General features: G+C 64.8%; 59 protein-coding genes and 1 pseudogene (2 of these 60 running past the window's edge). 31 read left to right on the top strand and 29 right to left on the bottom strand.

The features are described 5' to 3' along the window. Positions 1–513, bottom strand: the 5' portion of a protein-coding gene (locus tag AC5RV1_RS07145) for an IclR family transcriptional regulator (RefSeq protein WP_493947719.1). 243 nt of this gene lie to the left of the window's left edge; 513 of the gene's 756 nt are visible here — the first part of the coding sequence; the start codon lies at positions 511–513; the stop codon falls past the left edge of the window. A 212-nt stretch (positions 514–725) separates the two neighbouring features. Here AC5RV1_RS07145 and AC5RV1_RS07140 point away from each other — a divergent pair, with 212 nt between their 5' ends. From AC5RV1_RS07140 to AC5RV1_RS07125, 4 genes are read left to right on the top strand one after another with little or no spacing between them, the layout of a single operon-like run. Then, positions 726–2,168, top strand: coding sequence for an NAD-dependent malic enzyme (locus AC5RV1_RS07140; RefSeq protein WP_493947720.1), 1,443 nt, complete (start codon positions 726–728; stop codon positions 2,166–2,168). Between the two features lie 37 nt (positions 2,169–2,205). Next, positions 2,206–3,804, top strand: a complete 1,599-nt coding sequence (gene aceB / locus AC5RV1_RS07135) for a malate synthase A (protein WP_493994019.1) — start codon at positions 2,206–2,208, stop codon at positions 3,802–3,804. A 3-nt stretch (positions 3,805–3,807) separates the two neighbouring features. Then, positions 3,808–5,085, top strand: a complete 1,278-nt coding sequence (locus AC5RV1_RS07130; RefSeq protein WP_493994018.1) for a DUF6986 family protein — start codon at positions 3,808–3,810, stop codon at positions 5,083–5,085. Positions 5,086–5,100: 15 nt separating this feature from the next. Beyond that, on the top strand, positions 5,101–5,913 hold the full coding sequence (locus AC5RV1_RS07125) for a bifunctional allantoicase/(S)-ureidoglycine aminohydrolase (protein ID WP_493994017.1): 813 nt from the start codon (positions 5,101–5,103) through the stop codon (positions 5,911–5,913). Between the two features lie 86 nt (positions 5,914–5,999). Here AC5RV1_RS07125 and AC5RV1_RS07120 read toward each other — a convergent pair whose 3' ends face one another. Further along, positions 6,000–7,175, bottom strand: a complete 1,176-nt coding sequence (locus AC5RV1_RS07120; protein ID WP_493994016.1) for a zinc-dependent alcohol dehydrogenase — start codon at positions 7,173–7,175, stop codon at positions 6,000–6,002. A gap of 169 nt (positions 7,176–7,344) precedes the next feature. On the opposite strand from AC5RV1_RS07120, the gene AC5RV1_RS07115 reads away from it, so the two are divergent. Continuing rightward, entirely contained in the window at positions 7,345–7,593 is a 249-nt protein-coding gene (locus tag AC5RV1_RS07115) for a hypothetical protein (RefSeq protein ID WP_493947725.1), read from the top strand. Between the two features lie 89 nt (positions 7,594–7,682). Here the strand turns inward: AC5RV1_RS07115 and AC5RV1_RS07110 are convergent, their stop codons facing one another. The 3 genes from AC5RV1_RS07110 to AC5RV1_RS07100 all read right to left on the bottom strand — a co-directional run bounded on the left by AC5RV1_RS07110 (position 7,683) and on the right by AC5RV1_RS07100 (position 10,609). Then, positions 7,683–8,393 (bottom strand): HAD family hydrolase, encoded by a 711-nt coding sequence (locus AC5RV1_RS07110; protein WP_493994015.1) that lies wholly within the window; start codon positions 8,391–8,393, stop codon positions 7,683–7,685. Further along, positions 8,393–8,683 (bottom strand): hypothetical protein, encoded by a 291-nt coding sequence (locus tag AC5RV1_RS07105; RefSeq protein WP_493947727.1) that lies wholly within the window; start codon positions 8,681–8,683, stop codon positions 8,393–8,395. Before AC5RV1_RS07105 ends, AC5RV1_RS07110 begins: the two co-directional genes overlap by 1 nt. A 117-nt stretch (positions 8,684–8,800) precedes the next feature. Beyond that, a complete protein-coding gene (locus AC5RV1_RS07100) occupies positions 8,801–10,609 on the bottom strand; it encodes a glycoside hydrolase family 15 protein (protein ID WP_493994014.1) in 1,809 nt (602 codons plus the stop codon). Positions 10,610–10,697: 88 nt separating this feature from the next. Here AC5RV1_RS07100 and AC5RV1_RS07095 point away from each other — a divergent pair, with 88 nt between their 5' ends. Next, positions 10,698–11,429 carry a DUF72 domain-containing protein gene (locus AC5RV1_RS07095; protein ID WP_493947729.1) on the top strand — a complete coding sequence of 244 codons (732 nt, stop codon included), beginning with the start codon at positions 10,698–10,700 and terminating at the stop codon, positions 11,427–11,429. A 66-nt stretch (positions 11,430–11,495) separates the two neighbouring features. After that, positions 11,496–12,587: an App1 family protein phosphatidate phosphatase gene (locus tag AC5RV1_RS07090; RefSeq protein WP_493947730.1), complete on the top strand. Its 1,092-nt coding sequence runs from the start codon at positions 11,496–11,498 to the stop codon at positions 12,585–12,587. Between the two features lie 72 nt (positions 12,588–12,659). On the opposite strand, the gene AC5RV1_RS07085 is transcribed toward AC5RV1_RS07090, so the two are convergent. After that, positions 12,660–14,207: a GH1 family beta-glucosidase gene (locus AC5RV1_RS07085; protein WP_493947731.1), complete on the bottom strand. Its 1,548-nt coding sequence runs from the start codon at positions 14,205–14,207 to the stop codon at positions 12,660–12,662. A gap of 121 nt (positions 14,208–14,328) precedes the next feature. On the opposite strand from AC5RV1_RS07085, the gene AC5RV1_RS07080 reads away from it, so the two are divergent. After that, a complete protein-coding gene (locus tag AC5RV1_RS07080; protein WP_493994013.1) occupies positions 14,329–15,717 on the top strand; it encodes an AAA family ATPase in 1,389 nt (462 codons plus the stop codon). 31 nt (positions 15,718–15,748) lie between these two features. Here the strand turns inward: AC5RV1_RS07080 and AC5RV1_RS07075 are convergent, their stop codons facing one another. The 3 genes from AC5RV1_RS07075 to AC5RV1_RS07065 all read right to left on the bottom strand — a co-directional run bounded on the left by AC5RV1_RS07075 (position 15,749) and on the right by AC5RV1_RS07065 (position 17,133). Beyond that, positions 15,749–16,126, bottom strand: coding sequence for a hypothetical protein (locus tag AC5RV1_RS07075; RefSeq protein WP_493947733.1), 378 nt, complete (start codon positions 16,124–16,126; stop codon positions 15,749–15,751). 76 nt (positions 16,127–16,202) lie between these two features. Next, the gene (locus tag AC5RV1_RS07070; protein WP_493994012.1) at positions 16,203–16,622 is read right to left on the bottom strand and encodes a J domain-containing protein; all 420 of its coding nucleotides are present in this window, start codon (positions 16,620–16,622) and stop codon (positions 16,203–16,205) included. Between the two features lie 82 nt (positions 16,623–16,704). Then, positions 16,705–17,133: an Hsp20/alpha crystallin family protein gene (locus AC5RV1_RS07065; RefSeq protein ID WP_163166360.1), complete on the bottom strand. Its 429-nt coding sequence runs from the start codon at positions 17,131–17,133 to the stop codon at positions 16,705–16,707. 167 nt (positions 17,134–17,300) lie between these two features. On the opposite strand from AC5RV1_RS07065, the gene AC5RV1_RS07060 reads away from it, so the two are divergent. Next, the gene (locus AC5RV1_RS07060; protein ID WP_493947735.1) at positions 17,301–17,591 is read left to right on the top strand and encodes a MerR family transcriptional regulator; all 291 of its coding nucleotides are present in this window, start codon (positions 17,301–17,303) and stop codon (positions 17,589–17,591) included. Positions 17,592–17,702: 111 nt separating this feature from the next. On the opposite strand, the gene AC5RV1_RS07055 is transcribed toward AC5RV1_RS07060, so the two are convergent. Further along, complete coding sequence (locus tag AC5RV1_RS07055) at positions 17,703–18,503, bottom strand: phosphatase PAP2 family protein (RefSeq protein WP_493994011.1); 801 nt, start codon at positions 18,501–18,503, stop codon at positions 17,703–17,705. Between the two features lie 142 nt (positions 18,504–18,645). On the opposite strand from AC5RV1_RS07055, the gene AC5RV1_RS07050 reads away from it, so the two are divergent. From AC5RV1_RS07050 to AC5RV1_RS07030, 5 genes are all read left to right on the top strand, one after another. Beyond that, on the top strand, positions 18,646–19,776 hold the full coding sequence (locus AC5RV1_RS07050) for a DNA alkylation repair protein (protein ID WP_493994010.1): 1,131 nt from the start codon (positions 18,646–18,648) through the stop codon (positions 19,774–19,776). A 242-nt stretch (positions 19,777–20,018) separates the two neighbouring features. After that, a complete protein-coding gene (gene chvE, locus AC5RV1_RS07045; RefSeq protein ID WP_493947738.1) occupies positions 20,019–21,143 on the top strand; it encodes a multiple monosaccharide ABC transporter substrate-binding protein in 1,125 nt (374 codons plus the stop codon). A 105-nt stretch (positions 21,144–21,248) separates the two neighbouring features. Continuing rightward, complete coding sequence (gene mmsA / locus AC5RV1_RS07040; protein WP_493994009.1) at positions 21,249–22,778, top strand: multiple monosaccharide ABC transporter ATP-binding protein; 1,530 nt, start codon at positions 21,249–21,251, stop codon at positions 22,776–22,778. 1 nt (position 22,779) lies between these two features. Beyond that, positions 22,780–24,084, top strand: a complete 1,305-nt coding sequence (gene mmsB, locus AC5RV1_RS07035) for a multiple monosaccharide ABC transporter permease (protein ID WP_493994008.1) — start codon at positions 22,780–22,782, stop codon at positions 24,082–24,084. A gap of 9 nt (positions 24,085–24,093) precedes the next feature. Further along, entirely contained in the window at positions 24,094–24,297 is a 204-nt protein-coding gene (locus AC5RV1_RS07030) for a hypothetical protein (protein ID WP_493947741.1), read from the top strand. Between the two features lie 100 nt (positions 24,298–24,397). Here the strand turns inward: AC5RV1_RS07030 and AC5RV1_RS07025 are convergent, their stop codons facing one another. The 3 genes from AC5RV1_RS07025 to AC5RV1_RS07015 all read right to left on the bottom strand — a co-directional run bounded on the left by AC5RV1_RS07025 (position 24,398) and on the right by AC5RV1_RS07015 (position 27,870). After that, the gene (locus AC5RV1_RS07025; RefSeq protein ID WP_493994007.1) at positions 24,398–26,239 is read right to left on the bottom strand and encodes a S8 family serine peptidase; all 1,842 of its coding nucleotides are present in this window, start codon (positions 26,237–26,239) and stop codon (positions 24,398–24,400) included. 168 nt (positions 26,240–26,407) lie between these two features. Next, the gene (locus AC5RV1_RS07020; protein WP_493947743.1) at positions 26,408–27,280 is read right to left on the bottom strand and encodes an NAD-dependent epimerase/dehydratase family protein; all 873 of its coding nucleotides are present in this window, start codon (positions 27,278–27,280) and stop codon (positions 26,408–26,410) included. Beyond that, positions 27,277–27,870, bottom strand: a complete 594-nt coding sequence (locus AC5RV1_RS07015; RefSeq protein WP_493994006.1) for an adenylate kinase — start codon at positions 27,868–27,870, stop codon at positions 27,277–27,279. The genes AC5RV1_RS07020 and AC5RV1_RS07015 overlap by 4 nt, the downstream gene beginning before the upstream one ends. A 294-nt stretch (positions 27,871–28,164) precedes the next feature. Here AC5RV1_RS07015 and AC5RV1_RS07010 point away from each other — a divergent pair, with 294 nt between their 5' ends. Next, entirely contained in the window at positions 28,165–28,908 is a 744-nt protein-coding gene (locus AC5RV1_RS07010; protein WP_493947745.1) for a GAF and ANTAR domain-containing protein, read from the top strand. A gap of 119 nt (positions 28,909–29,027) precedes the next feature. Here the strand turns inward: AC5RV1_RS07010 and AC5RV1_RS07005 are convergent, their stop codons facing one another. The 6 genes from AC5RV1_RS07005 to AC5RV1_RS06980 form a co-directional block, all read right to left on the bottom strand. Further along, positions 29,028–29,801, bottom strand: a complete 774-nt coding sequence (locus AC5RV1_RS07005) for a lytic transglycosylase domain-containing protein (protein ID WP_493994005.1) — start codon at positions 29,799–29,801, stop codon at positions 29,028–29,030. Between the two features lie 242 nt (positions 29,802–30,043). Next, positions 30,044–30,880, bottom strand: coding sequence for an alpha/beta fold hydrolase (locus AC5RV1_RS07000; RefSeq protein WP_493947747.1), 837 nt, complete (start codon positions 30,878–30,880; stop codon positions 30,044–30,046). 93 nt (positions 30,881–30,973) lie between these two features. Further along, a complete protein-coding gene (locus tag AC5RV1_RS06995) occupies positions 30,974–31,171 on the bottom strand; it encodes a hypothetical protein (protein ID WP_163166235.1) in 198 nt (65 codons plus the stop codon). 347 nt (positions 31,172–31,518) lie between these two features. Then, entirely contained in the window at positions 31,519–32,703 is a 1,185-nt protein-coding gene (locus tag AC5RV1_RS06990) for a fatty acid desaturase family protein (RefSeq protein WP_493947748.1), read from the bottom strand. Positions 32,704–32,715: 12 nt separating this feature from the next. Continuing rightward, positions 32,716–33,813: a ferredoxin reductase gene (locus tag AC5RV1_RS06985; RefSeq protein ID WP_493947749.1), complete on the bottom strand. Its 1,098-nt coding sequence runs from the start codon at positions 33,811–33,813 to the stop codon at positions 32,716–32,718. A 223-nt stretch (positions 33,814–34,036) separates the two neighbouring features. Continuing rightward, positions 34,037–35,071: an LLM class flavin-dependent oxidoreductase gene (locus AC5RV1_RS06980; RefSeq protein WP_493994035.1), complete on the bottom strand. Its 1,035-nt coding sequence runs from the start codon at positions 35,069–35,071 to the stop codon at positions 34,037–34,039. Positions 35,072–35,125: 54 nt separating this feature from the next. Here AC5RV1_RS06980 and AC5RV1_RS06975 point away from each other — a divergent pair, with 54 nt between their 5' ends. The 3 genes from AC5RV1_RS06975 (at position 35,126) to AC5RV1_RS06965 (ending at position 36,335) form a co-directional block, all read left to right on the top strand. Then, positions 35,126–35,485, top strand: coding sequence for a YnfA family protein (locus AC5RV1_RS06975; protein WP_493994004.1), 360 nt, complete (start codon positions 35,126–35,128; stop codon positions 35,483–35,485). A gap of 106 nt (positions 35,486–35,591) precedes the next feature. Then, the gene (locus AC5RV1_RS06970) at positions 35,592–35,996 is read left to right on the top strand and encodes a YidH family protein (RefSeq protein ID WP_493947751.1); all 405 of its coding nucleotides are present in this window, start codon (positions 35,592–35,594) and stop codon (positions 35,994–35,996) included. Positions 35,997–35,999: 3 nt separating this feature from the next. Then, positions 36,000–36,335 (top strand): DUF202 domain-containing protein, encoded by a 336-nt coding sequence (locus AC5RV1_RS06965; protein ID WP_493994003.1) that lies wholly within the window; start codon positions 36,000–36,002, stop codon positions 36,333–36,335. 21 nt (positions 36,336–36,356) lie between these two features. Here the strand turns inward: AC5RV1_RS06965 and AC5RV1_RS06960 are convergent, their stop codons facing one another. Then, positions 36,357–36,755, bottom strand: coding sequence for a hypothetical protein (locus tag AC5RV1_RS06960; RefSeq protein ID WP_493947753.1), 399 nt, complete (start codon positions 36,753–36,755; stop codon positions 36,357–36,359). A 56-nt stretch (positions 36,756–36,811) separates the two neighbouring features. Between AC5RV1_RS06960 and AC5RV1_RS06955 the strand changes: the two genes are divergently transcribed. The 3 genes from AC5RV1_RS06955 to AC5RV1_RS06945 all read left to right on the top strand — a co-directional run bounded on the left by AC5RV1_RS06955 (position 36,812) and on the right by AC5RV1_RS06945 (position 39,706). Beyond that, entirely contained in the window at positions 36,812–37,048 is a 237-nt protein-coding gene (locus AC5RV1_RS06955) for a DUF2630 family protein (RefSeq protein ID WP_493947754.1), read from the top strand. A gap of 114 nt (positions 37,049–37,162) precedes the next feature. Continuing rightward, positions 37,163–37,957: a carbon-nitrogen hydrolase family protein gene (locus AC5RV1_RS06950; protein WP_493947758.1), complete on the top strand. Its 795-nt coding sequence runs from the start codon at positions 37,163–37,165 to the stop codon at positions 37,955–37,957. 447 nt (positions 37,958–38,404) lie between these two features. Continuing rightward, positions 38,405–39,706, top strand: coding sequence for an ammonium transporter (locus AC5RV1_RS06945; RefSeq protein ID WP_493994002.1), 1,302 nt, complete (start codon positions 38,405–38,407; stop codon positions 39,704–39,706). On the opposite strand, the gene AC5RV1_RS06940 is transcribed toward AC5RV1_RS06945, so the two are convergent. Next, on the bottom strand, positions 39,685–40,311 hold the full coding sequence (locus AC5RV1_RS06940; protein WP_493994001.1) for a PadR family transcriptional regulator: 627 nt from the start codon (positions 40,309–40,311) through the stop codon (positions 39,685–39,687). The two genes, AC5RV1_RS06945 and AC5RV1_RS06940, sit on opposite strands and share 22 nt — an antisense overlap. Positions 40,312–40,490: 179 nt before the next feature. Between AC5RV1_RS06940 and AC5RV1_RS06935 the strand changes: the two genes are divergently transcribed. Both AC5RV1_RS06935 and AC5RV1_RS06930 read left to right on the top strand, forming a co-directional pair. Next, on the top strand, positions 40,491–42,668 hold the full coding sequence (locus AC5RV1_RS06935; RefSeq protein WP_493994000.1) for a transglycosylase domain-containing protein: 2,178 nt from the start codon (positions 40,491–40,493) through the stop codon (positions 42,666–42,668). A gap of 90 nt (positions 42,669–42,758) precedes the next feature. Then, positions 42,759–43,379 carry a GNAT family N-acetyltransferase gene (locus AC5RV1_RS06930; protein ID WP_493993999.1) on the top strand — a complete coding sequence of 207 codons (621 nt, stop codon included), beginning with the start codon at positions 42,759–42,761 and terminating at the stop codon, positions 43,377–43,379. Here AC5RV1_RS06930 and AC5RV1_RS06925 read toward each other — a convergent pair. Further along, complete coding sequence (locus AC5RV1_RS06925) at positions 43,373–43,978, bottom strand: DnaJ family domain-containing protein (protein WP_493993998.1); 606 nt, start codon at positions 43,976–43,978, stop codon at positions 43,373–43,375. The two genes, AC5RV1_RS06930 and AC5RV1_RS06925, sit on opposite strands and share 7 nt — an antisense overlap. 138 nt (positions 43,979–44,116) lie before the next feature. Here AC5RV1_RS06925 and AC5RV1_RS06920 point away from each other — a divergent pair, with 138 nt between their 5' ends. Continuing rightward, the gene (locus AC5RV1_RS06920) at positions 44,117–44,641 is read left to right on the top strand and encodes a PaaI family thioesterase (RefSeq protein ID WP_493993997.1); all 525 of its coding nucleotides are present in this window, start codon (positions 44,117–44,119) and stop codon (positions 44,639–44,641) included. 60 nt (positions 44,642–44,701) lie between these two features. On the opposite strand, the gene AC5RV1_RS06915 is transcribed toward AC5RV1_RS06920, so the two are convergent. Both AC5RV1_RS06915 and AC5RV1_RS06910 read right to left on the bottom strand, forming a co-directional pair. Further along, entirely contained in the window at positions 44,702–45,199 is a 498-nt protein-coding gene (locus AC5RV1_RS06915) for an SRPBCC family protein (RefSeq protein WP_493947765.1), read from the bottom strand. Between the two features lie 15 nt (positions 45,200–45,214). After that, positions 45,215–45,547, bottom strand: coding sequence for an ArsR/SmtB family transcription factor (locus AC5RV1_RS06910; protein WP_493947766.1), 333 nt, complete (start codon positions 45,545–45,547; stop codon positions 45,215–45,217). Positions 45,548–45,646: 99 nt separating this feature from the next. On the opposite strand from AC5RV1_RS06910, the gene AC5RV1_RS06905 reads away from it, so the two are divergent. Next, positions 45,647–46,372, top strand: a complete 726-nt coding sequence (locus tag AC5RV1_RS06905; RefSeq protein ID WP_493993996.1) for a Type 1 glutamine amidotransferase-like domain-containing protein — start codon at positions 45,647–45,649, stop codon at positions 46,370–46,372. Between the two features lie 23 nt (positions 46,373–46,395). Here AC5RV1_RS06905 and AC5RV1_RS06900 read toward each other — a convergent pair whose 3' ends face one another. The 3 genes from AC5RV1_RS06900 to AC5RV1_RS06890 all read right to left on the bottom strand — a co-directional run bounded on the left by AC5RV1_RS06900 (position 46,396) and on the right by AC5RV1_RS06890 (position 47,939). Continuing rightward, the gene (locus AC5RV1_RS06900) at positions 46,396–47,127 is read right to left on the bottom strand and encodes a GAF and ANTAR domain-containing protein (RefSeq protein ID WP_493947768.1); all 732 of its coding nucleotides are present in this window, start codon (positions 47,125–47,127) and stop codon (positions 46,396–46,398) included. Between the two features lie 120 nt (positions 47,128–47,247). Continuing rightward, on the bottom strand, positions 47,248–47,679 hold the full coding sequence (locus tag AC5RV1_RS06895; protein ID WP_493947769.1) for a hypothetical protein: 432 nt from the start codon (positions 47,677–47,679) through the stop codon (positions 47,248–47,250). Between the two features lie 2 nt (positions 47,680–47,681). Next, a complete protein-coding gene (locus AC5RV1_RS06890) occupies positions 47,682–47,939 on the bottom strand; it encodes a hypothetical protein (RefSeq protein WP_458779613.1) in 258 nt (85 codons plus the stop codon). A gap of 362 nt (positions 47,940–48,301) precedes the next feature. Here AC5RV1_RS06890 and AC5RV1_RS06885 point away from each other — a divergent pair, with 362 nt between their 5' ends. Beyond that, complete coding sequence (locus AC5RV1_RS06885; RefSeq protein ID WP_493993995.1) at positions 48,302–49,039, top strand: GAF and ANTAR domain-containing protein; 738 nt, start codon at positions 48,302–48,304, stop codon at positions 49,037–49,039. A gap of 304 nt (positions 49,040–49,343) precedes the next feature. Further along, positions 49,344–49,541: a hypothetical protein gene (locus AC5RV1_RS06880; protein ID WP_493947771.1), complete on the top strand. Its 198-nt coding sequence runs from the start codon at positions 49,344–49,346 to the stop codon at positions 49,539–49,541. A 76-nt stretch (positions 49,542–49,617) separates the two neighbouring features. On the opposite strand, the gene AC5RV1_RS06875 is transcribed toward AC5RV1_RS06880, so the two are convergent. Both AC5RV1_RS06875 and trxB read right to left on the bottom strand, forming a co-directional pair. Further along, positions 49,618–50,997 carry an FAD-dependent oxidoreductase gene (locus tag AC5RV1_RS06875; protein ID WP_493993994.1) on the bottom strand — a complete coding sequence of 460 codons (1,380 nt, stop codon included), beginning with the start codon at positions 50,995–50,997 and terminating at the stop codon, positions 49,618–49,620. Between the two features lie 211 nt (positions 50,998–51,208). Beyond that, positions 51,209–52,213 carry a thioredoxin-disulfide reductase gene (trxB, locus tag AC5RV1_RS06870; protein ID WP_493993993.1) on the bottom strand — a complete coding sequence of 335 codons (1,005 nt, stop codon included), beginning with the start codon at positions 52,211–52,213 and terminating at the stop codon, positions 51,209–51,211. A 186-nt stretch (positions 52,214–52,399) separates the two neighbouring features. Here trxB and AC5RV1_RS06865 point away from each other — a divergent pair, with 186 nt between their 5' ends. The 4 genes and pseudogenes from AC5RV1_RS06865 to AC5RV1_RS06850 form a co-directional block, all read left to right on the top strand. Further along, positions 52,400–52,750 (top strand): ArsR/SmtB family transcription factor, encoded by a 351-nt coding sequence (locus AC5RV1_RS06865; protein ID WP_493993992.1) that lies wholly within the window; start codon positions 52,400–52,402, stop codon positions 52,748–52,750. Between the two features lie 86 nt (positions 52,751–52,836). Continuing rightward, positions 52,837–53,592 (top strand): CPBP family glutamic-type intramembrane protease, encoded by a 756-nt coding sequence (locus AC5RV1_RS06860; protein ID WP_493994034.1) that lies wholly within the window; start codon positions 52,837–52,839, stop codon positions 53,590–53,592. 150 nt (positions 53,593–53,742) lie between these two features. Further along, the gene (locus AC5RV1_RS06855) at positions 53,743–53,937 is read left to right on the top strand and encodes a hypothetical protein (protein WP_493993991.1); all 195 of its coding nucleotides are present in this window, start codon (positions 53,743–53,745) and stop codon (positions 53,935–53,937) included. Between the two features lie 53 nt (positions 53,938–53,990). Beyond that, positions 53,991–54,152 (top strand): annotated as a pseudogene (locus tag AC5RV1_RS06850) (hypothetical protein); its annotated part runs 218 nt beyond the window's last position; the annotation flags it as partial.

The raw sequence follows: 54,152 nt of genomic DNA, 5'->3' as shown, positions 1-54,152 counted from the left end.
GAGGCTCTTCGCCGTTGGGGTGGGCATCCCGGCGCGGGTGACGATGCCGCGGACGGTGTCGTCGTCCAGCTGCGCCAGGATGGCTTTGCCGACGCCGGTGGCGTGGGTATGGGCACGCCGGCCCACCTCCGTGAACATGCGCATCGAGTGCAGCGAGGGCACCTGCGCCACGTAAATCACCATGTCCGAGTCGAGCACGGCCATGTTGGAGGTCTCCCCCAGCCGGTCCACCAGCGTTTTCAGCTGTGGGCGGGCTACCGCACCAAGCTGTTTGTTGGCTCCTTCGCCCAGGCGGATGAGCCGCGGACCCAGGGCGTAGCGCCGGTTGGGCAGCTGGCGGATGTAGCCCAGCGACACCAGGGTGCGCAGCAGGCGGTGGATTGTGGGCAGCGGTAGGTCCGTGGACGAGGACAACTCGCTGAGGGTGACATCGCCGCCGGCGTCAGTGATTAGTTCCAGCAGTTCGAAGACGCGCTCAACGGATTGGACGCCACCTGCGGCTTTCTCAGCCATGTACCAGTCTCCTGTGGACTCGGATTCCGACAAGTCTTATCCGCATCGTGAAAAGAATTGCCCTAATGCTCTCAAGATACAGCACGGGCCCGGTAGACGCGATGAACGGCAAGACGGGGTTGTAATTCCACAAAGTAGATAATAATATCCATAATACGAAAACATTCGGTTTCGAGCAGAAGCCCGTCCCGGGCCTAACAGGAGGACATTCAATGGCGAACCCCAGCCCCGGAAATTCGATCACCCTGCGCGTGGAAGCACCGTCAAGCTTCAGCGCCACCAGCGAGCTCGCCGCGGCCGTCGGCGCCGCGGGCGCAGCCATCACCGCCCTGGACGTCAGCGAGTCCCACCACGAGACCCTGGTTGTCGATGTCACCTGCAACACCACCGATGACGAGCACGCCGGCAGGGTCAAAGACGCCCTCAACGCGCTCGACGGCGTGACTGTCCAGCACGTCTCGGACCGCACCTTCCTGATGCATCTGGGCGGCAAGCTCGAAGTCGTCCCCAAGGTAGCCCTGCGCAACCGCGACGACCTCTCCCGCGCCTACACTCCCGGCGTCGCACGCGTTTGCCTTGCCATCGCCGAGGACCCCGCAGCGGCCCGCAACCTGACCGTGAAGCGGAACACCATCGCCGTCCTCACCGACGGATCCGCCGTCCTGGGCCTGGGCAACATCGGCCCGGCCGCCGCCCTGCCCGTGATGGAAGGCAAAGCCGCACTGTTCAAGCAGTTCGCCAACGTGGACGCCTGGCCCGTCTGCCTCGACACCCAGGACACCGAAGAGATCATCATGATTGCCAAGGCCATGGCTCCCGTGTATGGCGGCATCAACTTGGAAGACATTGCAGCCCCGCGCTGCTTCGAGATCGAAAACCGGCTCCGCGAGGAACTGGACATCCCGGTCTTCCATGACGACCAGCACGGCACCGCCATCGTCACGCTCGCCGCCCTGGTCAACGCGCTCCGGGTTGTTGGCAAGAAGCTCGATGAGGTTCGGATTGTGGTTTCCGGAGTCGGGGCCGCGGGCTCGGCCATCATCCAGCTCCTGAAGGCCCAGGGCGCGCGGCACATCATCGCCGCCGGCCGCTCCGGCGCCATCCACTCCGGCGAGAAGTACAACGACGAACACCGCAGCTGGATTGCCGCGAACACCAACGAAGAAGGCTTCGCCGGCACCCTGCACGAGGCCCTCGTGGGTGCGGACATCTTCATCGGCGTCAGCGCCCCGCACGTGATCGGCGAAGAGCAGGTTGCCGCCATGGCAGAGAACGCCATCGTGTTCGCCATGGCCAACCCCACGCCGGAGATCGATCCCGTGATCGCTTCCCGGCACGCCGCAGTGGTGGCCACCGGCCGGAGCGACTTCCCCAACCAGATCAACAACGTGCTTGCCTTCCCCGGCTTCTTCCGGGGCCTGCTCGACGCCGGCGCATCGGACATCACTCCGGAGATGCTGGTGGCCGCCGCGGAGGCGATTGCCAACCGGGTAGCTGACGACGAGCTCAATGCCAGCTACATTATCCCCAGCGTCTTCGATCCCCATGTCGCCGCCGATGTTGCCTCAGCCGTTGCTGCCGCCGCCCACGCCGCCAACGCGGCATCAGCGGCTGCTGCAGCCAAGGACCTCGAAGCCGCCCTGGCCAGCGCCTGATTCACTGCCTGACTTCAGTACAAGGAAAGGACCAGAAATGGCCATCACTGTCACAGACCCCCGGCCCATCGAGCGCGCGGAGGAGATCCTCACCCCCAAGGCGCTGGCATTCCTGGAGGAGCTGCACACCCGTTTTGCCGGCACCCGCAACGAACTCCTGGCAGCCCGCGGCGTCAAGCGGCAGCGCGTAGCCGAGACCGGCAAGCTGGACTTCCTGCCGGAAACCCAGGACGTGCGCGACGGCGACTGGAAGGTTGCGCCCGCGCCCGCGGCGCTGCAGGACCGCCGGGTTGAGATGACCGGGCCCGCCTCGCCGGCAAAGATGGCCATCAACGCCTTGAACTCCGGCGCCAAGGTGTGGCTCGCGGACCTTGAAGATGCCAGCACACCCACCTGGGCCAACGTCATCGACGCCATCCTGAACCTCCGCGACGCCGCCCAGGGCACCCTCAGCCACACGTCGGCCGAGGGCAAGGAGTACAGGCTCCGCACCGACGCGCCGCTCGCCGTCGTGGTGGCCCGGCCCCGCGGCTGGCACATGCCGGAAAAGCACCTGCTCATCAACGGCGAACCCGCCGTCGGCGCGCTGGTGGACTTCGGCCTGCACTTCTTCCACGTGGCCAAGCAGCTGGTCCTCAACGGACAGGGACCGTACTACTACCTGCCCAAGATGGAGAGCCATCTCGAGGCCAGGCTGTGGAACGATGTCTTTGTCTTCGCGCAGGACTACCTGGGGCTTAACCAGGGCACCATCCGCGCCACCGTGCTGATCGAAACCATCCCGGCCGCATTTGAGATGGATGAGATCCTGTACGAACTGCGCGACCACGCCTCCGGGCTGAACGCCGGCCGCTGGGATTACCTGTTCAGCATCATCAAGTACTTCCGCGACGCCGGCGAGGAGTTTGTACTGCCGGACCGCGCTTCGGTTGCCATGACCGCCCCGTTCATGCGCGCCTACACCGAACTGCTCGTGAAGACCTGCCACAAGCGCGGCGCCTTCGCGATGGGCGGCATGGCGGCCGTCATCCCCAACCGCCGCCACCCGGAGGTTACCGAGGCGGCCTTCGCCAAGGTCCGCGCGGACAAGACCCGCGAGGCGAACGACGGCTTTGACGGCTCCTGGGTTGCGCACCCGGACCTGGTTCCCACCTGCCGGGAAGTCTTCGACGCCGTCCTCGGCGACAAACCGAACCAGCTGGACAAGCAGCGCCCCGAGGTTTCCGTTACGGCGGAGCAGCTGCTGGACGTGGCCTCCGCCGACGGCCAGGTCACCGAGTCGGGCCTCCGGCTGAACCTCTACGTGGCCGTCGCATACACCGCCGTGTGGTTGTCCGGGAACGGTGCCGTCGCCATCCACAACCTGATGGAGGATGCGGCCACGGCGGAAATCTCCCGCTCGCAGGTGTGGCAGCAGATCCGCAACAAGTCCGTCCTGGCTGATACCGGCAACACCGTGACCAAGGAGCTCGTGGAGCGGATCCTGGGCGAGGAGACGGAACGGCTCCGCTCCGAGGTGGGCGACGAAGCGTTCCGCCGCTACTACCAGCCGGCCAGCGGGCTGATCGGGGATATCTGCCTTTCGGACGACTACACCGATTTTCTCACCACCCCGGCCTACGAACTGGTGGGCTGAGGCATGGCGGCAACACCCCGGACCTCGCTGTCGGCGGGTGACCTGGCACACATCGACGGGCAACTTGCTGCGACGGACCGGCTGCTGGAGCGGAACTACCCGGGCGACGACGGCTCCCGCCAGCCCGTCCATACCGTGTACGTGCCCGCGGACCGTTTTACGGCCTCGTTCGCTGCTGAGTGGGGCGCCGAGGCGCTGGATACTGCTGAAGCGCACGGCGGCCTGGTGAAGCTCGGCACGCTGCTGGGCCAAGACGCCGCCCTCGCGGAAGCTGTTGCCCCGCGGGTACAAGCCAAGCTGGCGAGTGAGCCCATTGAGGACCTGCGCCTCGACTTCGAGGACGGCTTCGGGGACAGGGGCGACGACGCCGAGGACGCGGCCGCCGTTGCCGCGGTCTCCGCGGTGGCCGCCAGCGTCGCGGCCGGCTCTGCGCCGCCCTTCATCGGCATCCGCTTCAAATGCTTCGAGGCCCCCACCCGGGCCCGCGGACTGCGCACACTGGACCTGTTCGTCTCCGGCCTGGCTACCGCCGGAGAACTGCCGGACGGGCTGGTCCTGACCCTGCCCAAAGTCACCACCGTGGCGCAGGTCCAGGCCATGGACTACGCCGTGTCCCGGCTGGAGGATATCCACGGGCTGCCCGCCGGACGGCTGCGGTTCGAAGTCCAGGTGGAAACACCGCAGCTGATCCTCGGACCGGAGGGCACCTCCCCCGTGGCGCAGCTGCCGCACGCCGTCCCGGGCCGGATCAGCGGCCTGCACTACGGCACCTACGACTACTCGGCGTCGCTGCAGATTTCCGCGGAGTACCAGTCCATGGAGCACCCGGTGGCGGACTTCGCCAAAGAGGTCATGCAGCTGGCAGTTGCCGGCACGGGCATCCGGCTTTCGGACGGGTCCACCAACATCATTCCGGTGGGCGACAACGTCGAAAACGCCTGGCAGCTGCACGGCCGGCTGGTCCGGCGGTCGCTGGAACGCGGCTACTACCAGGGCTGGGACCTGCACCCGGCCCAGCTGCCCAGCAGATTCGCCGCCACCTACGCCTTTTACCGGCAGGGCCTTCCCGCGGCCGCAGCCCGCCTGCGGAACTACGTGGAGCAGACTGAAGGCGGCGTGATGGACGAGCCTGCCACGGCCCGTGCGCTGGCCGCGTTCGTGCTGCGCGGCGTCCAGTGCGGCGCCGTTGGCGCCGATGAAGTGCAGGCGCTTGCCGGCATCGGACTCCCCCAGCTCACCGGACTGGCGCACCCGCGGCTCGCCACCACCTCCAACTCCTAAGTAAGGATCTTCGCCATGGGCAAGTACTATTCCCCCACCGGTGGACTGCCGCCGCAGACCCACCTGACCACCGAGCGGGCCATCGTCACCGAGGCGTACACGGTGATCCCCAAGGGCGTTATGACGGACATCGTCACGTCCAACCTGCCGGGCTTTTCGAACACCCGCTCCTGGATCATCGCCCGCCCCATTTCGGGCTTCGCCACCACGTTCTCGCAGCTGATCGTGGAGATCGGTCCGGGCGGCGGCGCGCCCAAGGCCGAATTCGAGGCCGGAGTCGAAGGGGTCGTTTTCGTGACCCGCGGCAGGGTCAACCTGAACCTGGACGGTGAACTGCACCAGCTGGAGGAAGGCGGCTACGCCTACCTGGCCGCCGGTTCGGAGTGGGGCCTGGAGAATGTCTCCGACGACGTCGTGTCCTTCCACTGGATTCGCAAGGCCTACGAACGCCTCGAGGGGTACGAAGCCAAGTCCTTCGTCACCAACGAAAAGGACGTGGAGCCGACGGCGATGCCGGACACCAACGGCGCCTGGAAGACCACCCGCTTCACGGACTCCAACGATCTTGCCCACGACATGCAGGTGAACATCGTGACGTTCCAGCCCGGCGGCGTCATCCCGTTCCCCGAAACCCACGTCATGGAACACGGCCTGTACGTCCTGGAGGGCAAGGCCATGTACCTGCTGAACAACGACTGGGTTGAGGTTGAGGCCGGCGACTTCATGTGGCTGCGCGCCTTCTGCCCGCAGGCCTGCTACGCGGGCGGCCCGGGCGAATTCCGCTACCTGCTCTACAAGGACATGAACCGGCAGGTCCGCCTCACCTAATAACCCGCGCCATGGGGAAGCGCGAAGTGCCATGGTGGAGCGTCACCACGGCACTTCGCGCTTCAGGGGTTCAGGGGTTCAGGGGTTCAGGGGTTCAGGACCACCTTGATGCAGCCGTCTTCCTTTTTCTGGAACTTTTCGTACAGCGCCGGCGCTCCTTCAAGCCCCGAACGGTGGGTGACCAGATCCATCACACCCAGCGGATCGGCGTCGTCCTCCACCAGGGGAAGCAGGTCGTCGGTCCACCGCCGGACGTTGCACTGCCCCATCCGCACCTGGATCTGCTTGTCGAACATTGTCAGCAGGGGCATCGGGCTGGCCTGGCCGCCGTAGACCCCGCTCAGGGACACAGTCCCGCCGCGCCGGACGGCGTTGATGGATGTGTGCAGCGCTGCCAGCCGGTCCACGCCGGCCGTCTCCATCGCCTTCTGCGCCAGCTTGTCGGGCAGGAGGCCCAGTGCCTGGTGGGCGAAGCCGGCAACCGGGGACCCGTGCGCTTCCATGCCGACGGCGTCCACCACCGCGTCCGGGCCCCTTCCGGCCGTCATTTCCCGCAGCTGGTCCGCCACGTCCTTGCTGTAATCGAGCGTTTCGATTCCGTGCCGCGCCGCCATCTCGCGCCGCTCCGGCACAGGGTCCACGCCGATCACCCGCAGCCCGCGCTGCACGCCGATGCGGCCCGAGAACTGCCCCACCGGCCCCAGCCCGAAGACGGCCAGCGTGCCGCCGGCCGGGGTGTCGGCGTACTCCACGGCCTGCCAGGCCGTAGGAAGGATGTCCGAAAGGAAGAGGTAACGCTCGTCCGGCAGCTCGGTTCCCACCTTCACCGGGCCGTAATCGGCGTGGGGGACCCGCAGGTATTCGGCCTGCCCGCCCGGAACGGAACCGTACAGCTCGGAATAGCCAAAGAGGGCAGCACCGGAGCCCTTGTCCTTGACCTGGGTTGTTTCGCACTGGGACTGCAGGCCCTGCGCGCACATGTAGCAGCGGCCGCAGGCGATGTTGAACGGAACCACCACCCGGTCGCCCTTGCGGAGGTTGGTGACTGCGCTTCCCACCTCCTCCACGATGCCCATCGGTTCGTGGCCGATCACGTCGCCCTTGTGCATGTACGGCCCCAACACTTCGTACAGGTGCAGGTCCGATCCGCAGATCGCCGTGGAGGTGATCCGGACAATCGCGTCCGTGGGCTCCTGGATGACGGGATCGGGGACCTCTTCCATACTTACCGAGCGTTTTCCTTGCCATGTCAGTGCTTTCACAATTCACCTTTCCCGGAAGTTTTTCGCTGCAGCGGGGCCTCGCGCCCATCCTTCGACGCTATCGGCTCGCGGGGGAAAAAGTAAGCAACCTGACTAAAATCCTTGTTGTTCTGACTTCGTGCTCCTAGCGTAGGAAGAGCCACACCCGCAGAAATGAAAGAGGAACGTTATGTCGCTCTACCAGCCCGAACCGGTTGAAATCTCCACCCGCATGCGGCCCGGAGAATGGACGGAAGAGAGCCTGGAGCAGCTCGTGGCTACCTATCGCGAGCGGATCATGGAGATGGGGGCCAGCGCATCGGATGTGGCCACTGACATTGACCGGAGCGACGACGGCTCGGTGCGGGTGGCTGTCTCCTGGGCCAAGCCGGCCAATCAGGGTGACGAGGACTCGGTTGCCGGCGGCCAGGTCCTGTAGCACCGAACGGCGAAAAGTCCGACGACGGATGGCGCGGCAGCGGGTGCGCACCGGCGTCAGAAGCCGGTCGTCGGATTCGGGGTCAGGAGTTAGGCCAGCGAGAGCAACCGGCCGATGGCGCTTGATGTGAGGTTCTCGAGCAGGTCGCGCGGACCCTCGTAGACCTCCACCGCGCCCGCATCACGGAGTTCACCGGCGTTGACGCCACCGCAGGTAACGGCAATCGCAGGAATACCCAGCGCCGCAGCGGCCTTCATGTCCCACACCGCATCCCCCACAAAAACGGCGTCCGCCGCTTCCACGCCGATGGCCTCCAGCGCCGCCACGAGGATGTCCGGAGCAGGCTTACTGTCCTTGGCGTCATTGGCGCTGGTAGCGGCATCAATGAAGGCGTCGGCGTCCAGGGTGGCCTTCATGACCTGCAGATCCTGCTTGCGCGCGGAGGAGGCAAGGGCAACGGCGAGACCCGCCGCGTGGCACTGGGCGAGCAGGTCTTTCGCGCCGTCGAAGGTTCGCAGCGCCGGCCAGTGCGAGGCGTAAAGGGCCCCATGGCTGGCCATGATGTCAGGATCAAGGGAACGGTCCCGGCTTGCCGGCAGGAGGCTGTCCACCAGGCGGTCACCGCCCATGCCCACGAAGTGGTGGATGGATGCCATCGGGATGTCGTACCCCTGCTGGCGGAAGGCGCCCCACCAGGAGATGGTGTGGATGTATGACGAATCGATCAAGGTGCCGTCAACATCAAAAAGGATCCCCTGCCGGCGCCCGCCGTCAGGGGACCCAGCAGCCTGCAGGGCCATCAGCTGACCGCTGCCCGTTTGGCCCCTGGAGTTTTCCTGGCCAGGGCAGCCTCCTCCTTGGCCGTATTCACCGGACGTACGCGCTCCCGGATCACCGTGCCTGCGCCATCGTGGCTCTTGTCCCTGATGAGGCCCGTCCCGGCGATTTCCCGTGCCATTGCCACTCCGGCTACAGCTGCCCTTTTCGTGGGAAAGGTCACCGAGATGGCCATAAGATTCCCCGCTCCGTCCATCATCCTGATCCGGTAGCCGCCGTCAGGCGCATCCACGAGCTCAAAATACCCGGCCATTTGCAATCACTCCTCCGTCAGTCACCGCACCGTGCTTACTGGGAGCACTCCATGAGGTGTTAGTAAGTATACTTATCTATTCTGCGAAGGAGAAGTCGCACCCTTATACGCGCCGCCTCAGCGCGCTTCCGCCGTCTCCGGCGGAATGGGGGTGTCACTTCGCCGAACCGTATCCTGATGCAGCTCCAAAGCGCTAGTCACAAGCGCGAAGTGGCTGAAGGCCTGGGGTGTATTGCCCAGCTGCCGGCCTGCCCGTACGCCCCATTCCTCACTCAGCAGTCCCACGTCGTTGCGCAGCTCAAGGAGGCGTTCAAAGAGTTCCCTCGATTCCTCGCGGCGGCCCGCACCCAGCAGCGCCTCCACCAGCCAGAACGAACAGGCCAGGAAGACGCCCTCATCACCAGGCAGGCCGTCGTCGCTTACGTCGGGGCGGTAACGGAGCACAAACCCGTCCTCGGTCAGCTCCCGCTGGATGGCTTCAATGGTTCCGATGACGCGGGGATCATCAGCCGGCAGGAACCCCACCCGGGGTATCAGGAGCAGGCTGGCGTCGAGCTCCGGCCGGCCGTAGGACTGGACGAACGTGTTGCGGCGGGGGTCGAAGCCGTTGGTCATCACGTCGCGGTGGATGGTGTCCCGCAGCTTCTCCCAGCGCTCCGCCGGCCCGGGCAGTCCCGATTCGCGGACACCCTTCACCATGCGGTCCGCTGCAACCCAGGCCATCACCTTGGAGTGGGTGAAGTGGCGGCGGGGTCCGCGCATTTCCCAGAGCCCGTTGTCAGGCTGGTCCCAGATGGTCTCCAGATGCTCCATCAGTGCCACCTGGACGTCCCAGGCCTCATCCGAGTGCTTCAGCAGTGAGTTCCGCGTCAACGCCAGGCAGTCGAGCACCTCCCCCCACACATCGAGCTGGAGCTGTTCGGCGGCGCCGTTGCCGATGCGCACCGGGGACGAGTTTTCGTAACCCTTCAGCCAGGGCAGCTCCATCTCGGGCAGGCGGCGTTCGCCATGGATCCCGTACATGATCTGCAGGTCCGCGGGGTCGCCGGCCACGGCCCGCAACAGCCAGTCCCGCCAGGCGGCGGCTTCTGCGGTGTAACCGGCAGCCAGCAGCGCCTGGAGCGTCATGGTCGCATCGCGCAGCCAGCAGTACCGGTAGTCCCAGTTGCGGGGGCCACCCAACTGTTCGGGCAGCGAGGTGGTCACTGCCGCCACGATCCCTCCGGTCGGGGCATAGGTCAGGGCCTTCAGCGTCACCAGGGAACGGGCCACGGCATCCTTGTAAGGGCCCTCCACCGTGCACTGCGAGGCCCAGCCGCGCCAGAACGCAAAGGTGGTGCCCAGCACTTCCTCGGCGTCGACAGTATGCGGCCGCCCAACATGGCTGGGCGCCCACGTTAGGACAAAGGGGACCCGCTCCCCAGCGTTGACGGTGAAGTCGCTGACGCTGTGCATGTTTTCGCCGTGAAGCGGGGCCGGGGTGACAAAGTAGACCGCGTCCGGGCCGGCGATGGCATGCAGGCCGTATCCGTCCCGGCGCACCCAGGGGATGATGTGGCCGTAGTCGAAGCGGAGGGTCAGCTCACCGTGCATCCTCACGCTGCCGCTGACGCCTTCGACGATGCGGACAATGTCCGCCACCGAGTCCCGGGGCGGCATGAAGTCAATGACCCGCACGCTGCCTTCGGGGGTGTCCCATTCCGTTTCGAGAATAAGGGTGCCGTCCCGGTAGCCCCGGCGGGTACAGGAGCCCCCGCTTGCAGGCGCCAGGAGCCAGCGACCTGCTTCAGGCGTGTCCAGCAGCGCGTTGAAACAGGCGGGAGAATCGAACCGGGGAAGGCAGAGCCAGTCGATGGAGCCTTCCTTGTTGATCAACGCCCCGGTATGGAGGTCACCTACAACTGCATAGTCTTCAATTCGCGCCATGCCCTTACCCTGCCACAGCCAGCTCCGAAGTGGACCGGGCACAGGGGTGTAGCCTTCATATCGACGGCAGCAGGCACCGGAGGCACTCATGGCAATCCATATCGGCACCTCCGGATGGAGCTACAACCACTGGGAGAACGTCCTCTACCCACCCAAGCTGCCGGTCAAGGACCGCCTCCAGCACTACGTGGCCCGGTTCCGAACCGTCGAACTCAATGCCAGCTTCTACCGCTGGCCCCGGGACACAACATTTGCCGGGTGGAACCAGCGGCTGCCGCCCGGCTTCAGCATGTCCGTCAAGGCCCCCCGGGGCCTGACCCACGCCCGAAAACTGTATGAGCCCGAGGTGTGGCTGGAGCGCATTACGCGGTGCTGGCACGAGCTCGGCGATAAACGGGCGGTCCTCCTGGTCCAGTTGCCGCCCGGCATGGAGCGGGACGATGCCCGGCTGGGCTACTTCCTGGCCGCGGTCCCGGACTGGATCCGTGTCTGTGTGGAGTTCCGCCACCCCAGCTGGGACAGCCCGGAAGTGTTCGCCCTGCTCGAACGGCACCAGGCAGCCTACTGCATCATGAGCGGCGCCAATCTGCCCTGCATCCTGCGCACCACCGCCCCCTTTACCTATGTCCGGCTGCACGGGCCGGACCACGAGCACCTATACGCCGGCTCCTATTCCGATGCTGACCTGCACTGGTGGGCGGAACGCATCCGCGAGTGGTCCGGCAGCGGCCTGGACGTTTACGCCTACTTCAATAACGACGGCGATGGCCACGCCGTGCGGAACGCCGAGACCCTGCGCGGGATCCTGGGAGAAGGCTGACGTCATACACCTCCCCGGAGACCAGCGTTACCCTCTCCCGGCGCCGCCCTGTGGCAGAGTGGAACCATGGACACGGCTCCGAACAATTCGTCACAGAAAACAGCGCACACTCCGGTCCGGGACGTGCTCTCGGGAAACCAGGTGTTCCGGCTGGCGCACCTGATCTCGGACACCGTTAATTCGGCGCGGATCCGGCTGGCCAAGCGCTGGAACTTTGTTCCCCAGACCATCGCGTACCAGGGCTACGGCTCCACCAGCCTCGTGCGCGTGCTGGGACGGGTCCTGCTCACGCAAAAGCCCCTGCCGGGGAGCAAAGCGGAACACGCGGCGCAGAACGGCAACCAGAACGTCCGCGGCTGGCGCGCCTTCACCAGCGTGCCGCTGCAGTTTACCGACGTCGAGATCACCATCGGCGATGTTGTCACCCACGTCAAAGCGGACCGTGGCGGATTGATCGATACTGAGGTGGACGTCGAGCTTTCACCGGGCTGGCACACCGCCGTCCTCCGCGCGGAAGGCACGGAGCCCGTCGAGGCCAAGATCCGGGTGATTGCACCGGATGTAAAGTTCGGCATCGTCTCGGATATCGATGACACCGTGATGGTGACGGCCCTGCCCCGGCCCTTCCTTGCCCTCTGGAACACGTTTGTGCTGAGCGAACGGGCGCGCATGGCCACGCCGGGCATGGCGGTGCTGCTGGACCGGCTCACCGTCGAACACCCGGATGCGCCGGTGATCTACCTGTCCACGGGGCCCTGGAACGCGGCGCCCACGCTGGCCCGTTTCCTCAACCGCAATATGTATCCGTCCGGCGCCCTGCTGCTGACCGACTGGGGCCTGACGCAGGACCGCTGGTTCCGCAGCGGCCAGGCACACAAACGGCAAAACCTGGACCGGCTGGCCAAGGAGTTCCCGGACATGCGCTGGCTCCTGGTGGGCGACAACGGCCAGCACGATGAGGCAATCTACTCAAGCTTTGCCCAGGACAACCCCGACAAGGTTGCAGCCATCGCCATCCGGCAACTCTCCGTCAGCGAGTCCGTGTTCGCAGGCGGCCACTCGGAGGACGGCGACCACACCACGTCCAGGGTGCCCTGGATCTATTCGCCGGACGGTGCCGGCATAGCCAAGCAGCTCGCCACGCTGGACCTTCTCTAGCCCCCGGTCCGGAACCGCGCGTCCTGGCCAACCCGCGCGGCCCGGCCCCAAGCTCTACCAGCCGCAAACGCCCTAAGCGCTGGCACCCAAAGGTGCCACGCCGTCGTCGGGCGCTTCGGTTTCAAGGACCTCAGGCGCTGCTGCCTGTGCGATGGCCGCACCCGCGGCGTTGACAAGGTCGCGCTCCTCGATGAGTTCCTGGTACCAGAAGTAGGAGGCCTTGGGCGTCCGCTCCAGGGTCTCGAAGTCCACATGGAGCAGCCCGAAGGGTTGGTTGTAGCCGGCCGACCACTCGAAGTTGTCCAGGAGGGACCAGACGTAGTAGCCGCGCAAATCGATCGACTCAGCGTCACCCCCCGGAGCGGTGGCCCGCAGTGCGGCCTCAAGATGGTCCGACAGGTACTTCAGGCGGCGCTCGTCCGGAATGAACCGGGTGTTGGTCGATTTGTCCCGGACGATGATGTCCTCGAAGCTGGCCCCGCCCTCGGTGAGGATGACGGGCGGCAGGTTGGGGTACCGTTCGGCCATTTCCTTGAGGGCGACTCCCATGTACTCCGGTTTCACCGGCCAGCCGTAGGACGTGATGTCTGCCTCCGGCCAGGTTTCCACGTGGAAGGGGGTTCCACCGCTGCCCGCCGCGCTGAGGTCGCTGCCCATGGCCTCGGCCATGCTTGCCGGCACTGCGCCTGCGCCGGGCCCGACAGCCACCTTGGTGGGCATGTAGTAGTTGAGCCCGTAGAAATCGAGCGGCTGGGAGATGAGCTCCATGTCCTCGGCGGGGTGGTCGAAGGCGCTGAAGAACTTGGCGGCCCGGATCAGGTCCGGATATTTTCCGGTCAGCACGGGGTCCGCATAGAGACGGTTCTGGGCCAGGTCCATCAGGCCTGCGCTGATGTAGTCCAGCGGGTTGATGGAGTTCGGGACCATCGGCGAGTACACGTTGGTCATGCCGATTTCCCCCGGGACGTTCGCGGCACGCAGGGCCTGCACGGCCAGGCCATGGCCCAGCAGTTGGTGATGGACTGTGGGAAAGGCGTTCAGGACGAGCTCCTTCCCGGGCGAGTGCAGGCCGAGCGAATACCCGTTGGTGCTCACGGTGGCGGGCTCATTGATGGTGACCCACCGGGCTACCCTGTCGCCGAACTTTTCGGCGAGGATGGCGGCGTACTCCCCCAGGCGGTAGGCGGTGTCGCGGTTCATCCAGCCGCCGGCCTCGTCCAGGGCGAGCGGAGTGTCCCAATGGTAGATCGTGGCCATGGGTGAGATTCCGTTGGCGAGGAGTTCATCCAGCAGCCGGTCGTAAAAGGCCAGGCCGGCGCGGTTTACGGCGCCGCTGCCCGTGGGCTGGATGCGTGGCCAGGCGAACGAGAAGCGGTACGAATCCACACCGAGCTGCTTCATGAGCGCCACGTCCTGGGGCATGCGGTGGTAATGGTCACACGCTACGGCCGGGCTGTGGTCCTCGACGATGGCGCCGGGCTTGCGGGAAAACACGTCCCAGCCCGCAGGTCCGCGGCCGTCCTCATCCAGCGCGCCTTCGATCTGGAAGGCTGCGGTGGCCACTCCGAGGGTGAACCCCGGCGGGATGAGTGCTGCGAGGTCCCTGGCGGTAATGTGCATTGATTCAACCCTTACTGATGAACAGGACGGTACCTGCGGAGTCCTACAACTTCCGCGAGGTCAGGACCATATCCTCGCACGATTCCCAGGGTGCCGGTGAGCGTGCTGCTAGGGTCTGGGAATGGATGAAAAACTGGGGAAGTTCATCGACGACTTTGCCGATCTGGTGCAGCTGGCACAGGCCAGCAGCCACAGGCGCCAGGCCGGGGTGCAGCTGCTGGATACGCTGACCGGGCACCTGGGCCTGACTGCCGAAGACCTTGCGGTGGTGGAGGAACAGATTCCGCCCCACCGGTTCGTTGATGCGGACATCGTCATGGCCGGGCTCGCGGCCCTGGACCCGGAAAGCAGGCTGGTGGGGGTCGGCGGCGGCGGCCAGCGGCACCACCAGTCGTTGAGCGACATGCTTCAGCAATCACAGGCCTTCCCGCAGTTCCCGCTGGCCCAGCCGGACTACGTCAACCTGGCTGTGGGGCCGGACAGCCAGCGCCAGGCGGTGGGTTTCGGGGTGCGGCTTTTCACGTACGACGGCGGGCGGCTGGCCGTTCTGCAACGGGCGGCGGATCCCCGGTCCGGGCGGCAAACCGCTTCCCTTGAGGTGGCGCCCGAGAACGCCGAAACGGGTGCTGCGTTCCTGGCCGAGTACCGGCGCCGGATGGACAGCCAGAGTGTTCTCAAGGGCCAGGTCATTTCCCTGACGATGGGTGAGTTCGGGCCCAGCAGCGGCGGGGTGACCTTCCATCACCGGCCGCAGCTGCAGGAGCAGGAAGTCATTCTTCCGCCTGGCCTCCTGCACAAGGTGGCGGGCCACGCCGTCGGCATTGCCGCCCACAGCGAGTCCCTGAAGCGCCATGGACAGCACCTCAAACGGGGCGTCCTGCTGTACGGCCCTCCCGGAACAGGCAAAACACACACCGTCCGCTATCTGCTCGGCCAAAGCGTGGGCACCACAGCCATCCTCCTCAGCGGCGGTTCGCTCGCCCGGATCGCGGAGGCGGCACGGATGGCCCGAGCCTTGCAGCCCTCGATGGTAGTGCTCGAGGACTGCGACCTCATCGCCGAGGACCGGAGTTTCGGCCACGGGCCGCAGCCGCTGCTCTTTGAAGTCCTGGATGCCATGGACGGCCTGGATAATGACGCGGACGTCGCATTTGTGCTCACCACCAACCGGCCGGACATGCTGGAGCGCGCGCTGGCACAGCGGCCCGGCCGGGTGGACATTGCCGTGGAGATCCCGTTGCCTGCGCTCCAGGAACGGATTGAGCTCCTTCGCCTCTACGGCCGGCAGGCCGGTTTCAGTCCCCACGCCGTGGCTGCCGCCGCCGAGCGTACCCAGGGAACCACGGCCTCCTTCGCCCGCGAACTGGTGCGGCGGGCCGTGGTAGCCGCAGCCCTCGAGGACGTGCCGGTGTCTGATTCCCACCTGGCAACGGCGGCGGAAGAACTGCTGGGCGACGCCGAATCCCTGACCCGGAGCCTGCTGGGCAGCGGCGCCGCAGGAATCGTCTAACTGAGGTGCCTGCGCATAAGGCTTCCCGGGATTACTGGTCGCCGAACAGGAACTCCTTTGCGTGCGCCACGGCCTTGCGGAAGGCATCGTTCCGCAACGTGACCAGGTGCTCCGTTTCGCCATCGGCCGGTTCGAGGTAGCCGGTGTAGCCCGGCCGCAGCACCCAAATGTCCCCCGCGGGCGGAAGATAGAACACGCCGAAGGACCGTTGCTGCCTCTCGTCGTTCGTCCATACCGGTACCACGGCCAGCGCCGCACCGGTTGTCGGGTTGATCCACTGGGCACGTGGAACGGGCTCCTCATGCGCCTCCGGATCCAAAAACGGAGCGGTGCCCTGGCCCCACCGTTGTTCGAAGCGCTCGTGGAATGCAGGCATCAGGTGTGAATCGTAGCGGCGCCAATCGCTCATACAGTTCTCCGCCTCTCGAAGTGGTTCCCGGGTTGGACCGCGGGGGTTTGCTACGGCATGACAGGTGCCCTGGCAGCTAGGCCCAGGGGCCGCTTTCCCAGCGCACGGGTGTGATTCGTATGATGTTCCCGCGCGGGCCGGCCGCGTGCCGGACCTTGCGGACCGGGATGTCCGTCCCCGTTTGGGATGCCGGTGCTGCACGGACTGCCGGCTGCGCCTTCACCTCGCGGTCATACGCTGCCCGCCGGGTTGGATCGCGCAGGACGGCGAAGGCCTGCATAATCCGCAGCAGTTCCGCCTCAGGTGGCGTTCCTCCACCAGACCCGGTCTTCTGCACCCCGCCCTGCGCTCCCTCCTGCACCGCCGAGGCGGCCCTTCCGCCTTCCATGTCCGGGTGATGGTTGCGCATCAGGGCACGGTAGGCGCGTGAGATCTGCTGCCGCGTGGCGTCATGCGGGATATGCAGGGCGGCGTAGTAATCCGGGGTTTGGCTCATGTCAGTCTTCCGGTTCCAGCTGCAGTTCCGAATGCGGGCCGCACAGGGCAACCAGGGGTTGCCCTGTGCCGCCACCACTGGCCTAGGTTCCGATCTGTTGCATCTGGCCCTGCTGCTGCGTCTCGATTTCGATCTTGCGCGGCTTGGCCTTTTCCGCCACGGGGATCCGCAGCGTCAGGACGCCTTGGTCGTAACTGGCCTTGATGTTGTCCGTGTTCAGGGTGTCGCCCAGGATCAATTGGCGGCTGAAGACGCCGCGTGGACGCTCGGAGGCAACCAGCTCAACATTGGGCTGGGTGGGGTCCTGGCGTTCCGCCCGGACCGTAAGGACGTTGCGCTCAACGTTCAGGTCCAGCGAATCGAGCTTGACGCCCGGAAGATCGAAGGCCACCACGAACTCACCGTCCTCCTGCCAGGCATCCATGGGCATGGCGGCCGGGCGGGCGGCGGTTCCAAAGACCTGCTGCGTGAGCCGGTCCAGCTCACGGAACGGGTCCGTACGCATCAACATCATTTCCCACTCCTTCAGCTTGTCAGATGTTGGATCGATGCAATATCCGCTCCCATGATCTATGGTGTTGGATATAGATTTTTTATAGCACCCGTGGGAAACTGAAGCAAGACTCCCCCACAATTTTTGGAGAACTGATGGCAGGGCAGGAAACAGGAGGGGCGCGAATGCCCGCAAAGGGACGCGCACTGTATGCCATCTCCGTGGCGGCGGAGCTGGCAGGGACCGGCCAGCAGAACATCCGGCTCTATGAGACGCGGGGCCTGCTCACGCCGTCGCGTACTTCCGGCGGCACACGGCAGTACAGCGATGCGGACATTGCGGTGCTGCTGCGGATCGGCGAACTCCTGGAACAGGGCCTGAACCTGGCCGGCGTTGCCAAGGTGCTGGAGCTGGAGGAAGCCAACGTCAAGCTCCACCGGGCCCTCAAGCGGGCCCGGTCCCGGCCGCCCGCCTGAGCCCCCCGGTGTGAAAAGGTACGACGGCGGCCAGCCGCCTCGGCGCCCCGTCCGACTCACTGGCACCCGCACTCCGGCCTCAATGGAACGCCTTGTTCGGCCTCTTGGAGTTCAGTCCCGCGGTGCGTCCGCCTTCGACAGTTCGCCGGTGATCCGCTCGCCTGGAACCCTCACCGTCCGCCAAGTATCAAGGGCGATTACTCCGCCCAGGATCACCAAGGACAGCGATAGCGATGCCAGGGCATCGCTGAGCCAGTGGTATCCCAGGTACAAACGGCTGATGGCCGCCAGCACAATGCCGATGCCTGCCCCGATGAACCCGAACACGGCAGCCCGCCGATTGCTTCGCCGGGAGTAAATCAAAAAGGCACCAACCAACAGGAAGTCACAGGCTCCCAGGACATGCCCGGACGGGAACGAAAAGGTGTGGTCAATGCCGAAGAGCATCTGGTCCACCGGGGGACGGGAGCGCCGCACAATCTGGAGGATGATCTGGGAAATGATGACGCCCGTGAGCATCGCGGAGGCCAGCAGAATGGGGCGCCAGGCGTGCTTTGCCGCGAAGCCCCAGGCGGCAACGACCACCAGGACGATGATGGGGAGGGCAACCGGACCGAAGACCACAGCCAGGAAGATCATGACGACTGTGAGGGTCTGTGACCTCAGCCCGAGCAGCCAGTCGCGCACAGGCCCGTCAGCGGCGGAGAGGCCATCAGCCTGCACTACGCTGATCAAGGTGGCGATGAAAAGCGCCACCCCGAGCGCCACCAGAACGATCGACGCCCGGTACAGGCCCCGCCGGTCGTCCGGCTCCACATAGCGCTCCTCCACGACGAATTTGTCGTGGAAGACCCGCCATTTGCTGGCCCTTTTACCGGTAGCCCCGGAACCTGCTGACCCCTGCTGTGCCACTGCGTGCCCGTCCCTAGATGGAGATTTGCCTAGGGTGAAGATTATCCCGGTTGCCCGGCCTTGGTGCGGTATCGGTTCCGTGCCTTTCCATCAGGGATCCGGCGGCGCCCGAACTGTCGTACTCCGGCGGTAGCCTGACTGCATGGGCGTGATGAACGAACTGATTGATCCTCCGGGCATAGGCACGCTCACGCGTATCTTGATGGAAAGTGCGCCCACGGTGGAGTGGAAGCAAACTGCTGCCACCGCATCCCTGCTGGGTGACCTGAACTTACGTGCACGGACCGACCTGGTGGCCGGTGCCCTTGTGGCCGACATCAGCACGGGTCCGGTCCCGGGATATACGACGGCGTCCGCCAGCTTCCGTGCGGCACTTGCAGTTCCGGAATTCACCGGCTGGGTCCTCTGGCCGGTTTCGGAGGCGGCCGTTACACTCGCGCTCGCCTCGGATGCAGCGGAGGACTTCGACGACTGCCTGGGCCTGCTCGCCGAACTGACGCCACGGCTCACCGGGGAGTTCGCCGTCCGGCGTCTCCTTGCCAGGAATACGGACCGGGCACTGGCAGCAATCCTGACGTGGACAGCACACCCTAATGAGCACGTTCGCCGCCTGGCGAGCGAGGGCACACGTCCGTACCTCCCGTGGGCGGTGCGCGTGCCAGCCCTCGTCCGGCGGCCCGAAGCCACCCTGCCCATCCTCACAGCCCTCTACCGCGACCCGTCCGAGTATGTACGGCGTTCTGTAGCCAACCACCTTAACGATCTCGCCCGCCACGCGCCTGATGCTGTTGTGGACACAGCCCGGCACTGGCTCACGGCGGCAGACCGCAACACGGGCCGGGTGGTCCGCCACGGCCTCCGCACCCTCATAAAGAAGGGGCATCCGGGCGCGCTGGCGCTGCTTGGCTTCACGCCGGCGACGGTGGCCGTTTCCGGGCCGCGCCTTGACCAGGAAATCCTCACGGTGCCTGGAGAGTTGACGTTCGCCTTCGAGATTTCCAATACCGGCACCCAGGATGTCCGCCTGGCTGTGGACTACCTGGTCCACTACCGCAAGGCCAATGGCAGCCAGTCGGCGAAGGTCTTCAAAATCTCAACCCTGACCCTGGCGCCGGGCGAGAGCAGGAGCATCTCCAAGCGCCACGCGTTCAGGCAGATGACTACCAGGGTGCATCATCCGGGACTGCACGCGTTGGAGCTCCAGATCAACGGTGCCGCACATGGGCGCACCGAATTCACGCTAGAAGGACTACCCCCGAAAAGCAAAGAGTGATTTGACTCACATGCAACTCTGCCGTAGCATGCTTGTTAGCGCTAACAAGCATGCATGGGCTTCTGGACTGCAGGCCCGGCTGGCTCGACCACCGATTCTGCCGGACCCGCAGTTCCACTCGTGTCCGTAGCCCTCTCGGGCATCAACACCAGGTACTCCTGGCGGCTTTATCCGCCGGCAAGCGCAGATGCTTGCGGGCCCAGCACCACTTCGCGGACCAACCTCCGCGAAAGGAGAAAATCATGAGAATTAGGAAACTCCTGGGCGCCGTTGCCGTCGCCCTGGCAGTCACTGTCGGTGCGACAGGTTGCGGCTCCCGAGGCGCAGCCACTGAGGCAGGGGCCTCTGCCAATCCCAGTGAATCTCTTGTGGGCATCTCAATGCCCACCCAGACTTCCGAACGCTGGATTGCTGATGGCGGAAACGTCGAGAAGTCCTTGAAGGACCTGGGGTACAAGACTGATCTTCAGTTCGCCAATGATGACATTCCCACCCAGGTCTCCCAGATTGAGAACATGCTGACCAAGGGCGCCAAGGCCCTCATTATTGCTGCTATCGACGGCACTACCTTGACGGACGTCCTGGTCAAAGCCAAAGAGCAGAACGTCAAGGTCATCGCTTACGACCGGCTGATCAACGGTTCCCCGAACGTTGATTACTACACCACCTTCGACAACTACACGGTGGGCGTGCAGCAGGCAACGTCCCTGCTGACCGGGCTCGGCCTGGTGGATGCCGGCGGCAACAAGGTGGAGGGTAAGGGCCCCTTCAACGTCGAGCTTTTTGCCGGCAGCCCGGATGACAACAACGCCAACTTCTTTTGGACTGGCGCCATGGACACGCTGAAGCCTTACCTGGACGCCGGAACTCTGAAGGTGCCCAGCGGCCAGACAAAGTTCGAGCAGGCAGCCATCCTGCGCTGGCAGGCTCCCGTGGCCCAGAAGCGCATGGAGGACATCCTCACCGCCGCCTACAGCTCAGGCACCAAACTGGACGGAGTGCTCTCCCCATATGACGGCCTCTCCATCGGCATCATTTCCGCATTGACCAGCACGGGCGGCTACGCCAAGGGAACCCTTCCAGTCGTGACCGGTCAGGATGCCGAAAAAGGCTCGGTCAAGTCCATCATCGCCGGCGAGCAGTACTCCACCATCTTCAAGGACACCCGCCAGCTGGGCTCTCAGGCCGTAAAGATGGTCGATTCGGTGCTGAAGGGCCAGGAGCCGGAAGTGAACGACACCAAGACCTACGACAACAAGGTCAAGGTGGTACCGGCATATCTGCTTGAGTCCGTGATCATCACCAAGGACAACTACAAGAAGGAACTCCTGGAGTCCGGCTATTACTCGGACGCCGACGTCAAGTAACAACCCCGCAGGGCGGTGGCCGGGCCCTTTCGGCCCGGCCACACCCTTCCCCCAGCACCTGCAGCAGCAGGTTGCCAGCTTCCAACCAGTCAGTGGGAATTGACGATGAACACACCCATTCTTCAAATGCGAGGAATCACCAAGACCTTCCCAGGGGTCAAGGCCCTGCAGGATGTCACGCTGGATGTTAACCGCGGTGAAGTGCATGCCATCTGCGGAGAGAACGGCGCCGGGAAATCGACCCTGATGAAAGTCCTCTCCGGCGTCTACCCTGACAATTCGTTCGACGGGCAAATCCTCTTCGAAAACGAGGCGTGCAACTTCTCAGGCATCAACGACAGTGAAAAGCGCGGCATCGTGATCATCCACCAGGAGCTTGCCCTCAGCCCCTACCTCTCGATCGCCGAAAACATCTACCTCGGCAATGAGCAGGCCAGAAACGGCTGGGTGGATTGGCGCAAAACCAACCTGGAAGCGGCAAAGCTGCTGGCCAGGGTGGGCCTGGCCGAAAATCCGGTCACGCCGGTCCAGCACATAAGCGTCGGCAAGCAGCAGTTGGTGGAAATCGCCAAAGCGCTGTCGAAGGAAGTTAAGCTTCTCATCCTGGATGAGCCCACAGCAGCCCTCAACGATGAGGACTCAGGCCACCTCCTGGACCTGATCCTGCACCTTAAAGGCCAGGGAATCACCAGTATCATCATCAGCCACAAACTCAACGAGATCCGAAAGGTCGCTGACGCCGTCACCATCATTCGCGACGGCAGGACGATCGAGACTCTTCGGCTCGACCAAGGCCAGATCACCCAGGAACGCATTATCCGCGGAATGGTTGGGCGTGACCTGGACAGCCTCTACCCGGAACGGACTCCCGAGATCGGCGAGGAAGTGCTGCGCATCGAAGACTGGTCGGTCCAGCACCCCCAGGACCACACGCGCATGGTGGTGTCCAACGCCAACCTCACCGTGCGCAAGGGCGAAGTGGTGGGCTTGGCTGGCCTAATGGGCGCGGGCAGGACGGAACTCGCCATGAGCGTCTTCGGCCGGTCCTACGGGCGTGCGGTGTCCGGCAAAGTCTTCAAGCATGGCCGGGAAATCAACACCGCCACCGTGCCCGACGCGATCAGGCACGGGATTGCCTATGCCACCGAGGACCGTAAACACTACGGCCTGAACCTCATTGAAGACATCAAACGCAACATTTCGATGGCGGCCCTGGGAAAGCTGGCAAAACGCGGCTGGGTGGACAAAAACGAAGAAACAGCCGTGGCCAACCGCTACCGCGCAAGCATGAACATCAAGGCTCCATCCGTTGCTGCCATCACAGGCAAGCTCTCGGGAGGAAACCAACAAAAAGTGGTGCTGAGTAAATGGATGTTTTCCGATCCTGACGTGCTGATCCTCGACGAACCCACCCGGGGCATCGACGTGGGGGCCAAGTTCGAGATCTATACGATCATTGCCAGCCTGGCCGCTGAAGGAAAAGCAGTCATCGTTATTTCCTCGGAACTCCCCGAACTCCTGGGCATCTGCGACCGGATCTACACCTTGTCAGCGGGCCACATTACCGGTGAGGTCCCAATTGCCGAGGCCTCCCAGGAAACTCTCATGCACTACATGACCAAAGAAAAGGAATAGCATGTCCGCCCTACGAGAATCCCTCGGCTTCCTGACAAGCCGCCTCCGCCAGGTTGGCATCTTCGTCGCCCTGATCCTGATCGTTATCCTTTTTCAGGTCCTGACCGACGGAATCCTGCTCCAGCCCCAGAACGTGACCAACCTTGTGGTTCAGAACAGCTACATCCTCATCCTGGCGATAGGCATGGTGATGGTCATCATCGCCGGGCACATTGACCTCTCCGTCGGCTCCGTCGCCGGTTTCATCGGCGCAGTCGCCGGGGTCATGATGGTCCAGTGGGGATGGGCATGGTGGCTGGCTATCCCCGCCTGCCTGCTGGTGGGCGCCCTGGTGGGAGCCTGGCAAGGGTACTGGATCGCCTATGTCGGCATCCCGGCATTCATCGTCACGCTCGCCGGCATGCTGATCTTCCGCGGGCTGACACTGATTACCCTGAAGAACCAGCAGATCACCCCGTTTCCCGACGAACTGCGCGCGCTGGGCGGCGGCTTCCTGCCCGACATCACCGGCGGCACTTCCGTCCTGGAATGGCTGACCGTCATCCTCGGCGTCGGTGGCACTGCCGCGATCCTCTTTCAGTCCTTGAAGGAACGCCGGATCCGCAAGAGGTTCAACCTCGAGAACGAGCCCTTAACCTGGTTCGCCATCAAAACGGCGTTCATCGCGCTGCTCATGCTCGTCATCACGTTCCTGCTTGCGAGCTACCGCGGCACCCCCATCGTGTTGATCGTTCTCGCCGTGCTCGTCATCGCTTACTCCGCGCTGATGAACAACAGCATCTTCGGCCGGCACATCTACGCCATCGGCGGTAACCTCCACGCCGCCGAACTTTCCGGCATCAGGACCAAAGCAGTCACCTTCCGGCTCTTCGTCAACATGGGCGTACTGGCCGCACTAGCAGGACTGGTCTTCACTGCCCGCCTGAACTCCGCCCAACCTGCCGGCGGCACCGGGTTTGAACTGGATTCGATCGCGGCAGCCTTCATCGGCGGAGCGGCAGTCCAAGGAGGCATTGGCACGGTGGCGGGGGCCCTGATCGGAGGCCTGATCATGGGTGTGCTGAACAACGGCATGTCCATCCTGGGACTCGGGACGGACTACCAGCAGCTCATCAAGGGACTCGTCCTCCTGCTCGCCGTGGGCTTCGATATCTTCAACAAAAACCGCACCGGCGGTGGCACCGGCATCAGTAACCGCTTCAAGAGGAAGCCAGTACCGCCGGCTGCCGGCGAATCGGCCCAGCCCCGGGAGAAGGCGCCGGACCAACCCCTCCCGGTTCCGGCAAGCACTTCAGACAAGATCTGACCAAGAGTCATGCCCGTCGCACCAGGTGAAAACTGGGAGGACCTGCGGGGCCACTGGGTGGAACTCCGCTCTGGCGGCCGGGTCCTGCGGACCGGCGAGGTGGAGGACGTTACAGCGGACTCGTCAGCTCTCTGGCTTAGCCCCAACGGTGTCGACGGCCGACAGTTGATAGCCAAGACAGACGGTTATGAGCTTGTCCCGATCGACTACTGAGAAGGCCCCTTGGGGACACAACCCTGAAAAGGAGGCCGACGGCGGCTGCTACCAGCTGCCGTCGGCCTCCTTTTGGTTTCCGCCTGCCGGTGAGAACGGCCTAGAACGAGCCGGTGGTGAACTGCCAGCTCCTGCCTGCGAACGGGTTTCCGGCAAGGTCGCGGACTCCGGCGCTGCCACCGGTCACCGTCACTGTGTACTTGGTCTTGGCCGCCAGCGCCTGCTGGGGGTCCAGTATCCACTGGTTGGTGGCGCCGTTCCGGTACACGGCGGCCGGAACCACCGCACCGGTGGCAGCGTTCTTTACCGTGAACGTCGCCCCGGCCACCCCCTGGACGGCCTCGTTGAAGGCAACACTGATGTTGTTGGTCCGCCGGACCAGCAGCGCGTTGCTGCCAGGTGTGGAAGCGGTGACCACGGGGGCCGGGCCGGTAAGGAAGCTCCAGTTGACGGAGGCCAACGGGGTTCCTGTGGCGTCGCGGATGGCGGAAGCTCCGCCCACCAGTGTGGCCGTGTAGGTTGCGTCAGCGGGCAGGCCGGCAGCCGGGTCCAAGGTGGCGGTGCGGGTGGTGGAGTTGTAGCTGACCGTGGCCGGGATGGCGCTGCCGGCCGCATTCCTGAGCACAAACGTGCCAGTGGTGACGCCCTGGACCGCGGCGCTGAAGGTGGCTGTCACGTTGGCTCCTGCTGCAACTGCCGTTGCGTTGGATCCCGGGGTGATGGCAGTGACAGTGGGCGCCGGAGCGGGGGCGGGTGCCGGGGCGGGTGCCGGAGCGGGGACGGGTGCCGGGGCGGCAGCAGCAGCGCCGGCAAACAGCAGGCGGTTGGGGGTTCCGCTGGTGGCCCCGGTAATAACGCCTGCGGTTGCATTGGACGTGAGCGTGCCCGCCACCTGGGCCGGTGAGAGCGCGGGGTTCTGGGAAAGCAGCACTGCTGCTGCCCCCGCCGCGTGGGGCGCGGCCATGGACGTTCCGGACATGGATGCGGTGGCGGTGGCAGACGTGTGGTGGGTTGAGGTAATCCCCACCCCGGGTGCGTAGAGGTCCACGCAGGATCCGAAGTTGGAGAAGGACGCCTGCCGGTCAGATGAGTCACTGGCAGCTACGGTTACGGCCGCCGGAACGCGGGCGGGAGAGCTACCGCAGGCGTCCACGGCGGAGTTGCCGGCGGCAACCACAGCAGTGACGCCGTCGTTCATTACTGCCTGGATGGCCGCGTCCACGGCGGTACTGGCCCCGCCGCCCAGGCTGAGGTTGGCCACTGCGGGCGTTCCCGCCGTGTGGTGGGCCGCGATCCAGTCCAGGCCCGCCACCACGTCTGAGTTGTAGCCGGAGCCGTTGCAGTCGAGCACCCGGACCGGCACGACGGTAGCGCCCTTGGCCACGCCGTAGGTGGACCCGGCCACTGATCCTGCCACGTGGGTGCCGTGCCCGTTGCAGTCGCTGGAGCCCAGTCCGTCCGCAACGGCGCTCCAGCCGGCCGCCACCCGTCCGCCGAAGTCCGCGTGCGAGGCCAGGACACCGGTGTCCACCACGTAGGCGCTCACGCCGGCCCCGGATGCCGTCCAGGAGTAGGACCCGGACAGGGGCAGGGGCCTTTGGTCAACCCGGTCCAAGCCCCAAGGTGCTGGCTGTTGGGTTGCGGAGAGCCTGACGGGGGCGTCGGCTTCCACCGATACCACGCGGCCGGACCGTGCCAGCGCTGCTGCCTGTGCGGGATTGGCGGTCACCACGGCACCACGGACGGCGTGGGCAAAAGTATGGCCCACACCGAGTCCCTGCGCCCGCAGCCCGGCTGCCTCGGCGGCTACATCGGCATTGGCTGCGTACCGGATGATGTAGCGGCCCGTTTCGCCGGCCTCTGCCGGCGGGGCTGCTGACGCCGGCACGGAAGCGGTAGAAAGGGCGACGGCGGAGACCAGCACTGCTGCGGCGGGCAGCACAAAGGATGGAGTGCGAATTTTGGGGTCCTTGTTTTGGCGTTGCGGGCTGCGCGGGCAGGTAATTTATCCGCCCTACCAAAAGGTTATGACCCGGTTGGGCACAAAAACCCGGTCCTTGCAGGATCTTGTGCCAACCCTATGAGATTTCTGCGGCTCGTACGCGGCGGGTCAGATTGAGGCGCCTGCCGGGATGTCCACCTGGTGGTTCCGCCAGGAGTACTCTGGCTCGAAACCGAGCAGCCGCCTGGCCTTGTCAATGGACAACATGGTCTCGTGCTCGCCCAGGTCCTTGGTGACCTTGACGTCGGGGAACACCTCCGCCGCCAGTTCCGCGCTTGGCCGGCTCATCACCGTGTCCGCGTTGGCGATGATGTACGCCTCAAAGCCCGGCCCCGCGTTTTCCAGTGCACGGACCACCGCCTGCGCACCGTCACGGCCATCGATATAGCTCCACAGGTTCCATTTCCGCAGCGTTGCGTCGGCATCGAAAGCCGGAAACCTGGCGTAGTCTTCGGGGTCCATGACGTTGGAGAACCGGAGCCCGGAGATGCTCAACTCCGGGTCCCACCGCGTCAGCTCCACCGCCATCTGCTCCTCGAGGTGCTTCACCAGCGAGTAGGTGCTCTCCGGCCTGGCCGGATACTCCTCGTCCACCGGAATGTAGGGCGGGTCAACGTCGAACGGCAGTCCCAGCACCGTCTCGCTGGAGGCATACACCACCTTCTTTATTCCGGCCCGGCGGGCGGCCTGGAACACGTTGTAGGTGGCGAGCATGTTGTTCTCGAAGGTGGCGGCGTCCGGGATGATGCCGGGCGCGGGAACGGCCCCGAGGTGGACCACTGCGTCGAATCCGCCGTGGCGGTCGTCCAGCCCCAGCATGACATCCACCACCTGGCCGTAGTTGCGCAGGTCAACCACCACCAGCCCCGGGTTCCGCTCCCCTGCACGGTCCAGGTTGAGCACCTGGTGGCCGTCGCTGGCCAGCCTGCGGACCACGTGCCGTCCCAGCTTTCCGCTTCCCCCGGTTACTGCCACCCTCATGCGCGTTCTCCTTTTCGGTTGATAAAGCGTTCCACGGCGGCGATCGCACGTTTGGTGATGTCGCCGGGTTCGCCGCTGCCGTTCACCGGCACCAGTAAGCCCCGGCCTGCGTAGACGGACACCACTTCATGGGTCTCGCGGTGGTAGAGGTCAAGGCGGCGCCGGAACACGTCCACGGTATCGTCCCTGCGGCCCTCGTCCCTGGCACGTTGCAGCATCCGCTGTTCCAGCTCGGCGTCGGGGGCCTGGAGCTCGATCACCGCATCGAGGGCGTGCCCCTGGGAAGCCAGCATGTTGTCGAGCTCCATAACCTGGGGTGCGGTCCTCGGGTAGCCGTCCAAAAGAAAGCCTGCCTTGACGTCGGCCTCGAGGAGCCGGTCCTTGACCAGGGCATTGGTGAGGTGGTCCGGAACGAAGTCACCGTCGTCGAGGTACTTTGCGGCTTCATTGCCGAGTTCAGTCTCCCGGCTGACATTGCTGCGGAAGATCTCGCCCGTGGACACGGCGGGAATGCCGAAATGCCGTGCCAGGTGTTCCGCCTGCGTTCCCTTGCCGGAGCCGGGCGGACCGATGATGAGCAGTCTGGTCATGTTCCTGTCCCTCCACGGCGCGGCACCGCTGGTTTCCGGATCCGCCGCCGGCGGCCCCGGCACGTCCCCTATTCTGCCCGCAATAACCGTTCGGGCACCAGCAGCCACGGGCTAACAGGGGAAGCCAATATGACGTTTCCCGTGGCCGGAGGATGTATATACTTCTCGGTATCGGTTTAGCAGCAGGCCGTTGGAAAGTTCGTCGATCCAGCGAGCATTGCCGCCTTCCGCCCTTCGGGTGGACGGAGCATGTTGCCGGCTCGTTTTGACCTGAGCGAATGGCACCAAGAAACCGTGGCCAGCGAGTCAACTGCAAAAACTGATACATCCATTACTGACCACCTGCATGAACTTGTCCTCAACAGCTCCGATGTCGAGGATTTCCTTACCGAACTGGCGCAGGTGTCCGCCCGCAATCTCTCCGAGCCCGGCGACGAGATCCTGTGCGCCATCACCCTGCTGCGGGAGCGGAAAGCCGCCATGGTGGCCAGCAGCAGCCCGGCCGCCGAGGCCGTTGCGCGGCTTGAGTACGAATTCAACCAAACGCCTAGCATGATTGCCTCCACCACCCAGGAAACTGTCCATGTTCCGGATATCCGCGACGATGGCCAGTGGCCTGAATACTCCGCGGCATTGCTGGGTGGGGGCGTCCGCTCCGTCCTTGCGCTGCCTTTCCAGCTGGAAGGCGGCACCAAGGCGGCTTTGTTGCTGTACTCGGGCCGCCCCAACCGTTTTGAAGCACGGGTGCTTGAATTCGCCGAGGACTTCGTCAGCCAGACCTCCCTCGCGCTCCGGCTTGCCGTCCGCTTTGCCCACTACAGCGAAACGGCGGCAAACCTGCGGGCAACCCTGGAATCGCGGACAGTCATCGATATGGCGGTGGGCATCATTATGGCCCAGAACCGCTGCAGCCAGCACGATGCTTTCGAGATCCTGAAGACAGCGTCCAGCACCCGCAATTCGAAACTGCATGACGTTGCCACGGCAGTGGTCAACGCCTTGGGCCAGGGCCCGGCTCGCACCCACTACGACGGGTAGCAGCCCGGCGTCAGGCCGCTTCGCGATGCAGCAGCGGTACCTTTTTGCTGGGAACGCCGCGAGGAGGCCGCCGCGGAGGTGGCCAGCGGCGTGGGACGGGGCCAGTAGCGCCGCGGTACTTATCCGATGGCGCCCGTCGCCTGGGCGTATGCCGTGGCCCGGTCACGCACTTGGACCAGGTAGGCATCCGACTGGTTGTAGGAGTAGATGGCACCGGTCCATCCGTGCGCGGTGGTGAGATCACCGCCGCGGGCACACAGGTAGCTGGCTGTACTGAGCGCAGCGTCGTCGATGTTGAAGGGATCCGCTGTCCCATCGCCGTTGCCGTCCCTCCCCGCAATCTCCCACGTGGAGGGAATGAACTGCATGGGCCCCACGGCACGGTCCCAGCGTGCGTCGCCATCCAGGGCTCCGGCATCCGTGTCAGCGATGGCGGCGAATCCGTTTCCGTCCAGGCTTGGGCCAACAAGGGGTCCGCTGGCCTGCCCGGCGGAGTCCAGGCTTCCGCCGCCGTAAGCCCCGTGGTGGGATTCGACGAAGCCGACTGCCGCCACCGTATTCCAGCCGATCCCGCAGCCCGGAGAGGACTGGTTGGCTGCGCCGGCCGCGGCCACATAAGCCCGGAGCGCCCGCGCGGGAATGCCGGTCTGCCCGGCAGCCTGTGCGAGCCACTCGGCGTCCGCGTTCCGGGTGATGTTCACAGCCGGCGTGATGCCGGTGGAGAGCGTTTCAAGTTTCGCTTCCGACCGCGGCGGCGGGTCGAGGGCCACACGGGCATCCGCGCCGGACTGCTGCAGCGCCCAGAATGACAACGCTGTGACGACGCAAACCGCGAACACGGTGAAGACCAGGAGACGCCTGAGGCGCAGTACGGCGTCGCGGGAGTCAGTCACGCGTTTGATCCTATCGATCGGAGCCGGCCAAGCCCTCATATTCACGGCTGGGTTCCGTCACCTCCCGCAGACCAAACCCCAACGCGCCATCACCTCCCGCAGGCAAAACCCCAACGCCCCATCACCTCCCGCAGACAAAACCCCAGCGCGCCCTCACCTATGGCGCATCTTCCCGAAACGCTCCATCACCTTCGGCGACGGCGGACTACCACCGTCGCCGAAGGTGCCGGCGTAAGGCGGGACTACTGGGCGAGGAAGCGCAGCAGCGCTTCATTGACCTCTGCGGCGTGGGTCAGCAGCAGGCCATGCGGGGCGCCCTCGATCTCCACATACTCCGCGCTGGGCAGGGCCTTGGCGAACAGCCGTCCGGTGGAGTCAATGGGAAGGATGTTGTCCGCGGTGCCGTGGAGGATCAGCGCAGGAACGTCAATCTTGGGGATGTCCTGCCGGAAGTCCGTGAGCCAGGTGGGCTGCGCTGCCACCGAAGCAGTGGCTCCTGCGCCGGAGGCCGTGTTCCAGCTGGCATTGACTGCCTCCTGGCTGAGGCGGGGCGTGCCAAGAAAGGTGTCAGTGTTGTAAAAGTTCTTGAAAAATTCGGTGAAGAACGCGTACCTGTCTGCCGTGACAGCCTGGTTCAACCCGTCGAAGACCTCCTGCGGGACACCGTCCGGATTGTCGTCGGTCTTCAGCAGGAAAGGTTCGAGGGAGCCGAGGAACGCCGCCCTCGCCACCCGTGCAGAGCCGTAGGTGCTCAGGTAACGGGCCACTTCGCCGGTACCCATGGAGAAGCCGACCAGCACCGCGTCGCTGAGGTCCAGAGTTGTCAAAATGGTGTTGAGATCGGCAGCGAACGTGTCGTAGTCGTATCCCTCAGTGGTCTTGCTCGAGTTCCCGAAGCCGCGGCGATCATAGGTGATTACCCGGTAGCCGGCAGTCAGCAGTGCGGCAGTCTGTTTCTCCCAGGAAGCGCCGTCCAGGGGATAGCCGTGGATCAGCACCACCGGCTGGCCCGACCCATGGTCCTCGTAGTAAAGCTCGATGTCAGTGCTGTTTTCAGTTCCAACGGTGATGAAAGCCATCGCGGCGGTCCTTTCGAGACTGTGGGATCAATGCGGGCGGGAAATGCTTTGCCCGCGCAATTCCTACTCTAGGGTGGCCCGCCGTGCTCCACGCTACTGTGAGGGCTGCGGAAGCTCGCAGGATATCTGGGGATTGGCACCCATATAGTTCAGCGGGCCGGCGACGATAGTGATCGCTATCGTCCCTGCTTGCGCGCAGTTCCCCGGCGCGGAACCGAAGTAGCCGCGCTGCCACGCGGCCACACCGCCGATGATCAGCCAGATGACAACAAGAGCTCCGAGAATCCGCATGATTCCTCCATAGGCCGTGGCGGCTGTGGGTTCAATTATGCGGCGTGGGCGAGCAAATGTGAGCCATCGATTGGAGAAAACCCGCGGTAAGTGAGAGAGCGTCGCCGGAAAACCCGCGGTAAGTGAGAGAGCGTCGCCGGAAAACCCACGTTAAGTGAGAGAGCGTCGCCGGAAAACCCGCGGAAAGTGAGAGAGCGTCGCCGGAAAACCCACGTTAGGTGCGAGAGCGTCGCCGGAAAACCCACGTTAGGTGAGAGAGCGTCCGGGGCGGAGACAAAAAGGCACCTCCGGTGCCGGGAAATCCCGGTACCGGAGGTGCCTTCAGTACTGAACAGGCGGTGCTTGGATCAGGCGCCGGCAGCCTTGCCCGGAAGAGCCAGCTTGAAGATCTTGCCCCAGGTGGATCCCACCTGCTTCAGCAGCGGTCCCGTGGTGTACTTCAGGCCGTAGCGCTGGCAGATCTCGCGGACCTTGGGCGCCACCTCGGCGTACCGGTTGGACGGCAGGTCCGGGAAGAGGTGGTGTTCGATCTGGTGGGACAGGTTTCCGGTCATGATGTGCATGAACTTTGACCCGGAGATGTTGGCGGACCCGATCATCTGCCGGATGTACCAGTCGCCGCGGGTTTCGCCTTCGGCCATTTCCTCAGTGAAGGTGTCTGTGCCTTCGGGGAAGTGACCGCAGAAGATCACGGCGTGCGCCCAGACGTTGCGGACAGCGTTGGCGGTCAAGGTTCCGTAGAGCGCCTGCTTGCCGGAGCCCGTGAGCATGGCCACGGCAGGGGTTGCGGCGTAGTCCTTGGTGAACTGGGTGACAACCTTCTTGCCGAGGGCCTTCAGGTCCTTGAGCAGCGCCTCTTTGGACTTCTTGCCTTCCTTGAACTCCGTGAGCTCAAGGTCGTAAATGGCAATGCCCCACTCGAAGAGGGGCGCCAGAATGGCATTGAACAGCGGGTTGGCCAGGTTGACGGGCTTCCACGGCTGCTGTTCGTCCATGCGCAGGAGGTTGTATCCGACGTCGTTGTCCTTGCCAACCACGTTCGTCCAGCGGTGGTGCAGGTCGTTGTGGGTGTGCTGCCAGGAGCGCGACGGGGTGACGAAGTCCCACTCCCAGGTGGTGGAGTGGATGTCCGGGTCCCGCATCCAGTCCCACTGGCCATGCAGGACGTTGTGTCCAATCTCCATGTTTTCCAGGATCTTGGCCAAGCTGAGCAGTGTGGTTCCGGTGACCCAGGCGGCCTTGTTCTTGCTGACCAGCAGTGCAGCACGGCCGGAGATCTCCAGGCCGCGCTGGACCTTGATCACACGGCGAATGTAGGCAGCATCCGCTGCCCCGCGCTTGGCCAGGATCTCATCGCGAATCGCGTCCAGCTCGCGGCCAAGTTCCGCTACCTGCTCGTCCGAGAGGTGCGCTGCAGCGGGCGGGCGAACCGTGGGGCTGCCGGACTCCGCGAGCTTTCCGGGGCGCGTCCTTGACCCTCCGGTTGCAGTGCCTTCGGCGGGGTTGGTTTTGCTCGGTGAAATTACAGTCATACCTGGTGCTCCTCAGATTTCGAGGTTGACGGGTCCGGCGGCTGCCGAGACACACGTTTGGATCAGTTGGCCGGGTTCGCCATGGACTTCCCCGGTTCGGAGGTCCCGGACCTGCCCTGACAGGAGCGGGGTGAGGCAGCTGTGGCAGATGCCCATGCGACAACCGCTGGGCATCAGCACGCCGGCGTCCTCCCCGACGTCCAGGATGGGGGTGTCGCCGTCGGCTTCCACCTCACGGTCCGAAGCTTCAAAGGTGACCAGGCCGCCGTCGTGCCCGACGCCGCCTTCGAAGGTTGTATTGAAGCGCTCGATCATGAGGTTGCCGGCGCTGCCAGCCACCGCGACGTCCGAGCCGGGGGCGGCGGTGGTCAGCGCTGCGCGCTTCCACAGGGCCTCGGCGTCGTCCAGGAAGCTGTCCGGCCCGCAGGCGTAGGCCGCGCGGTCCTTCCAGTCCGGGCAGATCTCGTCCAGCTGCTTGGTGTTGGTCAGGTCCATGCGGCCTTGCTCGCCGGTAAACCAGTGTGCAAGGCGGAAATTGGGGAACTGGTCGGCGAGCTCGGCAAGTTCCTCGCGGAAGAGGCTGTCACCTGGGGTGCGCGCTGAGTGGACCAGGACGACGTCGGCATCAGGACGTCGTGGAACAAGGGTGCGGATCATGGACATCACCGGAGTTATGCCGCTGCCCGCAGTCACCATCAGTAGGGGCCGGGGATGCTCCGGCAGCACGAAGTCACCCTGCGGAGGTGCCAGGAACAGGACGTCGCCCGGGCGGGTGGTGCGTACTAGGGTTCCGGAAACTGCACCGACGTCGGTGACAGTGATGGCGGGGTCCTTGCCCGCCGGGGCGCTCAGGGAGTAGGACCGCCAGTGGCGGACGCCATCGAGTTCGACGCCGATGCGCGCCCATTGGCCCGCCAAGTGGGAGTGCCAGCCGCGGCCGGGCCGGAAAAAGATGGTTGCGGACTGGGCCGTCTCCTGCACTACGCGGGTGACCACACCACGAAGCTGCCGCGCCGAGTAGACCGGATTGAACAACGCGAGGATGTCCTCCGGGGTCAAGGGCGTTGTGAGGACTGAGGCCGCCTGGGCCAGCTGACGTAGCCGGATCATGGGTTAAAGCCTAAAAGGGCGCGGGCCATATTTCTCTCTCTCCGTCATATGACCGTTCCGCAGTCACGCTGTAGTAAGGGCGCTAAGCCCCCAAAGCCGCACTATAAGAGTAACGGCTGCGGCCTGCGGAAGGTTCCCCGTATTTCAGTAAGCATGCTTATTGTATCGTCAAAGCCCTGCTTCCGCCGAGAAATTTGATTATGACCGGAGACATTACGGCTGGTCAGGAGAACGGCGCCCGCCACCCTAGTACCGGTGCGATATATCGGGTGACGTTTCCCAGGAGTTTGGCATTGAACTCAACGCCGAGCTGGTTGGGGACCGTGAGCAGCAGGGTGTCTGCAGCCTGTACCGCTGTGTCCGCAGCGAGTTCTTCGGCCAGGAAGTCCGGGGCGCCCACGTAGCTTTTCCCGAACCGGGCGGTCAGACCGTCGATGACGCCCACCTGGTCCCGGCTGTCGCGCAGGGCACTGCCCGCGAAGTAGCGGCTGTCCTCCTCGTCCACGATGGGAAGCACGCTGCGGCTGACCGAAATACGGGGCGCGTGCTGGTGCCCGGCTGCAGCCCAGGCGTCCTTGAACAACTGGATCTGCTCCGCCTGGAGTTCATGGAAGGGTACGCCGGTGTCCTCTGTGAGCAGGGTGGAGCTCATCAGGTTCATGCCCAGTTCCGCGGCCCAGACGGCTGTCTTCCTGCTGCCGGCTCCCCACCAGATGCGCTCGGCCAGGCCTGGCGACTGCGGCTGGACGGGCAGGAGGCCGGTTGCACCGCCGGCATAGCGGGGATCCGCTTCCGCCACTCCGGCTCCGCTGATGGCTTTCCGGAACAGGGCTGTATGGCGGCGCGCCATGTCCGCGTCAGTCTCTCCCGGCTGCGGGCGGTAGCCGAACGCAGCCGCCCCTTCCCGGGCGGGCTCCGGTGAGCCGCGGCTGATCCCCAGCTGGAGCCGGCCCCCGCTGATGAGATCGGCCGCGGCGGCCTCCTCTGCCATATACAAGGGATTCTCGTACCGCATGTCGATCACGCCGGTGCCGATTTCGATCCGGCTCGTCCGTGCACCAATGGCAGACAACAGGGGAAACGGCGAGGCCTGCTGCCGGGCGAAATGGTGGACGCGGAAGAATGCCCCGTTGACCCCCAGTTCCTCGGCAGCGACTGCAAGGTCAATGGCCTGGAGGAGGGCGTCTCCCGCAGTCCGGGTGCGGGAACCGTGGCCGGGGCCCCAGTGGCCGAAAGAAAGGAATCCGATGCGCTCCATACCTGCCCCAACTGCAGCGGGGCGGCGGGCATTCCCGGCTGGCATGATGGCCGGGTGGGTATTTCTGAAGAAGCTGCGACCATCGCCAAAACAGTTGTGCTGTTCACAATCGCAGCAGCCGCGGAAATCGGTGGCGCCTGGCTGGTATGGCAGTCGGTCCGCGAAGGCAAGGACTGGTGGTGGGCCGGCCTGGGCGTGATAGCCCTGGGCCTCTACGGTTTTGCGGCAACGCTTCAGCCGGACGCCCACTTCGGCCGAATCCTGGCAGCCTACGGCGGGGTGTTCGTCGCCGGCTCGCTGGCCTGGGGCATGATCTTTGACGGTTTCCGCCCCGACCGCTGGGACGTGGCCGGGTCCCTCATCTGCCTGCTGGGCGTTGCCGTGATTATGTTCGCGCCACGGAACGCGGGCTGATCCCAGTACAGCCTGCTCTGGGCGGGCGCCGCACAGCACGAAAGCTAACCGGCTGCCGCCCCGCACCGCAGGCGGCCAGGGCAACACCGCTGGCTAAACTGGCAGCGTGACCAACAGCGAGCAGCCCGCCAGGGCCAACACCCCGCCGTCGCGTGGGAAAATTGCCGAGCGGCTGCTGCCCGGCGGGGAGGAACCGGACCCGCGGTTCACCCTGGCGAATGAACGCACCTTCCTTGCCTGGATCCGAACGTCCTTGGCGCTCCTGGCCGGCGGCATTGCCATCGAGGCCTTCACCGCGGACCTTTTCCTGGAACCCGTCCGAAAAGGACTGGCGGTGGTGCTGCTCCTGCTGGGCATGCTGCTGAGCGCGGGGGCGGCGGTGCGGTGGCTGCGGGTGGAACGAAGCATGCGCAACAAGGCGCCGCTGCCGCTGCCGCTTATTGTCCCGCTGCTTGCGGGGGCAGGGGCGGTCGCGGCCGCCGTCGTGCTGGTCTTCATCCTCTGGCGCTGACCGGTGACGGCCACGCACCCGGCCGGGGGTCACCGCGATCCCGGCCTCCAGCCGGAGCGCACCACGCTCGCCTGGGGCAGGACGATGATGGCGCTGGTGACAGTCAGCGCGATCTTCCTGCGCTGGCTTCCTACCCACGGGCTGCCCATCCTGTTGCTGTTCGCCGTCGCTGCGGGGGCGGCTGCAGCCATCTACTTCACGCAGCGCCGCCGCTACAGTGCCAGCTCACGCGGCATTGCAAGGGAGAATGTCGACGCCGACGTCACCGCTGTGCTGTGGACGGCTACTGTGGGGGTTGCGTTGGGCGGCCTCGGCATCGGCGTCGTCCTTGCCGGCTGAAGGGCTCCCGGCGATCCTGCCCTAGAACATCGGCAGGACAAACCCCGCGAGGAACGCCACGGCACCGATACCGGTGAGGCAACGGCCCAGCACGGCCGCCGTTTTTCCAGCCTCTTCCGGAGCTGCCATCTGCCACTGCGTGGGCCGCTTGGGATGGTAGTAGATCGGGAGGGTATCGCCCACTGCGAGGTCTTTGATGTCGTGTGGCGACATTGGCGCGTGGTGCACCTGGTACTTCCGGTCGAACCAGCGGAAGCCCACGCCGCTGCTGTCCGAGTACACCACAGCCTCGGCCACGGCCCACGGATGCACAAAGCGGCGCAGGAAGCCGGTGTAGAAGAGCAATCCCAGCCCGGCGGGCAGGCACAACCAAGTGAGCATTTCCAGGATTGGACCTGCCATATCAAGCACAGTGGGCATGATTCTGATGGTACAGGCGTACCCTGAGGGAATCGTTTCCGGCGAAAGGGGCAGACATGAACAACGAGGATCTTTTGAGCCGCATCCAGGCCCTGGTTGAGGAGGAGCACACACTCCGCGAGGGATCCGGAGACGGCCAGGCGCCGGACCGGGCCAGGCTGAGGCAGGTGGAGGAAAGCCTTGACCAGTGCTGGGACCTGCTCCGCCAGCGCAGGGCCAAAGCAGAATCAGGCGAAAACCCCAACGAAGCCGAGGCCCGCCCCGTCAGCGAAGTTGAGGGCTACAAGCAGTAGCCCCTCAAGCTTGCCCCACAGCCCGGGCAGGGAGCGTGATGCTGTTTGCGCTTACGGCCCGGCCGGTATCGTTGCTCCGGAGCGGTATCGCAGGGGAACAGATTGGAGCTATCCATGCGTCTAGCAGTCGCCCAAATCATCAGCAGTGCGGACCCTGCCGCCAACCTGGAGCTGATCCGGGACTACGCTACCCAGGCAAAGGCTGCCGGCGCGGAGCTGGTGGTATTCCCCGAAGCTGCCATGCGAGCGTTCGGGAACACATTGACGGACGTCGCTGAGCCCTTGGACGGACCGTGGGCGGAAAAGGTCCGGGCTCTGTCAAGGGAACTGGACATTGCGATCGTAGCGGGGATGTTCACTCCGGGGAAGGACGGCAGGGTCCGCAACACGCTGCTGGTCACCGGCCCTAGCGTGGACACGTCATACGACAAGGTGCACCTCTTCGACGCGTTCGGCTTCCAGGAGTCCAGGACCGTGGACCCGGGAACCAGCCCGGTGACCTTCGAAATCAACGGCACCGTGTTCGGCCTTGCCACCTGTTACGACGTCCGTTTCCCCGCCCTGTTCACGGCGAACGCCCGCGCGGGTGCCCAGGTCAATATCGTCTGCGCATCGTGGGGCGCCGGGGAAGGCAAGGCGGAGCAGTGGGACCTGCTGGTGCGGGCCCGTGCGCTGGACAGCACCACCTTCGTGGTGGCCTGCGGCCAGGGCGACCCCGAGACCATCGGCGCGGGACCGGCTGGAACTGCCCCCACGGGCATCGGCCACAGCGCTGTCATCACTCCGCTGGGCTCAGCAGTAGCCGCGCTGGGCGGGAAGCCGGAACTCGCCGTCGTCGATATCGATCCCTCGGTAGTGGACGAGGTGCGCACCAAGCTTCCGGTACTGGCGAACGCCCGCCAGTTCTGATCCACCTGGAGGTGGAAGATGGCCGGGTAGGTCTCCCCGGCTTTGCCAGCGAACGACGACGGCGTGCCCCATTTTCCGTGCGGCACGCCGTCGTCGTTTTCCATGCGTGGGAAATTCAACGCGCGTAGGCGGTGAGCCTGCGTTTACAGCCTTGTAACCTGCCGCCGGGGAGCGCGACGGCGGCTTCTCACCTTCCGCCCCTGACCCCGCCGCCCCGCGCCAGGCAATCCAGTGGGCATTACGTCCGCAGGCTCCTCGCCGATGGCCGCCGTTTACACTGTTGAAACATTTTCGACACGGGGACTTCACACAGCGGCCCTTTCTGTAACGCCAGCGCAACTTCCAGGCCCGTTTCCCGAAACACGCCACCCGAAAAATGGAGTGCGGGGAAATGCGAGGGCCGGCAAGAGCGCCCCGCTTCGAGGCGCAACGCGAAGGGGCCCGCAGGTGGAGATCACTGCCCAACATGTCTGGCTGATGATTTCAGCCGCGATGGTATTGCTGATGACGCCCGGGCTCGGCCTCTTCTACGGCGGCATGACGCGCGCCAAAGCCGCCTTGAACATGATCATGATGAGTTTCATTTCCGCCGGCATCGTCGGGGTGGTGTGGGTTCTCTGGGGCTACTCCATGACAACCGGCGACGGCGTGCTGGGCATCTTCGGCAATCCCTTCGCCAGCTTCGGGCTGCAGAACCTCATGGGTTCCCCGGACCTGATTAAGGCCGGGTACAGCGCCACCTTCGCCATCATCACGGTGGCCCTGATCAGCGGTGCCATCGCCGACCGCGCCAAGTTTGGCGCATGGGCAGTGTTCGTTCCTGTCTGGGTCACCGTGGTCTACTGCCCGCTCGCCTACATGATCTGGGGCGGCGGCCTGATGAGCGCCGATGGAGCCGTCACCGCTGTTTTTGGGCAGGTCATCGACTTTGCCGGCGGCGCCGTGGTGGAGATCAGCTCCGGAACGGCCGCCCTGGTCCTGGCCCTGGTTGTGGGCCAGCGCCACGGTTTCGCCAAGGATCCCAACCACCGCCCGCACAACGTCCCGTTCATTATGCTGGGCGCCGCCATCCTGTGGTTTGGCTGGTTTGGCTTCAACGGCGGAGCAGCGACGACGGCCGAACAGGCCGGCCTGATCTGGGTCAACACCCTGGTGACTCCGGCGGCGGCGATGCTCAGCTGGCTGGCCACGGAAAAGATCCGCCACGGCCACCCCACCTCACTGGGAGCAGCGTCAGGAGTGGTGGCCGGGCTGGTGGCCATCACTCCGTCCTGCGCCAACATCAGCCCGGTGGCCGCTATCGCCCTGGGCCTGGTGGCCGGGGCAGCCTGCGCCGTTTTCGTGGACCTCAAATACCGGTTCGGGCTGGATGATTCCCTCGATGTGGTGGGGGTCCACCTGGGCGCAGGACTCATCGGGACACTGGCACTCGGCTTCATCGCCCTCCCGGTAGACGGGCTGGGCGGCGGACTCTTTTACGGGGGCGGCTTCCAGCAGCTCGTAGCCCAGTCCGTGGCTGTGGTGATCACGCTGCTGCTGTCCGGGATCGGGACCCTGGTTATTGGCCGGGCCATCAACAAGACCATCGGGTTCCGGGTCACCCGCGAGGCCGAAACTGCAGGAGTTGACCTGACCGAGCACGCTGAGAGCGCCTACGCGTTCGGGGAGCTGGGAGCCGCGTTCAACCCGGCGGCCCACGCCATGGCGCAGTCCCCCGCCCCTGCTGGTCAGTCAGCCAGGATCTTGTAGAGGGCCCGGCGGGTCTCGTCCAGCTTCTCAATGGCTGCTGCCCGCTGCTCTTCAGTGACCCCCGTGCGGAACTGGTGAATAACTCCCATCAGCTTCCCAATGCTCTGGTGGAAGTCCCGGTCCGGGCTGTCCGGTCCGGAGTTCCACGCAGCTTCCATCTCCTCTGCATGCTCTGCCACCCAGGCCCTTCCAGCGTCGGTGAGGGTGAATTCGGTCCCGCGGCCCTCGCTGAGCGCGGTAATGAGCTCCTCGTCCACGAGCTGCTGCAGCGTGGGATAGATTGATCCCGGGCTCGGCCGCCAGGCTCCTCCGGTCTTTTCGGCAATCGCCTTGATCAGTCCGTAACCATTTGAGGGTGCTTCGCCCAGGAGCGAGAGGATGGCCGAGCGGACGTCACCCCGGCTTGCCCTTCGTGGTCCGCGCCCAAACCCCGATCCAAAGCCCGGCCCAAAACCTGGTCCAAAGCCGCCGCCGAATCCTGCTCCGAACCCGGGGCCAAAGCCGCCACCCCGGTGCCCGTGCGGTCCACGCCTGCCGCGGCCGCGTTCAAACCGGCCCCGATCAGACTGGGGGCCTGAAAACTCGTCATAAGAAATGCCCTTCATCGTGGCATCGTCCTTTCGTCCTGTTAGTCTTCGCCGTGGTTTCAGCGATAGTTAACGATATGTCGTTAACTATCGCTGAGTCAATGAAAGAATTGACCGAAATATGATCTTCCATGTCTGGTTCACAGCCTCGGCAACGGCGTAGTCTGGTTGCACTCTTCAAGCTCGAGGGCTGAAAAATGGCGAATAAAAAGAAGCGACGGCGTGGTCGCGGTTCCATTCTGGGAAGCATTTTCGGATTCCTCGCGGCGAGCGCCATGTGCGGAGTGCTTGCCGCCAGCCTGGTGGTGCCGTCCGTTGCAGCTGCCGGGTACGGCGTCAGCACTTCCATCGGATTTTTCGAAAGCCTGCCGGAGGAGCTGACGGTCCAGCCGCCGTCTCAAGCCACCAAGGTCCTCACCTCGGATGGCCAGCCCATCGCAACGTTCTATGCGGAGAACCGGGTCAGGATCCCGCTGGACCAGATGTCGCCTTACATCAAGGACGCCGTCATCGCCATTGAGGACAGCAGGTTCTATGAACATGCAGGCCTCGATCCCCAAGGCATCCTCCGCGCGGTGGTGGCTAACCTGACGAAGGGTGACCAGCAGGGGGCATCCACCATCACCCAGCAGTACGTCACCAACGTGATCAACGAGGCGAGGCTCTCGCAGGACCGGCCGGATGAGGTGATCCTCAGCGGCCAGAAGGACATCGGTGACAAGCTGCGGGAGATGAAACTGGCTGTTGCCCTGGAGAAGAAGTTCACCAAAGAGCAGATCCTCGAGGGATACCTGAACATTGTGTTCTTCAACAGCGACGCCTATGGGATCGAGGCGGCCGCACGCTACTTCTTCAGCAGCACCGCCAAGGACCTTAACCTTCCCCAGTCCGCGCTGCTCGCCGGGCTGGTGAACAGCCCCACGTTCTACAACCCCGCGCTTAACCCGGAGAAGTCAGTGGTCCGCCGCGACCAGGTGCTCGGCGAGATGCTCCGGCAGGAGATGATCACCCAGGAAGAGCATGACCAGGCGGTAGCCACCCCCATCGAGCTGAAGATCAGCCCGGAGCGGCAGGGTTGTGCGAATGCCACCATGGCGCCGTACTTCTGCGACTACATCTCGCACCTCATCCTGAACAACCCCGCGTATGGGCCCACCCTGAAGGAACGGGAGAGGAAGCTCTACCGGGGCGGCCTCACCATCACCACAACCCTGGACAGCAGGCTCCAGGCGGCAGCCCAGTCACAGGTGGACGGTACGGCAGGGCCCAATCCGGACCGGTGGGGAGCAGCCCTGGTGTCCGTCCAGCCCGGCAGCGGAAGAATTCTTTCGATGGCGCAGAACACGGTGTTCCTGGCCGAGCCGGGCAAGTTCGATACCCACCTGAACTTCAACGTCGATGCAAAGGACCCGCAGGGCAATGACCTGAACGGCGCCGGCGGCTTCCAGACCGGCTCCACCATGAAGCCTTTCACCTTCGCCCAGTGGCTGAACGAGGGCAAGCCGCTGAATGCCGAGGTGGACGCCTCGAAGCGCGTCTACCCCCTGGGATTCCCCTGGCGGTCCAGTTGCGGAAAGGTGCTGGGCGCCTACAGCACGGCCCAGAACAACCCCGAACTGGGCGCGGCAGATGACCTCCAGAACGCTGAAGAGGGCTTCTACCGGAAGATGCCCATCAACTACGGCCTTTACAACTCCATCAACACCGCTACCTTCGCTTCCGCCACCCAGTTGGACTTCTGCGGCATCCAGAAGATGGTGGACGCCGTGGGCCTGCACAGCGGCCACGACGGTTCCCCCATCAACATGCACCAGCTGGGCAACCTCCTGGGTGCCACCAACGTGGCGCCGCTACATATGGCGAACGCCTTTGCCACCTTCGCCACGGACGGCAAATACTGCGCACCCATCGCCCTGCTGGACGTAACTGACGCCGTCGGAGGGAAACTTCCGGCCCAGACCGTCGATTGCCGGGATGCAGTGAAGCCGGACGTGGCCCGTGGTGTGAACTCCGTGCTGCAGGACGTGATGAAGGTGGGTTCCGGAGTTTGGATCAATCCCAAGGTCCAGGACAAGGTTCCCGTGGCGGCAAAGACCGGAACCTCGAACAACAACGGGGCCACCTGGGTGGTGGGCTACACCACGGGTCTTTCCACGGCTTCCTTCTTCGGGGATGCGCTCGAAGGCCAGAAGCGCCCAGGGCAGAACGTCACCATCAACGGCACCTTCTACCCCCGGCTGGATGGTTTTATGATCGCCGGGCCGCAGTGGGCCAACTACATGGTGAATGTGGCACCGCTGTATCCGGCTGCGCCGTTCCCGGCGCCTCCGCCGTCCATGTCCAGCCCCAGCCCTCCACCCACCCCGAGCCGCTGACCCCAAGCCGCTGACAGCGGGCATCTGACAGCGGGCATCTGACCGCAGGCCACGGACTGCAAACCGGACGTCTCTGGCAGGATTGGCGGGGTGAAGAGGCTTGAGACCAAGCGGCTGGTCCTGCGCCAGTGGGAACCGGAGGATGCCGACTTTGTGCTGGACCTCTACTCGCGGTGGGAGGTACAGCGCTTTATCGGCAACCATCCACGGGTGATGCGGGACCGTGCCGAAGCCGAGGACCGCATTCGGATCTGGCGGAGCATCGGCCAGCAGGACATGGCCCACCCCGTCCACGGCATCTGGGCAGTGGAGCTGAAGCCGGCGCGCCTCACCGGGACGCTGCTCCTGAAATCCATCCCGGCGTCCAGCGGATCCCTGCCCCTGCAGCCTTCCGGTGATACCGAGATTGGCTGGCACTTCCATCCCGATCACTGGGGAAACGGCTACGCAACAGAGGCGGCGGCCGCGGTCCTCGCCTACGCATTGGACAGCGGGCTGGACAAAGTTGTGGCAGTCACGGCCCCGGCCAACACCGCTTCACAGCGGGTCTGCGCACGGATCGGCATGACCCACCTGGGCCAGACCGACAAGTACTACAACGCACGCTGCGAGCTTTTCGAGGCGAAAGCACCCCATCCAAGTAGTACACCCGCCAAAACCAGCCGAACGACGGCGGCCAGCACCGGCGTCGTCCGCCGGCCTGATCAGTAAGCGGGGCCCGTCCCTTTCCATAACCGCCGCCACCACGAGCGGGGCGCTTCCGGCTCAACCTCAGCCTGGGGAACCTGCGAGGCTGCCCGGCGTTCGCGCCACCGCCGCACCTCCTCCTCCACGTCCCGGGTCTTGGTGATGACCGGCGGCCCGCCCTGCAGCTGGCGCCGCGCGTCGATGACCCGGCGGTTGAAATCCTGCAGGATGTCGCGGACCTGGTGCTCCATGTACTGGGCATCGAGCTTGGCCTCCAGCTCGGCGTCCTCGGTTCGGAGCAGGATGGCCGCCGGACCGAGGCCGCTGATGTTTTCCCGCTGAATGAGGCCCTTGACCCACCAGTCAGGATCGTAGGACTCCCCCAAACCCGGAATCGGTTTGCCGGCGTACTTGAGGTTGTCGAACTTTCCTTGCGCCATGGCATCCCGGACCAGATATTCCGCCCTGGCAGCATCGCTCACCTTCCGGCGCTTCTCCCGCTCCCGGGCATCGAGGGCGTCGAGCGCCGCCTCTTCCTCGGCGCTGATGCCGGCTCCCCGGTAGGACCGGACTTCCGCTGCCCGCTCCAGGCGTTTCCGCAAGTCCTCCGCACCGCTGCTCATCACTGCCACCGCCTCACGTCGGAATGATCCTTCCTTCCAGTATTCAGAAGCTTTTCGTCGGCTTCAACGCCAGCCGTGGATCACTTCGGGCGAGAGGTTTAAGCTGTTCAGGCCGGCCGATCGAAGAGGAGCACGTCCATGGATTCCAGCGGATCAGCAGAGCGGGCGGAAACCTTTCGCTGGGTGGATCCCCGAGTGGGGCTGGCACACCTCCCGCGGATGTCCGGTCTTGAGTTCCTCTCCGGAATGCGTGACGGGGCTATTCCGCGGCCGCCCATGGCAGCACTGATGAACCTGGCTCTTGTGGCGGTGGAGTCCGGCCGGGTGGAGTTTGAATGCAGGCCCACTGAAGCGCATTACAACCCTCTGGGTGTAGTGCACGGCGGCCTGGCGTGCACGCTCCTGGATACGGTGGTCGGGTGCGCCGCCCACAGTACTTTGGCGGCAGGGTTCGGCTACACCTCCATTGACCTTTCCGTCAGCTACCTTCGCCCCATCACGGCCCGCCACGGAACCCTTCGGGCCAAGGGAGCGGTGGTCAAGCAAGGGCAGCGCGTCATCTTTGCCGAGGGACGCATTCTTGGCCCGGCCGGTGAGCTGTTGGCCACCGCCACGAGCTCGCTCCTCGTCATTGCCGCGGGCGCCGCCCCAGGAATGGCCTAGGCGTACGACGGCGGGAGGTCCCGCCGTCGTACGCCCCTTGTTGCGTGCCGGCTTAGCCGCTCAGGCGTTGGCGTGTTCGGAAAGGATGGCGTCGATCTGTCCGACGGCCTCCCTCATGCCTTCCTCCATGCCCATCTGGACCATCTGCTCCATCTGCTCCTCCGACTCGAATGAGGAGACGATCGTCATCCTGGTGCGGTCGCCAATGCCCTCCAGGTTGACGGTGGCGTGGGTGGTTCCCAAGGCATCCACGGGCTGGCCGTTGTCATCGGCAAATCCGTCGTCGAAGGCAAGCCTCTTGGGGCCATCGATGGTGGTGAAGCGCCACCATCCGCGGGCCTTTTCGCCCTCGGGACCGCTCATGTAGTAGCTGGCCTTGCCGTCTGAGCGGAAGTCGAACTCCTCGAAGGTGGCCGGCCAGGTAGGCGGGCCCCACCAGCGTTCCAGCTGGCGCGGGTCTTCCCAGATCTGCCAGACCCGATGGATGTCCGCATCAAATTCTGCGATCAGCGTGAAGCTCAGCGCTTCAAGATTCTTGGTGGAACTGATGACCGGCATTGCAGAAACCTTTCCTTATCCTTCGGCCAGAATGTCAGCGATCCGGCTTACGCGCTGGTGCCAAATCGCCTCGTACTCATCGAGCAGGCGGCGGGCTTTCTGCAGCCCTTCATGGTTACCCCGCACGATCTGCTCCCTTCCGCGCTTTTCCTTGGTGACCAGGGAGGCGCGCTCCAACACCGCAACGTGCTTTTGGACGGCGGCGAAACTCATGGCGTAAAGGCCCGCGAGGCCGGAGACCGTGTATTCTCCGACCGTCACCCGGCGGACGATATCCCGCCGGGTGGAATCGGCGAACGCCTGGAAAAGGCGGTCAAGTTCGGTTTCACGGAGCTGATCTACAACCATTTGGTTGTACGATAGTCCCGCTTGAAGGAGGTGTCAATACTTCGTGGAATGCCTGTTTCCGGCCCATCAGGCTCAGGCACGCACTGTATCTTGTTGCCCATGGGCATTTTCCTGGCCGGTGGCGGACCGGACTACCACTCCTTCCCGGAAGTGTTTGAGCGTTTCGTCAAGGACATTCCCGGGCACCGCAGCCAGCTGCGCCGGATCGCCGTTGTGGTGCACCACCGCGGCGGAAACCCTGGAAGTGTGCTGCAGGATTACGCCGGGCCGCTTCAATCCCTGACCTCCTGCGAGGTGGCACCGGTCCTGCTGCGTGCTGGCAGCCCGGCGGATCCGGCGGCTTTCGATGACGCTGACGCAGTGGTGGTGGGCGGCGGACTGACCCCCGCATACCTCGAAGGGATTCGGGACTGCGCTGGTGCGGTTGCGGCAAGAGTGGCCGACGGCGTCCCCTACCTTGGGTTTTCCGCCGGCGCCATGGTTGCGCCCCGCAGGGGCATTATGGGCGGCTACCGGATTAGCGGCGTCGAAGTGTGTGGCGAGGAGTGCTCCGAGGACCTCGACGAGATCGATGTGCGCGACGGACTGGGGCTCGTTCCATTCGCCGTGGACGTCCACGCAGCCCAGGCCGGGACCCTCAGCAGGGCCGTCGGTGCCGTCGCCGCGGGGTTCGTGGACAGGGCCGTGGCGGTGGACGAGAACACGGCGCTTGTCCTGCCCAACGCCGGCGACGTGGAGTTCGAGGTGATCGGCAGCGGCCACTGCTGGGATATCCGCAGGACCGGCACAGGCTGCGGCATTTCCCTCCGCTCGCAGGGCAACTGAGCCAGCACCGCCTGAGTGGCTGACTAGTCGAAGTGCGTCTGGATGCTGGTGCCGGACAGCTGTTCGATCAGTTCGGTTGCGACATCACGCAGCTTGCGGTTGCGGTTACTGGAGACCTTTGTCAGAATCTCCATCGCTTCCGACTGGGAGCACCTGTTCTGCGCCATGATCACACCGCACGCCAGGTTGATGGCGGTCCGGCTTTCCATGGCTGCCTCCAGGTCATCCGCACGGCTTTGCGCCGATTTGATGCGGATAGACAGTTGGAGTGTGCTGTGGGCGGCCGCAGCAAAGCCCAGGGCCTTGTCGTAGACATTTGGGGTGAAGGCACCGGGCTTGGAAGCAAAAAAGTTCAGTGCCGCGCTGGCTCCGTCACTGATCTCCAGTGGTACGCCCAGGGAGCTATAGACGCCCGCCTCGGCGAATTTCCGGCTCAGCTCCGGCCACCTCAGATCCGTCGCGACGTCGTCGATGATCACGGGGGACATGTCCCTGAGTGCCTTGATACAGGGACCGTCACCCACCGCCTGCTCCAGCTGATCCAGCTCGATCGCGCGTTCGCTGCTCCCCGCGGCAGTAGAGGGCTTGCGCCTCAGCTTGACGGTAACTGCGCATTCGACCTCGTCGCCGGCCGCCTCGGATACCGCCGCGGCGGCCAGCTTGGAGAGCCCGGAGAGAAATTCAGTTGCATCTTCCGTGCCCACCAGGATGCTCTGGAGCTGCGCCGCAGGCTCGCTCCCAGATGAATTCGACATGGGCCTATCCTATGTCCCGGCCCACGAAAGAGGCGCCTGTTGACCTACATGAAGCAGGGGGACCTCCATCCCGATTAACTTTATGCCGAACGGATACTTCTCGAGACGAGAGCCGAAGGCCTATTCAGGCAGCTCAATCTGGAAACCGCATGGACAGTGCAGTACCTGCGTTGTGAGGTATACATCCAAGGCGTCTGCCAGGTCCTGGTCAGTAGTGGCAGGCGCATAAAGGCGGCGGAGTTCCGAGCCCGTCTTCTGCATGGGCTGCCCGCAGTGGATGTAGTGCCCACCGAAGGAGAGCACGTCCTCCGGGCTCCGGACCCGGTTCAGGACTGCGGCAACAGCAACAACGCCCGCCCGGTGGAGGTAATGGTTCCTACACGTCCTGCAGGAGTAACCCACTTCCACGGAATCGCTGGCAGGAGGGGTGAGCGCCGCGATGGAGTGCAGGGCCAAGTGGCGGTCCGATCCGCACTTGGTGCAGATGAGGGGATAGTCCTCAGCCTGCTCCCCCCTAACGCCGTTGTTGGGACCCTCGGGATGGATCGACATGGTCAGGCCGCAGCGGGGTAGCTGGACAGAATGTAGTCGGCAGCTGCCGGACCAACCATCCGGAGCCTGCTGTCATGAACGTCTACGCCGGCCCGGTGCATTGCCGCGCGGAAGGTAATGTCCGGTTTCGCTTCCAGGCCGTGAAGGAAGCACCAGCTGACATATAGGCCGTAAAGGCAGTCGGCGGACATAGGACAGTCCGTGTCGAATTCGGGAACTGTGGCTTCGGCAAGAAAGGTTGAGAAATGCGAGGCAGCCATGATGGCTCTCTTTCGCTGTGTGCATCCATCCGCCGTGTTGCTACAGCGGTTCCTCCTGCTGGCCCTGCACGTGCCCCGGAGGGGGAGCGTCCCAGTCATGTGGCGCCCGCCACTTAGAATCTACGCACTCGCCGCCCTGCTGTCCAGCAGCGTTAAGCACCCGTAGTACTGGAAAGCCTGGACGCCCGCGGCGGACAGCCAACCGGGCCGGACGATGAAGGCAGAAGGACCGGGCGTATCAATAGAACTTGCACGAGCGTAGTGTCAGTAGCAGGAGATTTCGGGATGACGGGGAAATCCAGAGGTTGAATACCCCGGTCAACGAGTGGCCGAGGCCATTTCGCATCGAGGATCGAGGGCTAGTGGCCCAGAACAGTAGACCTCCGGATGGGGAGATGTGGCTGCAGGAACTGGTCCTGGACAGCCGGGATGTCGTCGGCTTCCTTACGGACTTAGCGGTGATTGCCTCTTCAAGGCTGTCCTCCCCTGACAACCGCATCCATTCGGGAGTCACTGTCATCCGGCGCAAGAGAGCCGAAGCAGTAGCCAGCAGCGACGCGGCAGCCCATGCCTTGGACGAGTTGCAGAACGGGTGCGGGGACGGACCCTGCCTGACGGCGCTCCGGGCCGGAACCACTGTCCTGGTATCGGATCTTGCCACCGAGGGGCGCTGGGCTCCGTACCTGAAGGTCGCCAGGGAGCGTGGCGTTTCCTCTATCCTTGCGGTACCGCTGGACCTGGCCGGCGAGGCAGAAGCGGTCCTCAACCTCTACTCCGGCCGGAGCAATGGATTTTCCGAGGACGATGTGTCCACCGTGGAAGCCTTCGCCAGCCAGGCCGCAAGTTCGGTGCGGCTGGTGCTTCGCCTCACGCAGCTCAGCGAGGCCAGGAGCGACCTCGCGTCGGCCATGCAGTCCCGCGCCGTCATCGACATGGCGGTTGGCGCAATTATGGCCGAAAACAGGTGCAGCCGCGACACTGCATTCCAGATCCTCACCAGGGTCTCCAACACCCGCAACATCGAGCTTCGGGATGTAGCGGCTTCCGTCATCAGGTCCATTTCGGGCGAGCAGCAGATCGTCACCTACTTCGACGAGTAGCGCCGCCTCCCCCCGCTACCGGAAGGTGACGAGTCTCACCTGCAACAATTCGCATATTGGTTGTGACTCGCACCCGGCTCCGGGCACCATGGAAAAGCAGGGTCTGTGGCTTCCGGACAACACTCCCGGCAGTCCCGTGTGCTTGATCACATCAGCCCCGCTACGGTTGCCAATCCCCGCAGCAACCTGCACCATGGAAGTACGGGAATGCGCTTTCCCACCTGCAGTCCGTCCTCACCGACGAGGACACGGTCCGGGCAATGAAGACTCCGGGCCGCCAACCGCATGAAATGGAAGTTGAATAATGACGTTCGATGCCAATGACTCCGTGACCCTGAAGATCTGGGACCGGTCGGCCCTCCACCACACCTTGGACACCGCGGTCAGCGACCTTTCCGCGCGCCATAACACCACCACCTGCCGCATCGCCGTTACCTGCAGCGGACCCAACACCTTTACGCTGAGCGTGCGCGGCGAAGACCGCGCGCTGGCCTCCGTGTAGGTCCACCACCCCTTAGGGAAAAGCGGGCGACGGCGGGAGGTTCCGGCGTCGCCCGCTTTCCCGCTTTTGCGGTGTTTCAGTTGCTGGCCGAGCGGCCATGGGACAGCCCGGTGGGGAAGCCCACCAGCGCCGGCTCCGGGGCTGCACAGCAGGCGCCCTCCCCGTCCGCAGGAGCAGCGGCCGGGGCAGGAACGTCACACCTGCTGCTGGCGTCAGTGGAACACACTCCCGTTTCCGGGAGTTCGAGCTGGACTTGGTCCGCGGCTTCGCGGTCTCCGGCCAAGGCAGCCACCACGGACCGGACCTGCTCGTAACCCGTAGCGAGGAGAAACGTGGGCGCCCGGCCGTAGGACTTCATGCCCACAATGAAAAAGTTCTTGTCCGGGTGGGCCAGCAGCTTTGCGCCGTGCGGCGGAACGGTGCCGCAGGAGTGGAACTCCGGATCGATCAGCGGGCCCAGCTGTTGGGGAGCTTCCACGGCAGGATCCAGGTCCAGCCGGAGTTCCCGCAGGATCGCCAGGTCCGGGCGGAAGCCGGTGCAGGGAATAACGATGTCTGCCTCCACAATGCGGCCGTCCACGGCGTGCACGCTGACCCCCGCGGGTGCGTCGTTCAAAGCGGCGATACCAAAGCCCGTCAAAAGTTCGATCCTGCCGGCCTCCACCAGGCGCCGCACCCGGGCGCCGAGTTGTCCCCGCGCCGGCAGGCCGTCCGCGTCACCGCCGCCGTAGACCTTCTCTGCGGAGGCTCCCCGTACGGCCCAGAGAATCCTGGTCTTTGGTTCGTCCTTCGCGAGCTCGGCCAGGCTGATGAGGGTGTTGGCAGCGGAGTGCCCGGCTCCCACCACCAGGACCCGGCGCCCCGCGAAGTCTGCCCTGTCCCGTCCCGTGACGTCGGGCAGCGGTTCTGAGATCCGGTCTCCCGCCGCGTCCTCGCCGAGCGCGGGCAGCCCGGATGCGCCCAGCGGGTTGCGGCTCGACCAGGTGCCGGACGCATCGATGACTGCCGCCACAGAATGATCGCGGGTTTCGCCGTCTGCGTGCTCCACCCGGACCAGGAACGGCGCAGTGTCGCGGTTGCGTACGTGGGTTTTGTCCAGGCCCTGCCTGCCGATGGCCGCAACGCGGGCGCCCGTCTGCAGCCGGGAGGAAATCTCCGGCAGCGCCGCCAGCGGGGTGAGGTAGTTGTCCACCAGCTCGCCGCCGTAGGGCAAAGCTGTAAGTCGGGGAGCCTGCCAACCGTTGGCCTCGAGCAGGCGGAGGGCGGCGGCGTCGAGGTTGAACCGCCACGGTGAGAACAAGCGGATGTGGCGCCACCGGTCAATGGCCGTGGCCGCCGTCGGGCCAGCTTCGAAGACCAGCGGCTCCAGGCCGCGCTCCAGCAGGTGGGCCGCGGCGGCCAGCCCTACGGGGCCGGCGCCGATCACGGCAACGGGAAGGGCCTTTGTTGATTCCATGCTTTTCCTCTGTCTCATCCGTAGGTTTGGCGCTCGGCGGCCCAACCGGGTGACGCTAGGGGTCCTTCTGGCAGCTCATAACGACGCGCGGCGCTACCCGGTTGGGAGGAGGGAGGGCTGCTAGCAGCAGTCCTGATCGTCGTCGCAGCAACCGGAGTCGCCGCAGCATCCTGTCGTCATTCCGCTCACCCCCTCCCCCCTGTTCCGGGTCCTAGCTGTGGGTTGGTTCCTCGACCAGGGCGGTGGCGATGCTGTCCGCATCCTCCAGCGCGGCGAGGTAGCGTTCGGCGTCCAGGGCAGCGGCGCAGCCCGTGCCGGCGGCGGTGATGGCCTGGCGGTACCGGTGGTCTACCGCGTCGCCGCAGGCAAACACGCCGGAGAGGTTGGTGACGGTGGTGGGCGAATCGACCTTGATGTAGCCGTCCTCGTCGAGGTCCACCTGCCCGGTCAGCAGTTCGGTGCGCGGCACGTGGCCGATCGCAACAAAAATCCCCGTGGCGTCCTGGCGCCGGGTCTCACCCGTGCGTGTATCCGTCAGCGTCACCCCGGAGACCTTGCCGTCACCATGGATGGCCGTGACGGCAGAGTTCCAGGCGAAATTGATCTTGGGGTTGTCCTTGGCCCGCTGCGCCATGATCCGTGAGGCGCGCAACTCGCCCTTGCGTACGACGACGGTCACGGACTTCCCGAACCGGGTCAGGAACATCGCTTCCTCCATGGCCGAGTCCCCGCCGCCCACCACGATGATGTCCTGTTCCCGGAAAAAGAACCCGTCGCAGGTGGCACACCAGGACACGCCATGGCCGCTGAACTTCTTCTCCTCCGGCAGCCCGAGTTCCTTGTACGCGGAACCGGTGGCAAGGATGACCGCCGGGGCACGGTGGGTTTCGCCGCCGCCGGTGACCACCGTCTTCAGGTGACCGGCCAGCGCAACCTCCGTGACGTCGTCGAACACTACTTTCGCGCCGAACTTCTCAGCCTGCTCCTGCAGCCCGTCCATCAGCTCCGGCCCCTGGATCCCGCCCGGGAAGCCGGGGAAATTCTCCACCTCGGTGGTGTTCATCAGCGCACCGCCTGCCGTCACGGACCCGGCCAGCACCAGCGGCTCCAGGCCCGCCCGGGCAGCGTAGATCGCCGCAGTGTACCCGGCCGGGCCGGAACCGATAATGATCAACTGCTCCGTGGCGGCGTGCTGGGTGTTCGAGGTAATAGTCACGGCGGATTCCTTTGCTTCAGGCGTTTGGGAAAAGGCTACTGGGCATCCGGTGCTGTGCGGCTACCAGAGGCTTCGAATTCCTGCACTCACGGTTCTCCTGCGCGGACTTGATAAATCGATGAACTTCGATATGTGAAGTATGCCCGCCTATATCGACGGATGTCAATCTGTTGCATAATGGGGTGCATGACCTCCCTGCAAATTCTCGAACCCGAGGTGGACGGCTCCTGCTGTGCGCCGTCCGGGAAGCCGGCCCTCAGCGCCAAGGAGGCCCAGCAGAGGGCACTGGTTTTCAAGGCGCTGGCCGATCCGAACCGGCTCCGCCTGCTGTCGATCGTCAAAGCGGGGGAATCAGGCGAAGCCTGTGTGTGCGACCTTACCGAGCCGCTGGACCTCGGCCAGCCCACGGTCTCCCACCACCTGAAAATCCTGGTGGACGCCGGCCTGCTCAACCGCGAAAAGCGTGGCACCTGGGCCTACTACTCCCTCGTCCCCGGCGCGCTCGACGAGGCGGCCGGACTCCTGGCGACGCTGTGAAGCAGCAATCTGCGGCGCAAGCCCACGTGCGCGACGCCGGCCCCGCTGACCTGCGCCGCACGTCACTGAGCCTGGTCCCGGCAGTGATGGTGTCGGCGTCGGGCTTTCTGCTGTTTGCCCGGGAGGACCGCGTCCCGGGCTTCCTCCTCCTGGCTGCCGCCCTGGTGCTGGCCGGGATCATCAGCCGCAGCCTTGTTATTGACCTGGCGCTGATTGCCGTGGGCCTGACCGCCATGAGCCTGGTTCCCATCACCACTGACATCAGCACCGAGCACATGGCCGTGATGGGTACCGCGATGATCCTGGCCGTCGGCATCCCCTATGCGGTTTCGCGGTTTGTCACCGGGGACCACGCCATCCGCTTCCCCGTCCGGACCGGCCAGCCATGGACCAGGGCCGAAAAATGGTACCTGCCCGCAGTCCTGCTGATCGGGTACGCCCTGATGCCCGTCTACATGATCCGGACCGGCGTCTACAACAACTGGCCGGCCGTCAGCGATCCGGAGGGCATCGCCCGGCTCTTTTTGGGTACCAATGTGCTGGGGATCTGGGACGAGCTGTTTTTTATCTGCACGGCGTTCACGCTCCTGCGCCGGCACCTTCCGGACTGGCAGGCCAACCTGCTGCAGGCAGTGCTTTTCACGTCATTCCTGTGGGAGCTGGGATTCCACTCCTGGGCGCCGTTTTTCATCTTCCCGTTTGCCCTGCTCCAAGCGAGGCTCTTCACGATTACGAAGTCGCTGTCCTACATCGTCAGCGTCCACCTGCTGTTCGACTTCGTGCTGTTCCTGGTCCTCATCCATGCCCACAACCGCGAATGGATCGACATCTTCCTGTACTGACGCCTCCCGCTTAAGTGGGCTTGCCTGCTCTGGACGTGTATGACGCGGGAGCCCATAGTGGGAGCGTGCAGACACCCGATCCTGAGCTTGAGGCCCTGCGGCAGCGGGCGGCCCGCGGCAAGTCCGACGCCGTCGACGAACTGATTGAGCGTGCCGCCGACCGGGGGGGACCTGGACGAACTCCGGCAGCTGGCTGGTGCCGGCAGCCGCGACGCGGCGGACCAACTGGTGGAAACGGCCGCCGAGATGGGCGACCTCGATGAGCTCCGCCGGTTGGCGGCGCGAGGCAACCGGGACGCCGCCGACGTGCTCGAGGAGCTTGAAGACGAAGCCGGCGGCGAATAGAACGGAGTCAGGGGATGCCGGCAGGCATCCCCTGACTCCGTGCGAAACTGATCCGCTCCGTCGATGACGGCCTGCGTGCCCTCGTCCAAGCCCTCACCCGCAGGGGTGCGGGTGAAGTTCGTCAAAGACAGCCTGGCCTTCACTGGCGAGGACTTCCCCATGGCCAACCTCATGCCCACAGTCCTGCGCCCTTCGGCGAATTCGCGGTGCATACA

The sequence above is a fragment of the Arthrobacter sp. Hb9-2 genome (genome assembly GCF_059091165.1).
Note: the sequence above shows the minus strand (reverse complement) of the source record. Positions and strands in the feature narration are given on the sequence as shown.

What these genes read in the sequence shown, in the direction of transcription:
- AC5RV1_RS07140 (WP_493947720.1), top strand. Translation starts at nt 726, where the DNA reads ATGGCGAACCCCAGCCCCGGAAATTCGATCACCCTGCGCGTGGAAGCA.
- aceB (WP_493994019.1), top strand. Translation starts at nt 2,206, where the DNA reads ATGGCCATCACTGTCACAGACCCCCGGCCCATCGAGCGCGCGGAGGAG.
- AC5RV1_RS07130 (WP_493994018.1), top strand. Translation starts at nt 3,808, where the DNA reads ATGGCGGCAACACCCCGGACCTCGCTGTCGGCGGGTGACCTGGCACAC.
- AC5RV1_RS07125 (WP_493994017.1), top strand. Translation starts at nt 5,101, where the DNA reads ATGGGCAAGTACTATTCCCCCACCGGTGGACTGCCGCCGCAGACCCAC.
- AC5RV1_RS07115 (WP_493947725.1), top strand. Translation starts at nt 7,345, where the DNA reads ATGTCGCTCTACCAGCCCGAACCGGTTGAAATCTCCACCCGCATGCGG.
- AC5RV1_RS07110 (WP_493994015.1), bottom strand. Translation starts at nt 8,393, where the DNA reads ATGGCCCTGCAGGCTGCTGGGTCCCCTGACGGCGGGCGCCGGCAGGGG.
- AC5RV1_RS07105 (WP_493947727.1), bottom strand. Translation starts at nt 8,683, where the DNA reads ATGGCCGGGTATTTTGAGCTCGTGGATGCGCCTGACGGCGGCTACCGG.
- AC5RV1_RS07100 (WP_493994014.1), bottom strand. Translation starts at nt 10,609, where the DNA reads ATGGCGCGAATTGAAGACTATGCAGTTGTAGGTGACCTCCATACCGGG.
- AC5RV1_RS07095 (WP_493947729.1), top strand. Translation starts at nt 10,698, where the DNA reads ATGGCAATCCATATCGGCACCTCCGGATGGAGCTACAACCACTGGGAG.
- AC5RV1_RS07090 (WP_493947730.1), top strand. Translation starts at nt 11,496, where the DNA reads ATGGACACGGCTCCGAACAATTCGTCACAGAAAACAGCGCACACTCCG.
- AC5RV1_RS07085 (WP_493947731.1), bottom strand. Translation starts at nt 14,207, where the DNA reads ATGCACATTACCGCCAGGGACCTCGCAGCACTCATCCCGCCGGGGTTC.
- AC5RV1_RS07080 (WP_493994013.1), top strand. Translation starts at nt 14,329, where the DNA reads ATGGATGAAAAACTGGGGAAGTTCATCGACGACTTTGCCGATCTGGTG.
- AC5RV1_RS07075 (WP_493947733.1), bottom strand. Translation starts at nt 16,126, where the DNA reads ATGAGCGATTGGCGCCGCTACGATTCACACCTGATGCCTGCATTCCAC.
- AC5RV1_RS07070 (WP_493994012.1), bottom strand. Translation starts at nt 16,622, where the DNA reads ATGAGCCAAACCCCGGATTACTACGCCGCCCTGCATATCCCGCATGAC.
- AC5RV1_RS07065 (WP_163166360.1), bottom strand. Translation starts at nt 17,133, where the DNA reads ATGTTGATGCGTACGGACCCGTTCCGTGAGCTGGACCGGCTCACGCAG.
- AC5RV1_RS07060 (WP_493947735.1), top strand. Translation starts at nt 17,301, where the DNA reads ATGCCCGCAAAGGGACGCGCACTGTATGCCATCTCCGTGGCGGCGGAG.
- AC5RV1_RS07050 (WP_493994010.1), top strand. Translation starts at nt 18,646, where the DNA reads ATGGGCGTGATGAACGAACTGATTGATCCTCCGGGCATAGGCACGCTC.
- chvE (WP_493947738.1), top strand. Translation starts at nt 20,019, where the DNA reads ATGAGAATTAGGAAACTCCTGGGCGCCGTTGCCGTCGCCCTGGCAGTC.
- mmsA (WP_493994009.1), top strand. Translation starts at nt 21,249, where the DNA reads ATGAACACACCCATTCTTCAAATGCGAGGAATCACCAAGACCTTCCCA.
- mmsB (WP_493994008.1), top strand. Translation starts at nt 22,780, where the DNA reads ATGTCCGCCCTACGAGAATCCCTCGGCTTCCTGACAAGCCGCCTCCGC.
- AC5RV1_RS07030 (WP_493947741.1), top strand. Translation starts at nt 24,094, where the DNA reads ATGCCCGTCGCACCAGGTGAAAACTGGGAGGACCTGCGGGGCCACTGG.
- AC5RV1_RS07020 (WP_493947743.1), bottom strand. Translation starts at nt 27,280, where the DNA reads ATGAGGGTGGCAGTAACCGGGGGAAGCGGAAAGCTGGGACGGCACGTG.
- AC5RV1_RS07015 (WP_493994006.1), bottom strand. Translation starts at nt 27,870, where the DNA reads ATGACCAGACTGCTCATCATCGGTCCGCCCGGCTCCGGCAAGGGAACG.
- AC5RV1_RS07000 (WP_493947747.1), bottom strand. Translation starts at nt 30,880, where the DNA reads ATGGCTTTCATCACCGTTGGAACTGAAAACAGCACTGACATCGAGCTT.
- AC5RV1_RS06995 (WP_163166235.1), bottom strand. Translation starts at nt 31,171, where the DNA reads ATGCGGATTCTCGGAGCTCTTGTTGTCATCTGGCTGATCATCGGCGGT.
- AC5RV1_RS06990 (WP_493947748.1), bottom strand. Translation starts at nt 32,703, where the DNA reads ATGACTGTAATTTCACCGAGCAAAACCAACCCCGCCGAAGGCACTGCA.
- AC5RV1_RS06985 (WP_493947749.1), bottom strand. Translation starts at nt 33,813, where the DNA reads ATGATCCGGCTACGTCAGCTGGCCCAGGCGGCCTCAGTCCTCACAACG.
- AC5RV1_RS06980 (WP_493994035.1), bottom strand. Translation starts at nt 35,071, where the DNA reads ATGGAGCGCATCGGATTCCTTTCTTTCGGCCACTGGGGCCCCGGCCAC.
- AC5RV1_RS06960 (WP_493947753.1), bottom strand. Translation starts at nt 36,755, where the DNA reads ATGCCCACTGTGCTTGATATGGCAGGTCCAATCCTGGAAATGCTCACT.
- AC5RV1_RS06955 (WP_493947754.1), top strand. Translation starts at nt 36,812, where the DNA reads ATGAACAACGAGGATCTTTTGAGCCGCATCCAGGCCCTGGTTGAGGAG.
- AC5RV1_RS06950 (WP_493947758.1), top strand. Translation starts at nt 37,163, where the DNA reads ATGCGTCTAGCAGTCGCCCAAATCATCAGCAGTGCGGACCCTGCCGCC.
- AC5RV1_RS06940 (WP_493994001.1), bottom strand. Translation starts at nt 40,311, where the DNA reads ATGAAGGGCATTTCTTATGACGAGTTTTCAGGCCCCCAGTCTGATCGG.
- AC5RV1_RS06935 (WP_493994000.1), top strand. Translation starts at nt 40,491, where the DNA reads ATGGCGAATAAAAAGAAGCGACGGCGTGGTCGCGGTTCCATTCTGGGA.
- AC5RV1_RS06925 (WP_493993998.1), bottom strand. Translation starts at nt 43,978, where the DNA reads ATGAGCAGCGGTGCGGAGGACTTGCGGAAACGCCTGGAGCGGGCAGCG.
- AC5RV1_RS06920 (WP_493993997.1), top strand. Translation starts at nt 44,117, where the DNA reads ATGGATTCCAGCGGATCAGCAGAGCGGGCGGAAACCTTTCGCTGGGTG.
- AC5RV1_RS06915 (WP_493947765.1), bottom strand. Translation starts at nt 45,199, where the DNA reads ATGCCGGTCATCAGTTCCACCAAGAATCTTGAAGCGCTGAGCTTCACG.
- AC5RV1_RS06910 (WP_493947766.1), bottom strand. Translation starts at nt 45,547, where the DNA reads ATGGTTGTAGATCAGCTCCGTGAAACCGAACTTGACCGCCTTTTCCAG.
- AC5RV1_RS06905 (WP_493993996.1), top strand. Translation starts at nt 45,647, where the DNA reads ATGGGCATTTTCCTGGCCGGTGGCGGACCGGACTACCACTCCTTCCCG.
- AC5RV1_RS06900 (WP_493947768.1), bottom strand. Translation starts at nt 47,127, where the DNA reads ATGTCGAATTCATCTGGGAGCGAGCCTGCGGCGCAGCTCCAGAGCATC.
- AC5RV1_RS06895 (WP_493947769.1), bottom strand. Translation starts at nt 47,679, where the DNA reads ATGTCGATCCATCCCGAGGGTCCCAACAACGGCGTTAGGGGGGAGCAG.
- AC5RV1_RS06890 (WP_458779613.1), bottom strand. Translation starts at nt 47,939, where the DNA reads ATGGCTGCCTCGCATTTCTCAACCTTTCTTGCCGAAGCCACAGTTCCC.
- AC5RV1_RS06880 (WP_493947771.1), top strand. Translation starts at nt 49,344, where the DNA reads ATGACGTTCGATGCCAATGACTCCGTGACCCTGAAGATCTGGGACCGG.
- AC5RV1_RS06875 (WP_493993994.1), bottom strand. Translation starts at nt 50,997, where the DNA reads ATGGAATCAACAAAGGCCCTTCCCGTTGCCGTGATCGGCGCCGGCCCC.
- AC5RV1_RS06865 (WP_493993992.1), top strand. Translation starts at nt 52,400, where the DNA reads ATGACCTCCCTGCAAATTCTCGAACCCGAGGTGGACGGCTCCTGCTGT.
- AC5RV1_RS06860 (WP_493994034.1), top strand. Translation starts at nt 52,837, where the DNA reads ATGGTGTCGGCGTCGGGCTTTCTGCTGTTTGCCCGGGAGGACCGCGTC.